The 56,301-nt window shown below is 60.5% G+C and carries 53 protein-coding genes, 5 pseudogenes and 1 other annotated feature (2 of these 59 only partly in view); of the genes and pseudogenes, 24 read left to right on the top strand and 34 right to left on the bottom strand.

Annotation, left to right across the window (positions count from 1 at the left end; genetic code table 11):
* The 4 genes in view from BLW24_RS22925 to BLW24_RS22940 are tightly spaced (each overlapping or abutting the next) and all read left to right on the top strand, a layout consistent with a single transcriptional unit that may run on beyond the window.
* Positions 1-349, top strand: the final stretch of a protein-coding gene (locus BLW24_RS22925) for a bile acid:sodium symporter family protein (RefSeq protein ID WP_090387191.1). 587 nt of this gene lie to the left of the window's left edge; 349 of the gene's 936 nt are visible here — the last part of the coding sequence; its start codon lies beyond the left edge, outside the window; its stop codon occupies positions 347-349.
* Positions 349-1,131, top strand: a complete 783-nt coding sequence (locus tag BLW24_RS22930; protein ID WP_090387194.1) for an SDR family NAD(P)-dependent oxidoreductase — start codon at positions 349-351, stop codon at positions 1,129-1,131. Before BLW24_RS22925 ends, BLW24_RS22930 begins: the two co-directional genes overlap by 1 nt.
* Positions 1,131-1,871, top strand: a complete 741-nt coding sequence (locus BLW24_RS22935; RefSeq protein WP_090387196.1) for a sulfite exporter TauE/SafE family protein — start codon at positions 1,131-1,133, stop codon at positions 1,869-1,871. Before BLW24_RS22930 ends, BLW24_RS22935 begins: the two co-directional genes overlap by 1 nt.
* Entirely contained in the window at positions 1,868-3,577 is a 1,710-nt protein-coding gene (locus BLW24_RS22940; RefSeq protein WP_090387198.1) for an N-acyl-D-amino-acid deacylase family protein, read from the top strand. Before BLW24_RS22935 ends, BLW24_RS22940 begins: the two co-directional genes overlap by 4 nt.
* A gap of 135 nt (positions 3,578-3,712) precedes the next feature.
* Here the strand turns inward: BLW24_RS22940 and BLW24_RS22945 are convergent, their stop codons facing one another.
* Positions 3,713-4,693 (bottom strand): IS5 family transposase, encoded by a 981-nt coding sequence (locus BLW24_RS22945; RefSeq protein WP_090375347.1) that lies wholly within the window; start codon positions 4,691-4,693, stop codon positions 3,713-3,715.
* Positions 4,694-4,960: 267 nt separating this feature from the next.
* Here BLW24_RS22945 and BLW24_RS22950 point away from each other — a divergent pair, with 267 nt between their 5' ends.
* On the top strand, positions 4,961-6,307 hold the full coding sequence (locus tag BLW24_RS22950) for a class II 3-deoxy-7-phosphoheptulonate synthase (RefSeq protein WP_090387200.1): 1,347 nt from the start codon (positions 4,961-4,963) through the stop codon (positions 6,305-6,307).
* A gap of 54 nt (positions 6,308-6,361) precedes the next feature.
* Here BLW24_RS22950 and BLW24_RS22955 read toward each other — a convergent pair whose 3' ends face one another.
* Together BLW24_RS22955 and BLW24_RS22960 are read right to left on the bottom strand one after the other, a co-directional pair.
* Positions 6,362-7,273 carry a response regulator gene (locus BLW24_RS22955; protein WP_090387203.1) on the bottom strand — a complete coding sequence of 304 codons (912 nt, stop codon included), beginning with the start codon at positions 7,271-7,273 and terminating at the stop codon, positions 6,362-6,364.
* 1 nt (position 7,274) lies between these two features.
* The gene (locus BLW24_RS22960) at positions 7,275-8,579 is read right to left on the bottom strand and encodes an ATP-binding protein (RefSeq protein WP_090387205.1); all 1,305 of its coding nucleotides are present in this window, start codon (positions 8,577-8,579) and stop codon (positions 7,275-7,277) included.
* 181 nt (positions 8,580-8,760) lie between these two features.
* Here BLW24_RS22960 and BLW24_RS22965 point away from each other — a divergent pair, with 181 nt between their 5' ends.
* The gene (locus tag BLW24_RS22965) at positions 8,761-8,928 is read left to right on the top strand and encodes a DUF2897 family protein (RefSeq protein ID WP_090387853.1); all 168 of its coding nucleotides are present in this window, start codon (positions 8,761-8,763) and stop codon (positions 8,926-8,928) included.
* Positions 8,929-8,949: 21 nt separating this feature from the next.
* Positions 8,950-9,708: a CPBP family intramembrane glutamic endopeptidase gene (locus tag BLW24_RS22970; RefSeq protein WP_090387208.1), complete on the top strand. Its 759-nt coding sequence runs from the start codon at positions 8,950-8,952 to the stop codon at positions 9,706-9,708.
* On the opposite strand, the gene BLW24_RS22975 is transcribed toward BLW24_RS22970, so the two are convergent.
* The 3 genes from BLW24_RS22975 to BLW24_RS22985 form a co-directional block, all read right to left on the bottom strand.
* Positions 9,659-10,441 (bottom strand): type 2 periplasmic-binding domain-containing protein, encoded by a 783-nt coding sequence (locus BLW24_RS22975; protein WP_090387210.1) that lies wholly within the window; start codon positions 10,439-10,441, stop codon positions 9,659-9,661. The genes BLW24_RS22970 and BLW24_RS22975 overlap by 50 nt on opposite strands.
* Before the next feature lie 110 nt (positions 10,442-10,551).
* Positions 10,552-11,301 carry a substrate-binding periplasmic protein gene (locus BLW24_RS22980; protein ID WP_090387854.1) on the bottom strand — a complete coding sequence of 250 codons (750 nt, stop codon included), beginning with the start codon at positions 11,299-11,301 and terminating at the stop codon, positions 10,552-10,554.
* Between the two features lie 146 nt (positions 11,302-11,447).
* On the bottom strand, positions 11,448-12,071 hold the full coding sequence (locus BLW24_RS22985) for a TetR/AcrR family transcriptional regulator (RefSeq protein ID WP_090387212.1): 624 nt from the start codon (positions 12,069-12,071) through the stop codon (positions 11,448-11,450).
* Between the two features lie 243 nt (positions 12,072-12,314).
* Here BLW24_RS22985 and BLW24_RS22990 point away from each other — a divergent pair, with 243 nt between their 5' ends.
* The 8 genes from BLW24_RS22990 (at position 12,315) to BLW24_RS23025 (ending at position 23,345) form a co-directional block, all read left to right on the top strand.
* Complete coding sequence (locus BLW24_RS22990; RefSeq protein WP_090387214.1) at positions 12,315-14,102, top strand: acyclic terpene utilization AtuA family protein; 1,788 nt, start codon at positions 12,315-12,317, stop codon at positions 14,100-14,102.
* Between the two features lie 98 nt (positions 14,103-14,200).
* Positions 14,201-15,070, top strand: a complete 870-nt coding sequence (locus BLW24_RS22995; protein ID WP_090387215.1) for an SDR family oxidoreductase — start codon at positions 14,201-14,203, stop codon at positions 15,068-15,070.
* Positions 15,071-15,074: 4 nt separating this feature from the next.
* Positions 15,075-16,691, top strand: coding sequence for a geranyl-CoA carboxylase subunit beta (gene atuC, locus BLW24_RS23000; RefSeq protein ID WP_090387217.1), 1,617 nt, complete (start codon positions 15,075-15,077; stop codon positions 16,689-16,691).
* Between the two features lie 156 nt (positions 16,692-16,847).
* Entirely contained in the window at positions 16,848-18,005 is a 1,158-nt protein-coding gene (gene atuD / locus BLW24_RS23005) for a citronellyl-CoA dehydrogenase (RefSeq protein WP_090387219.1), read from the top strand.
* A 198-nt stretch (positions 18,006-18,203) separates the two neighbouring features.
* Complete coding sequence (locus BLW24_RS23010) at positions 18,204-19,001, top strand: enoyl-CoA hydratase/isomerase family protein (protein ID WP_090387221.1); 798 nt, start codon at positions 18,204-18,206, stop codon at positions 18,999-19,001.
* Positions 19,002-19,159: 158 nt separating this feature from the next.
* On the top strand, positions 19,160-21,148 hold the full coding sequence (locus BLW24_RS23015) for an acetyl/propionyl/methylcrotonyl-CoA carboxylase subunit alpha (protein ID WP_090387223.1): 1,989 nt from the start codon (positions 19,160-19,162) through the stop codon (positions 21,146-21,148).
* 102 nt (positions 21,149-21,250) lie between these two features.
* The gene (locus BLW24_RS23020; RefSeq protein WP_090387225.1) at positions 21,251-22,069 is read left to right on the top strand and encodes an SDR family oxidoreductase; all 819 of its coding nucleotides are present in this window, start codon (positions 21,251-21,253) and stop codon (positions 22,067-22,069) included.
* A 184-nt stretch (positions 22,070-22,253) separates the two neighbouring features.
* The gene (locus BLW24_RS23025; RefSeq protein WP_090376034.1) at positions 22,254-23,345 is read left to right on the top strand and encodes an IS630 family transposase; all 1,092 of its coding nucleotides are present in this window, start codon (positions 22,254-22,256) and stop codon (positions 23,343-23,345) included.
* Positions 23,346-23,439: 94 nt separating this feature from the next.
* On the opposite strand, the gene BLW24_RS26105 is transcribed toward BLW24_RS23025, so the two are convergent.
* Positions 23,440-23,580, bottom strand: coding sequence for a hypothetical protein (locus BLW24_RS26105; protein ID WP_167360432.1), 141 nt, complete (start codon positions 23,578-23,580; stop codon positions 23,440-23,442).
* Between the two features lie 189 nt (positions 23,581-23,769).
* On the opposite strand from BLW24_RS26105, the gene BLW24_RS23030 reads away from it, so the two are divergent.
* Positions 23,770-25,416 (top strand): autotransporter family protein, encoded by a 1,647-nt coding sequence (locus tag BLW24_RS23030; protein WP_090387226.1) that lies wholly within the window; start codon positions 23,770-23,772, stop codon positions 25,414-25,416.
* A gap of 253 nt (positions 25,417-25,669) precedes the next feature.
* Positions 25,670-26,434, top strand: coding sequence for an alpha/beta fold hydrolase (locus BLW24_RS23035; protein ID WP_090387855.1), 765 nt, complete (start codon positions 25,670-25,672; stop codon positions 26,432-26,434).
* 156 nt (positions 26,435-26,590) lie between these two features.
* Here BLW24_RS23035 and BLW24_RS23040 read toward each other — a convergent pair whose 3' ends face one another.
* The 3 genes from BLW24_RS23040 to BLW24_RS23045 are packed head-to-tail and all read right to left on the bottom strand — an operon-like array spanning position 26,591 to position 27,522.
* Positions 26,591-26,860 carry a hypothetical protein gene (locus BLW24_RS23040; RefSeq protein WP_090387228.1) on the bottom strand — a complete coding sequence of 90 codons (270 nt, stop codon included), beginning with the start codon at positions 26,858-26,860 and terminating at the stop codon, positions 26,591-26,593.
* Between the two features lie 51 nt (positions 26,861-26,911).
* Positions 26,912-27,163: a hypothetical protein gene (locus BLW24_RS25795; protein WP_139272735.1), complete on the bottom strand. Its 252-nt coding sequence runs from the start codon at positions 27,161-27,163 to the stop codon at positions 26,912-26,914.
* Entirely contained in the window at positions 27,148-27,522 is a 375-nt protein-coding gene (locus BLW24_RS23045) for a VOC family protein (protein WP_090387230.1), read from the bottom strand. Before BLW24_RS23045 ends, BLW24_RS25795 begins: the two co-directional genes overlap by 16 nt.
* Before the next feature lie 196 nt (positions 27,523-27,718).
* Between BLW24_RS23045 and BLW24_RS23050 the strand changes: the two genes are divergently transcribed.
* A complete protein-coding gene (locus tag BLW24_RS23050; RefSeq protein ID WP_090387232.1) occupies positions 27,719-29,545 on the top strand; it encodes a long-chain-acyl-CoA synthetase in 1,827 nt (608 codons plus the stop codon).
* Positions 29,546-29,579: 34 nt separating this feature from the next.
* Here BLW24_RS23050 and BLW24_RS23055 read toward each other — a convergent pair whose 3' ends face one another.
* From BLW24_RS23055 to BLW24_RS23085, 7 genes and pseudogenes are all read right to left on the bottom strand, one after another.
* Complete coding sequence (locus BLW24_RS23055; RefSeq protein ID WP_244161246.1) at positions 29,580-30,068, bottom strand: hypothetical protein; 489 nt, start codon at positions 30,066-30,068, stop codon at positions 29,580-29,582.
* A 151-nt stretch (positions 30,069-30,219) separates the two neighbouring features.
* The gene (locus tag BLW24_RS23060) at positions 30,220-30,996 is read right to left on the bottom strand and encodes a hypothetical protein (RefSeq protein ID WP_090387234.1); all 777 of its coding nucleotides are present in this window, start codon (positions 30,994-30,996) and stop codon (positions 30,220-30,222) included.
* Complete coding sequence (locus tag BLW24_RS23065; RefSeq protein ID WP_090387236.1) at positions 30,993-31,574, bottom strand: RNA polymerase sigma factor; 582 nt, start codon at positions 31,572-31,574, stop codon at positions 30,993-30,995. The genes BLW24_RS23060 and BLW24_RS23065 overlap by 4 nt, the downstream gene beginning before the upstream one ends.
* Positions 31,571-33,319 carry a vWA domain-containing protein gene (locus BLW24_RS23070; protein ID WP_090387238.1) on the bottom strand — a complete coding sequence of 583 codons (1,749 nt, stop codon included), beginning with the start codon at positions 33,317-33,319 and terminating at the stop codon, positions 31,571-31,573. Before BLW24_RS23070 ends, BLW24_RS23065 begins: the two co-directional genes overlap by 4 nt.
* Before the next feature lie 134 nt (positions 33,320-33,453).
* Entirely contained in the window at positions 33,454-34,335 is an 882-nt protein-coding gene (locus BLW24_RS23075) for a calcium-binding protein (RefSeq protein ID WP_090387239.1), read from the bottom strand.
* A gap of 48 nt (positions 34,336-34,383) precedes the next feature.
* Positions 34,384-34,470: pseudogene (locus tag BLW24_RS27325) on the bottom strand (hypothetical protein); the annotation flags it as partial.
* 34 nt (positions 34,471-34,504) lie between these two features.
* Complete coding sequence (locus BLW24_RS23085) at positions 34,505-36,379, bottom strand: calcium-binding protein (RefSeq protein WP_420875047.1); 1,875 nt, start codon at positions 36,377-36,379, stop codon at positions 34,505-34,507.
* A 38-nt stretch (positions 36,380-36,417) separates the two neighbouring features.
* Here BLW24_RS23085 and BLW24_RS23090 point away from each other — a divergent pair, with 38 nt between their 5' ends.
* Positions 36,418-37,398, top strand: a complete 981-nt coding sequence (locus BLW24_RS23090; protein WP_090387243.1) for an IS5 family transposase — start codon at positions 36,418-36,420, stop codon at positions 37,396-37,398.
* 215 nt (positions 37,399-37,613) lie between these two features.
* Positions 37,614-38,594 (top strand): IS5 family transposase, encoded by a 981-nt coding sequence (locus BLW24_RS23095; RefSeq protein WP_090384923.1) that lies wholly within the window; start codon positions 37,614-37,616, stop codon positions 38,592-38,594.
* Positions 38,595-39,293: 699 nt separating this feature from the next.
* Here the strand turns inward: BLW24_RS23095 and BLW24_RS23100 are convergent.
* Positions 39,294-40,112 carry a calcium-binding protein gene (locus BLW24_RS23100; protein WP_139272737.1) on the bottom strand — a complete coding sequence of 273 codons (819 nt, stop codon included), beginning with the start codon at positions 40,110-40,112 and terminating at the stop codon, positions 39,294-39,296.
* Positions 40,082-40,603: pseudogene (tnpC, locus tag BLW24_RS23105) on the bottom strand (IS66 family transposase); the annotation flags it as partial. The gene BLW24_RS23100 and the pseudogene tnpC (BLW24_RS23105), both read right to left, overlap by 31 nt.
* A gap of 47 nt (positions 40,604-40,650) precedes the next feature.
* Here tnpC (BLW24_RS23105) and tnpB (BLW24_RS23110) point away from each other — a divergent pair.
* Positions 40,651-41,046 carry an IS66 family insertion sequence element accessory protein TnpB gene (gene tnpB, locus BLW24_RS23110; RefSeq protein ID WP_244161054.1) on the top strand — a complete coding sequence of 132 codons (396 nt, stop codon included), beginning with the start codon at positions 40,651-40,653 and terminating at the stop codon, positions 41,044-41,046.
* Positions 41,047-41,064: 18 nt separating this feature from the next.
* Entirely contained in the window at positions 41,065-42,621 is a 1,557-nt protein-coding gene (tnpC, locus tag BLW24_RS23115; protein ID WP_090375474.1) for an IS66 family transposase, read from the top strand.
* Between the two features lie 45 nt (positions 42,622-42,666).
* On the opposite strand, the pseudogene tnpC (BLW24_RS23120) reads toward tnpC (BLW24_RS23115), so the two are convergent.
* Positions 42,667-43,710: pseudogene (gene tnpC, locus BLW24_RS23120) on the bottom strand (IS66 family transposase); the annotation flags it as partial.
* An 18-nt stretch (positions 43,711-43,728) separates the two neighbouring features.
* Entirely contained in the window at positions 43,729-44,124 is a 396-nt protein-coding gene (tnpB, locus tag BLW24_RS23125) for an IS66 family insertion sequence element accessory protein TnpB (protein WP_244161055.1), read from the bottom strand.
* A gap of 206 nt (positions 44,125-44,330) precedes the next feature.
* On the opposite strand from tnpB (BLW24_RS23125), the gene BLW24_RS23130 reads away from it, so the two are divergent.
* Positions 44,331-44,654, top strand: a complete 324-nt coding sequence (locus BLW24_RS23130) for a hypothetical protein (protein WP_090387247.1) — start codon at positions 44,331-44,333, stop codon at positions 44,652-44,654.
* A gap of 31 nt (positions 44,655-44,685) precedes the next feature.
* On the opposite strand, the pseudogene BLW24_RS23135 reads toward BLW24_RS23130, so the two are convergent.
* The 4 genes and pseudogenes from BLW24_RS23135 to BLW24_RS23145 form a co-directional block, all read right to left on the bottom strand.
* Positions 44,686-45,901: pseudogene (locus BLW24_RS23135) on the bottom strand (IS3 family transposase).
* Positions 45,507-45,623: a sequence feature (AL1L pseudoknot), on the bottom strand. It overlaps the preceding pseudogene by 117 nt.
* A 48-nt stretch (positions 45,902-45,949) precedes the next feature.
* A pseudogene (locus BLW24_RS26720) lies at positions 45,950-46,027 on the bottom strand (hypothetical protein); the annotation flags it as partial.
* Positions 46,028-46,054: 27 nt separating this feature from the next.
* Positions 46,055-47,023 carry a GTP 3',8-cyclase MoaA gene (locus BLW24_RS23140; protein WP_090387249.1) on the bottom strand — a complete coding sequence of 323 codons (969 nt, stop codon included), beginning with the start codon at positions 47,021-47,023 and terminating at the stop codon, positions 46,055-46,057.
* A gap of 79 nt (positions 47,024-47,102) precedes the next feature.
* On the bottom strand, positions 47,103-47,741 hold the full coding sequence (locus tag BLW24_RS23145) for a TetR/AcrR family transcriptional regulator (protein WP_090247979.1): 639 nt from the start codon (positions 47,739-47,741) through the stop codon (positions 47,103-47,105).
* Positions 47,742-47,817: 76 nt separating this feature from the next.
* Between BLW24_RS23145 and BLW24_RS23150 the strand changes: the two genes are divergently transcribed.
* On the top strand, positions 47,818-48,951 hold the full coding sequence (locus tag BLW24_RS23150) for an aminotransferase class V-fold PLP-dependent enzyme (RefSeq protein ID WP_090387251.1): 1,134 nt from the start codon (positions 47,818-47,820) through the stop codon (positions 48,949-48,951).
* A 298-nt stretch (positions 48,952-49,249) separates the two neighbouring features.
* Here the strand turns inward: BLW24_RS23150 and BLW24_RS23155 are convergent, their stop codons facing one another.
* From BLW24_RS23155 to fabG, 9 genes are all read right to left on the bottom strand, one after another.
* The gene (locus BLW24_RS23155; RefSeq protein WP_090387253.1) at positions 49,250-50,032 is read right to left on the bottom strand and encodes a TatD family hydrolase; all 783 of its coding nucleotides are present in this window, start codon (positions 50,030-50,032) and stop codon (positions 49,250-49,252) included.
* Positions 50,033-50,092: 60 nt separating this feature from the next.
* The gene (locus BLW24_RS23160) at positions 50,093-50,449 is read right to left on the bottom strand and encodes a PilZ domain-containing protein (RefSeq protein ID WP_090238100.1); all 357 of its coding nucleotides are present in this window, start codon (positions 50,447-50,449) and stop codon (positions 50,093-50,095) included.
* A gap of 36 nt (positions 50,450-50,485) precedes the next feature.
* Positions 50,486-51,472, bottom strand: a complete 987-nt coding sequence (locus tag BLW24_RS23165; RefSeq protein WP_090387255.1) for a DNA polymerase III subunit delta' — start codon at positions 51,470-51,472, stop codon at positions 50,486-50,488.
* Complete coding sequence (tmk, locus tag BLW24_RS23170; protein WP_090387257.1) at positions 51,465-52,097, bottom strand: dTMP kinase; 633 nt, start codon at positions 52,095-52,097, stop codon at positions 51,465-51,467. Before tmk ends, BLW24_RS23165 begins: the two co-directional genes overlap by 8 nt.
* Positions 52,098-52,106: 9 nt before the next feature.
* Positions 52,107-53,159 (bottom strand): endolytic transglycosylase MltG, encoded by a 1,053-nt coding sequence (gene mltG, locus BLW24_RS23175; protein WP_090387259.1) that lies wholly within the window; start codon positions 53,157-53,159, stop codon positions 52,107-52,109.
* A gap of 3 nt (positions 53,160-53,162) precedes the next feature.
* On the bottom strand, positions 53,163-53,978 hold the full coding sequence (gene pabC, locus BLW24_RS23180; RefSeq protein ID WP_090387261.1) for an aminodeoxychorismate lyase: 816 nt from the start codon (positions 53,976-53,978) through the stop codon (positions 53,163-53,165).
* Positions 53,978-55,222, bottom strand: a complete 1,245-nt coding sequence (gene fabF / locus BLW24_RS23185; protein ID WP_090387263.1) for a beta-ketoacyl-ACP synthase II — start codon at positions 55,220-55,222, stop codon at positions 53,978-53,980. Before fabF ends, pabC begins: the two co-directional genes overlap by 1 nt.
* Positions 55,223-55,329: 107 nt before the next feature.
* Positions 55,330-55,563 (bottom strand): acyl carrier protein, encoded by a 234-nt coding sequence (gene acpP, locus BLW24_RS23190; protein ID WP_058066290.1) that lies wholly within the window; start codon positions 55,561-55,563, stop codon positions 55,330-55,332.
* 196 nt (positions 55,564-55,759) lie between these two features.
* A protein-coding gene (gene fabG / locus BLW24_RS23195; protein WP_090387264.1) for a 3-oxoacyl-ACP reductase FabG crosses the window boundary here: on the bottom strand, positions 55,760-56,301 show its 3' portion. 202 nt of this gene lie beyond the right edge of the window; only the last 542 of its 744 coding nucleotides appear in the window; its start codon lies beyond the right edge, outside the window; it ends in the stop codon at positions 55,760-55,762.

A 56,301-nucleotide genomic window follows, 5' to 3' on the forward strand; every position in this document is an offset into this window, starting at 1 on the left:
CAGCCGCAATTTCGACCAGTTCATTACGCATTTCCATCTGTTCTTCTGGTTGGTGGTGGCGCACAACGCCCTGGCATTGGCGGTGGGCTACGGGTGCGCGCGGCTATCCGGGCTGCCGGCAGCAGATCGCCGGGCGATTACCCTGGAAGTCGGTATTCAGAACTCTGCCCTGGGCCTGGTGATCATCTTCACCTTCTTCCCACAGGCCAGCAGCATGTTGCTGATCGCCGCGTTCTGGGGCTGCTGGCACCTGGTCAGCGGCCTGACCCTGGCCTTTATCTGGTCCCGTCAGCCACCTGCTGGCTTGCCGCTCACACCTGCGGCTCTGGTCAGCGCTGGAGAAAAATAATGCACACCATCTTGATCACCGGGGCCGCCAGCGGCCTCGGCTGGGAGCTTGCGCGCGCCTATCACGGCCAAGGCTGCAACCTGCTGCTCACCGACATCAATGCAGCCGGCCTGAGCACGCGGGTAAATGAACTGGGCGCCGAACGGGTAATCGGCCTGCCCGGTGATATCACCGACCCGCACCTGCATCAGCAATTACTGCAGGCCTGCAGCGAGCGTTTCGGCCGCCTCGACGTGCTGATCAACAACGCCGGCATCACCCACCGCTCGCCCACCCTGCACACCGACCCCGCCGTGTTTCGCAAGGTCATGGCCGTCGATTACCAGGCGCCCGTGGAACTGCCCCTGAGCGCCTTACCACTTTTGCGCCGGAGCCGTGGCCAGGTCATCGCCATTGGTTCCATGGCCGGCTGGATGCCGGTGCTCGGCCGCGCCGGCTATTGCGCGGCGAAAAGCGCTTTGGGCCAGTTCTTCGAAGTACTGCGCGCAGAAATCGCCCGCGACGGCATCAAGATGCTGCTGGTCTACCCAAGCTTTCTCGACACGCCCATCGAACAGAATGCCCTCGGTGGCGACGGCAAGCAGGCGCAACACGGCCGCTCGACCATCGGCCAGATACGCGGCGCCGACTGGATGGCCGCGCAGATTCTCCAGGCCCAAGTGCAAGGCCGCGAACGCCTGTTCCCCGACCGTGGCAGCTGGCTGGCCAGCCTGCTCTGGCGCATCGCCCCCGGTTTCTACTACCGCAAGATGAGCGCGCGCTTCGCCGGGGAGATGGGCTGATGGAGATTGTCTGGCTGGCCCTGGCCGGTTTTATCCTGCTGGCGTACACCCTGGAGGCGATCACCGGTTTCGGCAGCATCGTGATTGCCCTGTCACTGGGCGCCTTGCTGCTGCCCATTGACCAGCTGCTGCCAGTGCTGGTGCCGCTGAATATCTGCATGACCGGTTACCTGGTCTGGCGACATCGGCAGATGATCGACCGGCGCCTGCTGCTGGGCATGATCCTGCCGGGCATGGTCGTCGGCACCCTGCTCGGTTATGCCCTGCTGCCCTTCCTCGATGCGGCCCTGGCCAAGCGCCTGTTTGGCGCACTGGTGCTGTGGTTTGCCGCTCGCGAACTGTGGCGCCTGCGTCACGCAGCCGTGCAACCCGTGCACCCCCTGTGGCTCAGCCGCCTGCTCAGCCTGTGCGCTGGCGTCAGCCATGGCCTGTTTGCCTCCGGGGGGCCGCTGCTGGTGTTCGCCCTGGCCGGTACGCAACTGGACAAGGCGCGCCTGCGCGCCACCCTGGTCACGGTGTGGTTCACCCTCAACAGCCTGCTGACCCTGGCCTTTCTGCTCGACGGCCGCCTACTCCCTGCGCTGCCGCAAGTCGCCAGCTACGCGCCTCTGCTGCTGATCGGCGTGTGGCTGGGTGAGCGCCTGCACCAGCGCTTCAACGAACAGCATTTCCGCATTGCCATCTACCTGTTGCTGCTGGTCACCGGCGGCCTGCTGCTCGCGCCCTGGAGTCTGCTATGAGCTTTGACATCATCATCAAGAATGGTCTGTATTTCGATGGAACAGGCACACCCGGTGCGCGGCGGCATATCGGCATCAAGGACGGACGTATCGATGTGCTCAGCCTCAGCCCCCTGGATGAAAGTGGCTGCCCCGAGGTGCTGGATGCCGCTGGCAAGTGGGTAACGCCAGGCTTTCTGGAAATCCACTCGCACTACGACGCCGAAGTGATCGCCGCACCCGCATTGAAGGAATCGGTGCGCCATGGCGTCACCAGCGTGACCATCGGCTCCTGCTCGATCAGTATGGTGCTGGCTGATGCAGAGGACTGCTCGGACCTGTTCACCCGCGTCGAGGCGGTGCCGCGCGAATACGTGCTGCCGATCCTGCAGGAGAAGAAGACCTGGCGCGACGCCGCCGGCTACCGCGCCTTCTACGACCAGCAGCCGCTGGGACCGAACGTCAGCTCCTTCCTCGGCCACTCCGAACTGCGCGTGGCGGTGATGGGACTGGAACGGGCCACGAGCAAGATCAAACCGACTGAAGCCGAGTTGCAGCGCATGGAACAGCTGCTGGAAGAGGCGCTGGACGCCGGCTGCATTGGCCTGTCGGTGATGACCACCAAGCTGGACAAGATGGACGGCGACCGCGCCTGGTCCAGCCCGCGGCCCTCGACCTTTGCCAGCTGGACCGAGTTCTCCCGCCTGTTTGCGGTGCTGCGCCGGCGTGGTGCGGTGCTGCAGGGCGCGCCGGACGCGGTGACCAAGGTCAACGTGTTCGCCTTCCTCTACCAGGCCCACGGCTGGTTTAGAAAGCCGCTGAAGTGCTCGATGCTCACCGCGCTGGACCTGAAATCTCAGCCGCTGCTGCACCGTTTCACCCGCCTCTCCGGCTGGCTGGCCAACCGCGTGCTGCGCGGCCATTTCCGCTGGCAGACCCTGCCCGCGCCCTTCACCCTGCGCCTGGAAGGGCTGAACGTGAACGCGTTTGAAGAGTTCGGCGCGGGCGAGATTCTGCGCAATATCAAGGACCCGGACGAGCTGTACGCCAAGGTGCTGGAGCCGGAGTTCCGTGCCCTGTTCAAGAAGCAGGTCAAGGCCGTGCTGACCAAGGGTTTGTGGCACCGCGACTTCTCCGACTGCTGGGTGACCGAATGCCCGGACGCCAGTCTAATCGGCAAGAACTTCAAGCAGCTCGGCGCCGCCTGCGGCCTGGACCCGGTGGACGCCTACTTCGAGCTGGCCTGCCAGTACCGCGAGGCGCTGAAGTGGAGCACCTGCTACGGCAACCAGCGCGAGGCGGTGATGCACAAGCTGCTGGCCAGCCCCTGGACCCAGCCGGGATTCGCCGACTCGGGCGCACACCTGCGCTCCATCGCTCAGTACAACTTCCCGCTGCGCTTCCTTAAATACGTGCGTGACGCCGAACTGGCCGGCACGCCGTTTATGGACATGGGTCGCGCTATCAATCGCCTGAGTGGCGAGCTGGCGGACTTTATCGGGGTGGACGCCGGCACTATCCGTGTTGGCGACCGTGCTGATGTGGTGATCGTCAACCCGGCCGGGCTGACCGATGAGCTGGACGAGATACATGAGGCGCGGATGGAGGTGCTCGGCCTGGAGCGGGTGGTCAAACGCAATGACGCGGCGGTCGACGCCACCCGGATCAACGGCCGTATCGCCTACCGTCGCGGCAGCGAGTTCCCGCAAGAGCTAGGGATCCTCTGAAGTAGCCATGCATTTCTGGCTGACGTCAGCCTCTGCTGATTTCGAAAGTGATAAATCGATCAAAAACGATCAGATTACCGGCTCATTTCTGTGTTTTTAGCCGCCGCGAGCACCTCGCGGCAGCCATTTCCAGCATTACGGGCGCACCTCTCCTGCATTCGTCAGTAAATGTCGGCGCGCCATCCACAGATTTGACAGCGCGAATAAAGTCACCAGTTGCGCCGTGTTTTTGACCAGGCCACGGAAGCGCGTCTTCACATAACCGAACTGACGCTTGATCACCCGAAACGGATGCTCGACCTTGGCTCGCACTTGGGCCTTGGCCTTCTCGATTTTGCGCTTGGCTTTGTACAGCGCGCTGCGCTTACCGAGTTTCTTGTAAGTGCTACGCCGTGCTGCAACCTGCCAGATCACTTGACGGCCCTCATGCTCGGGGCGCTTCTCGACACCGGTATATCCGGCATCGGCCCCCACCATGTTTTCCTCGCCGTGCAGCAGCTTATCGACCTGGGTGACATCCGCCACGTTGGCGGCAGTACCCACCACGCTGTGCACCAAGCCAGACTCGTCATCCACCCCGATGTGCGCCTTCATGCCGAAGTAATACTGATTGCCTTTCTTGGTTGAGTGCATCTCAGGGTCACGCTTACCGTTCTTGTTCTTGGTTGAACTCGGCGCGTTGATCAGCGTGGCATCGACGATGGTGCCTTGGCGCAGCGACAAACCACGGTCACCCAGGTAGCCATTGATCACGGCCAGGATGCCGGCAGCCAGTTCGTGTGTTTCCAGCAAGCGGCGGAAGTTGAGGATGGTGGTTTCGTCAGGAATGCGCTCCAGAGTCAGCCCGGCAAACTGGCGTAGGATGGTGGTCTCGTACAGCGCCTCTTCCATCGCCGGATCGCTGTAACCGAACCAGTTTTGCATCAGATGCACTCGCAGCATCGCCATCAGCGGATAGGACGGTCGGCCGCCTTCACCCTTTGGATAATGCGGCTCGATCAAAGCGATCAACCCTTTCCATGGCACTACCCGATCCATCTCGATCAGGAACAATTCTTTGCGGGTCTGCTTGCGCTTGCCGGCATACTCGGCGTCGGCGAAGGTCATCTGCTTCATCGGAAAACTCGGCGGGTGGAGTGCGGATATTTTGCCAAAATCAGGAAGTCTTTTTCAGACCATCCCTAGGCAAGCTGCAGGGCTTTGGCTGCTTTCTGCCGGGGCGTGACGTATTGCCACGCACGGCAACCACCAACGGCTTCAGGCCTGTCACTACCTGAGCCGCACGTCACCATGCAGCGGCTCTATCGCGCCTATCGGCTTGAAGCGTCCGGCTTATCGGTTACCATGCCCGTCCGCCTAAATTGACTGAAGCCGAGAGCCGCAATGTCGCAACCCTGGAGCCCTGAAAGCTGGAGAGCCAAGCCGATCCAGCAACAACCGCAATACCCGAACGCCGCGCAACTGGCCCAGGTCGAGCAGACCCTGGCCGGCTATCCGCCGCTGGTGTTTGCCGGCGAAGCCCGCGAACTGCGCCGTCAGTTTGCCGAGGTCACCCAAGGTCGCGCCTTCTTGCTGCAGGGCGGCGATTGCGCCGAGAGCTTTGCCGAGTTCAGCGCGGCGAAAATCCGCGACACCTTCAAGGTGTTGCTGCAGATGGCCATCGTTATGACCTTCGCCGCCGGTTGCCCGGTGGTCAAAGTCGGGCGCATGGCCGGCCAGTTCGCCAAGCCGCGCTCGGCCAACGATGAAACCATCGACGGCGTGACCCTGCCCGCCTACCGCGGCGATATTGTCAACGGCATCGGCTTCGACGCCGCCAACCGCGTACCGGACCCGGAGCGCCTGCTGCAGGCCTACCACCAGTCCACCGCGTCGTTGAATCTGCTGCGCGCCTTTGCCCAGGGCGGCTTCGCCGACCTGCATCAGGTGCACCAGTGGAACCTCGACTTTATCGCCAACTCGGCACTCGGCGAGAAGTACAGCCAACTGGCCGATCGCATCGACGAAACCCTGGCCTTTATGCGCGCCTGCGGCATGGACGGCGCGGCGCAAGTGCGCGAAACCAGCTTCTTCACCGCTCACGAAGCGCTGCTGCTGAACTACGAGCAAGCCTTTGTGCGCAAGGACAGCCTCACCGGCGGCTGGTACGACTGCTCGGCGCATATGCTGTGGATCGGCGACCGCACCCGTCAGCTGGACGGCGCGCATGTCGAGTTCCTGCGCGGCGTCGGCAACCCGATTGGGGTAAAAGTCGGCCCAAGCATGGACAGCGAAGAGCTGATCCGCCTGATCGATATCCTCAACCCGGACAACGATCCCGGCCGTCTCAACCTGATCGTGCGCATGGGCGCAGACAAAGTCGAAGCCGGCCTGCCGCGCCTGATCCAGACCGTGCAGCGTGAAGGCCGCCAGGTGCTGTGGAGCAGTGACCCGATGCACGGCAACACCATCAAGGCCTCAAGCGGCTACAAGACCCGCGACTTTGCGCAGATTCTTGCCGAAGTGAAGCAATTCTTCGCCGTGCACCAGGCCGAGGGCAGCTATGCCGGGGGTATCCATATCGAGATGACCGGGCAGAACGTCACCGAGTGCATTGGCGGCGCGCGACCGATCACCGAAGACGGCCTGTCGGATCGCTACCACACCCACTGCGACCCACGGATGAACGCCGACCAGTCGCTGGAGCTGGCCTTCCTGATCGCCGAAACCCTCAAGCAGGTACGCCGCTAACGGCGGCTGCTCGCCCCGCTGCTACGCTGCAAAAGGCGCAGCAGCGGGATTCATTCAGGCAATCAGGCGTTCACGCAAACGTCCGAGCATGCCCAACAAACTGCCGACCTTCTCACGTTCGCGATCATCAACAGGTTGCTGCGCCAGTCGTGTGACCACCTGTGCCGGCTGCGCACGCCAGATCTGCGCCTGTTCGGCCGCTGCCAACAAGCCCTTGTCGAACAGACCGCGCCGAATCGGTTTGGGCAGGTAACGGAAAATCTGCGCCTCATTGATCAGTTTGAGCAGCGCCTGGGTATCGCAGAACGGCGTCACCACCAGACTGAGCAGACGCGGATGGGCCTGGGCCAGGCTTTTCAGCAGCGGCGCGGTGTCCTCCCCGGCGACTTGCAGGTCACTGATCAACAGATCAATCGGCTGGCTGTTAAGCAACATCACGGCGTCGCTCAGCGATGCCGCGCGCAGCAGGCGATGACCGCCGGCCACGCAGAACTCTGCCACCACATCCAGGGTCGATGCATCCTCATCCAGGAGCAGCACATTGAGCGCCGCCTGCGGTATAGCTGCAGACGCTTTCGGCGTCTGCAACTGGCGCGCGGCAATCTGCGCGGCCTGGCGCAAGGTAAAGGCCATTTCCTGCTGATCCCAGGGCTTGGTCAGGTAACGGAAGATGCCACCACTGTTGAGCGCCTCCACGGCTGCATTCAGCTCCGAGTAGCCGGTCAGCAGAATGCGCAGGGTATCGGGAGCAATCTCACGTGCCTGGGCCAGCAGTTCGGCGCCGCTCATTTGCGGCATACGCTGGTCACTGACGATTATTTGCACACGCTCGCTTCTCAGCCGTTCCAGGGCGCGACGCGGGTCGCTCTCGGCCAGCACCTCATACTCGCGGCGAAACTGCAGGGCCAGGCTGCGCAGAATGCGCTCTTCGTCGTCGACAAACAGAATACGAATCGGCTCGCTCATATCAGGCACTCCGTTGTAGTGGCAGCGCCTGCGGGCGCGGCAGGCGGATCAGAAAGCGCGTACCGCGCCCGGGCTCGGACGCTGCGCGGATCTGTCCGCCGTGGTCCTGGATGATCTTGTAGCTGATCGATAGCCCCAGCCCGGTGCCCTGACCCACTGGCTTGGTGGTAAAGAACGGATCGAAGATGCGCGCCAGCACCTCAGGCGGCATGCCACGCCCGGAATCCTGCACGGAAATGCACACGGCACTGTCGTCGGCCCAGGTTTTCACCAGAATCTGACCAAAACCATCAATGGCCTGGGCGGCGTTGTTGAGCAGGTTGAGCAGCACCTGGTTGATCTGCGACGGCGCACAGGGAATACGCGGCAGCTCGCCCAGTTGCAGGATGGTTTCAGCCTTGTCCTTGATGCCATTGCGGGCAATTACCAGGGCGTTGCGGATGCACTCATTGAGGTCGACCTCCTCGCTCATGGCGCGATCCAGGCGGGCGAAGTCCTTCAGCCCGACCACCAGTTCGGCAATCTGCTCCAGGCCATACAGGGTGTCGCTGAACAGTTGGGTAAAGTCCTCCACCAACAGTTCCGGTGCAGCCTTGGTGCGGGCCTCGGCGGCGGCCTCCAGGGCCATGGCCAGACGCGCCTCATCACAGCTCGGATCGTTCAGGCAGTCGCCCAGTGTGCCCTGCGCCTCGGCCAGTTCGAACAACGGCGCACTCAGTTCGCGCAGCAGCTGCACGTTGTTTTTCACATAACCCAGCGGCGTGTTCAGTTCGTGGGCGACGCCGGCGACCATCTGCCCAAGCGAGGCCATCTTCTCTGACTGCACCAGCTGGGTCTGTGACTCCTTGAGCTCCACCAGGGCCTTGCGCAGCACCAGATTGCGCTGGGCGATGCGCGCTTCCATGGCCTTGAGCAGATCGAGCACGGTGCCCAGACCGCGATACAGGCCCTGGGCGTCGACCAGGATAAAGTCCTCGGTGATTGGGTATTGCAGCTGCCCGGTAATCTGCTTGGCGGCGTCCTCCAGGCTGGTGTCCAGACTGACTACCAGCGGTGCCGCATTCATCACCTCTTGCACCGCGTGACGGCCACGCAAATCGCGCCCGAAGCGCTGCATAAAGATGTCCTGCAAGGTGGTGCGACTGACCAAGCCCAGCGGCCGACCGGTGCTATCAACAATCGGCAGCGAGAGAAAAGCCTTGAGCTCCGGCGTCAGCAGCCGATCCGCCACATCTGCGATGCTCATGTCCACAGCCAACGGCGTAACCGGCTTGAGCAAGCGCGTAAGCGCGCTGGCAGTGGTCATGGGCAGACTCCCTGTGCGTTGGAAAGCCGCCATTCAACCAGCGCCAAGTTGCTGCCGCGTGACAGTCGTCACACTCATTTCCAGAGCCCGAGCGCTGGGCTACCCCACCGGAACACGGTTACCGTTTAATTGCCGGCCGCCGCGCGCTATGGTGGCCGCTCAACTCTGCAAGGACGGTGTTATGACCTGGTATATCTGGCTGCTGATGCTTCTGGTGCTGGGCTCCATTGTGGGTGGCCTGATGGTGCTGCTACGCACTGCCAAACCGCTGCCGCTAAGCGAGGAACAGCTGGAGAAGATCCGCCAACGCCAGCTTGAGCAAGAAGCCAAGGACGCCCGCGAGCCTTAACCGAAACGACAAGGACGTACCATGCCATTGCATCTGCGCCTGCTGCTGCCTGCCCTGTGCCTGGCCAGTGGGTTTGCCCTGGGTTATATCCAGCTGGCGGGGCTGGCCGCCGGCGCTGCCCTCTGCGCATTACTGCTGGTTGCCGACAAATACCTGCCCAGTGCGCTGTGGGCCGGGCTAAGCCTGTTGGCCTGCATCAGCTTTGCTGCGCACCTGGTTCCAGAGTTTAGCGCTACACCGCTGTGGCCGCCACGCCAACTGAGTGCCGATGCCGCACCCTACGCTCTGCGCTTGTCCTGGGACAAGCTGCTGGTCGGTGTCACGCTACTGGCCTGGTGGCTGGGGCAGAAGACACCGAGCAAAGCACTGTCAAAAAGCGTCTGGCTCACCGCCGCACTGACGCTGCTCGCTGTACCGCTGCTGGCATTGACGCTGGGTTTGGTCGGCTGGCAGCCGAAATGGCCAGACGGGCTTTGGCTGTGGTTGGCGGTCAATCTGGGAGTGGCCGTGCTGGCCGAAGAACTACTGTTTCGTGGTTTGCTGCAAAGCCGACTGGTCAGCTGGCTCGGTGCTGGTGCGGGAATTGGCCTGACGACGCTGCTGTTCGCTGCCGTGCATCTGCCCTTCAGCCCGTTATTTGCCGTAGTCGCCGGGATTGCTGGCCTGGGCTATGGGCTGATCTTCCACTTCAGCGGGCGGATCAGCCTGGCTATCGCCCTCCATGGGGCGGTCAATTTGCTACATCTGCTGCTATTGAGTTATCCGCTGCGGGTGGGATGACGGCGACCTGAAAGCGGCTGAAAATCTTCTCCAGCTGACCGTTATTGCGCAGCGTTTCATACAAAACCATAAACTGATCAGGCGTGATAGGCGCCTGCGGGTGCAACAACACTTGATGGCGATAGCGCTGGTCGACGCGTTCGGATACCAGCAGTTGTCCAGCGTATTGCCGATTGCGCTCGAGGAAGACACCAATATAAGAACGTGTCACCAAGGCAATTTCAGCCCGTTTGTGCAGCACCATTAGCAGATTGCTGTCATGGGAATGGGTCAGGGTGGCGTTGAAGGTCGTGCTCAGGTATTCCGGAGAAGCATTGAAATTAGCAAAGGCATAATGATAGCCATGGTAGAGCGCTAAGCGTTTGCCTTCGAACGAATCAAAATAGCGCTGATCACGGCCCGGCTCAGCGCGGGCAACAAACACTTCAGAATCTTCCAGGTACATATCCAACGCAACATGCTGAACATCCCGCCAACCCCAATCCGGGTTTTCGAAGACAGCCAAATCAATGCGTTGTTGCTCAAAGTCACGAAAGCGTCGCTTAACCGCAGTTGGCACCAAAACAAAGCGATAGTCAGTCTGGGCCTGATTCAGCGCGGCAACCAACTCGTCAAGTAACCCGGTGGTATGGGATTGCTCGGCTTTAAACACATACGGTGGAAAATCTACAGCGGCCAGACGCACTTCCTGCGCAGCCAGAAGCGGCCCGGCCAGCAGCAACGCCAGACTCATGCCGAAAAACCTGCCTACCCCACGCCTGATGAATCCCATTTGACGCCAATTCCCCAATTTTTCGAGTAACTGCAGCCTAACTCAGGCAAATCTGACCGAACAGAGCATTTTCAGTCTTTTATCAGCACCGATGCGTCACGCAAATGGTAGCGCCCCAGTAGTTTATCCAGCAGCTTGTCGCGATTGAGCTGTTTGAGCAGCTCGGCAAAGGCTTGCGGCTGCAGCGCAGACTCAGGGCGGAACAACGCCTGGTGCTGGTAAACCTGATCAACCCGCTGGGAAACCAGCAAGGCGCTGCTCTGCTCCGGGTAACGCTGTTGGTAGGCGCGCAGGTAAGAGCGCGTGACCACCGCTACATCGGCCCGGCCACGCAGCAGCATGATCAGGTTGCTGTCGTGGGAGTAGGTCAGCACCGCATTGAATCTATCGGTGAGAAACTGCTTGTCCGAGTTGAACCCGGCAAAGCCGTAGTGATAACCGCTGTACAGCGCCATGCGCTTGCCCTGGAGCTGATCAAAATAACGCTCGTCACGCCCCGGTTGCAGGCGTGCGGCATAGACTTCGGCATCTTCGATATGCAGATCCAGCGCTGCAGGCGCAGTGTCCTGCCACCCCCAGGCCGGAGACTCAAACAGGATCAGGTCGAAACGGCCGCTTTGCAGATCGCGGTAGCGGCGCATGGTCGAGGTCGCTACCAGGGTAAAGCGGTAGTCGCTTTGCAGTTGATTGAGCGCCTGCAACAACTCCGGTAGCAGGCCACCAGGGCGCTCACTTTCCGGTTTAATCACATAAGGCGGGAAATGATAGGCCCCCACTCGCACGTCTTCCGCAGCCTGCGCAACGCATACCGCAGAAAGCATCAACCCGAGCAGCAAACCTCGTAACAGGGTGGCCAAGCAGCGAACCTCAGAGCAAAACGCAGCGACATCTTCCGTAACCTGAAACGCTCGTAATCCCTTGGCGCCAAAATACTATCAATGTGCCACTTCAGCGTAGCTTAATTTCCTCAGACGTCCTTGATCACCAGTGACAGCGCCTCTTCGGCCAGCTGATCAAGGGTCATCGGACCTTCCGGGCGGAACCAGGTGGTGGTCCAGCTCAGCGCGCCAGTCAGCAGGCGACGCAGGATAAACGGATCAGCCTTGAAGTAACCGGCTGTCTTCGCCTCGTCCAGCACCTGCAGCCAGAGTTGTTCGTAGTTGTCGCGCAGCTCAAGGATAAACGCCTGACCTGGCTCCGACAGCGAACGCCATTCATACACCAACACGGCCATGGCCTCACCGGTACCACCCATGATCGATTGCAGCTCGCAGCGGATCAGCGCCAGCACGCGGCCGCGCAGATCGCTGGCTTCGGCCAGCGAGGCCTGCATCAGCGCGGTGTTGTAGCGAATGGTCTCTTCCATCACCGAACGCAGGATTTCGTCCTTGCTCTTGAAGTGATGAAAGATGCTGCCGGACTGAATGCCCACGGCACTGGCCAGGTCACGCACCGTGGTGCGCTCATAACCCTTGCTGCGAAACAGGTGCGCTGCGGTTTGCAGCAACTTGCCGCGTGCGCTGTCCGGATCGGTGATCTGCCCGCTGGCCACCAGTTGCTGCATCACCGCCTGCGCTTGTTGATCATCCACGCTAAGTACTCTCCAACTCTCTTTATGCCTCGGGCCAAGCAATCCAGCCTGCAATTGCACACTGGCTCTCAACTGGATTTACCCAAGTGCTTGTCGTTATTAGTGAAATTTATGCTGCGCCAGCCACCCAAGCAAGCGCTTGGCCACACTTTCGGTTAGAAAGATTCAACCCAGGGCTTTTCAACCAAGCGCTTGCTTGGTAGCCTTCAAATCACCTTATTCATGTGTTGCGGACCTCTTCCAATGACTAAAACCGTACGCATCGGCTGCGCTTCCGCCTTCTGGGGCGACACCAGCACCGCCGCCGCCCGGCTGGTAAAGGGCAGCGAACTGGATTACCTGGTGTTCGACTACCTGGCCGAAGTCACCATGTCGATCATGGCCGGCGCGCGGATGAAGAAGCCCGATGAAGGCTATGCCCGTGACTTCGTCGAAGTGCTGACGCCGCTGCTGGAGGAGATCGCCGCCAAGAAGATCCGCGTAATCAGCAACGCCGGCGGGGTCAACCCGAGTGCCTGCGCCGCGGCACTGGCCGCTGCCTGTGAACAAGCCGGGGTCAATCTGAAGATTGCCGTACTGCAGGGCGACAACCTGCAACCCCAGCTTAGTGAACTGGCCAAGGCTGGCACCGTAGAAATGTTTAGCGGCGCACCACTGCCGCCCTTCTGCGTTTCGGTCAACGCCTACCTCGGCGCGCCGGGTATAGTCGAAGCCCTGAAGCTCGGTGCGGATATCGTGATCACCGGTCGCGTGGTCGACAGCGCTGTGGTCAGCGCCGCCCTGGTACATGAGTTCGGTTGGAGCTGGAGCAACTACGACCAGTTGGCTCAGGCCGCGCTGGCCGGGCATATCATCGAATGCGGCGCGCAGTGCACCGGCGGCAACTTCACCGACTGGGAAAGCGTGCCGGATTACGAACACATCGGCTTCCCGGTGGTGGAAGTGGTGGCCGACGGCAGCTTTGTCGTGACCAAGCCGGAAGGTTCCGGCGGCTTGGTCACGCCTTTTACCGTTGGCGAGCAGATGCTCTATGAGATCGGCGATCCACGGGCCTATTACCTGCCCGATGTGCTCTGCGATTTCACTCAGGTGCAACTAAGCCAGGTCGGCGACAACCGCGTGGAGCTGAAGGGTGCGCGCGGCCTGCCGCCGACTGATCAGTACAAAGTCAGTGCCACTTACCCGGACGGTTTCCGCTGCACCGCCAGCTGTCTGATGGCCGGTATCGATGCAGTGAAGAAAGCCCAGCGAGTCAGCCAGGCGATCATCAACAAGACCGAGGAAATGTTCGCCGAGCGCGGCTGGGGGCCTTACAAGGAAGTCAGCATCGAGCTGCTCGGTTCCGAGGCCACCTACGGCCCGCATGGCCAGCGCACCGACACCCGCGAAGTCGTGATCAAGATCGCCGTGCGCCACGCCAAGAAAGAAGCCCTGGTACTGTTCTCCCGTGAAATTGCCCAGGCCGCGACCGGCATGGCACCAGGGCTGACCGGCATCGTCGGCGGTCGCCCAACGGTTTATCCGGTGATCCGTTTATTCAGCTTTTTGGCCAAGAAAAACGCCTGCGCCCTGGAGGTGGAAATCGGCGGTGAACGCACACCGGTTGCACTGCCGCAGATCGCGGTGCTGGACATCACGCAGATTGCCGCCGACACCAGTGCCCCACTGCCCAGCACTCAAGTCGACAGCACTGTGCCGCTGATCAAGCTGGCCGTGGCGCGCTCCGGCGACAAGGGCAACCACAGCAATATTGGTGTGATGGCCAGAAAGCCCGAGTACTTGGCCTGGATCGCCGCTGCGCTGAGCGAGGGGGCCGTGGCCGAATGGATGCAGCACGCGCTCGACCCGCAAACCGGCAAGGTCAGCCGTTGGTATCTACCTGGCAGCCATAGCCTGAACTTCCTGCTGGAGAACGCCCTCGGTGGTGGCGGCGTCGCCTCCCTGCGTATCGACCCGCAAGGCAAGGCCTTCGCCCAACAGCTGCTGGAATTCCCGATACCGGTGCCCAGCACATTGGTTGCAAATTTGTAGGGTGGATCGGGGCTCGTAGCTGACGCCTTACCCATCCACCAGCTCTTGGTGGGCAACGCTGCGCGGTTTTCCACCCTACGACTAGGACGATAACAACAATGGCATACGACTCAGTCTTTAAACCCGGCCTGTTTAGCGGCCAGACCATCATGGTCACCGGCGGCGGCAGCGGCATCGGCCGTTGCACCGCCCATGAACTGGCCAATCTGGGGGCCCATGTGGTGCTGGTCGGGCGCAAGCTGGAAAAGCTCGAAACCACCTGCGGCGAGATCATCGAAGACGGCGGCAGCGCCAGTTTTCAGGTATGCGATATCCGAGATGAAGAGGCCGTCAAGGCCATGGTGAAAACCGTGGTAGCCGAACGCGGGCAGATTCATCACCTGGTCAACAACGCCGGTGGCCAGTTCCCCGCGCCACTGATCGGCATCAACCAGAAAGGCTTCGAAACCGTGGTGCGCACCAACCTGGTGGGCGGTTTTCTGATCGCCAAGGAAGTCTTCCTGCAAAGCATGAGCAAACACGGCGGCAGCATCGTCAATATGCTCGCCGATATGTGGGGCGGAATGCCGGGGATGGGCCATTCGGGTGCGGCGCGCGCCGGTATGGAGAACTTCACCAAGACCGCCGCCTACGAATGGGGCCACGCCGGGGTGCGGGTCAACGCCGTGGCACCGGGCTGGATCGCCTCCAGCGGCATGGACACCTACCCCGAGTCGATGAAAAACATGATCCGCAACCTCAAGGATCACGTGCCGCTGCAACGCATCGGCAGCGAATCGGAAGTGGCCGCGGCCATCGTCTTCCTGCTCACGCCGGGTGCCAACTTTATCAGCGGCAACACCATCCGCATCGACGGCGCGGCCAGCCAGGGCACCCGAGCCTGGACCCTGGGCAAGGCGAAGAACAGCGAGACCTATAACGGCTTCCACCGGGCGTATATGCCTGACGTGTTCAAGGGCGAGGAGTAACGCCATGCCGGTTATCCACTCCGAAATTGACGTGCATGGCGAGGACTTCGCCAACAACCGTGAGGCCATGCTCGCGGCCGTGGCCAGCTTTCGCCAGATCGAACAGAACTGCCTGAACAAAGCCGCCGAGGCCAAAGCCAAATTCGAAAAGCGCGGCCAACTGCTGCCGCGTGAACGCCTGAATCTGCTGCTCGACCCCGGTGCGCCGTTTCTCGAATTGTCGTCGCTGGCCGGCTACAAGCTGCACGACGACAAGGACGGCACCCAGGCCGGCGGTGGGATTATTTCCGGCATCGGCTATATCGCTGGGGTGCGCTGCCTGATCACTGCCAGCAACAGCGCGATCAAGGGCGGCACCATCTCCCCGACCGGGCTGAAGAAAACCCTGCGCCTGCAGCAGATCGCCTTCGAGAACAAACTGCCGGTGGTGGCGCTGACCGAAAGTGGCGGTGCCAACCTCAACTATGCCGCCGACATCTTTGTCGAAGGCGCGCGCGGCTTTGCCAACCAGGCGCGCATGTCGGCCATGGGCTTGCCACAGATCACCGTGGTGCACGGCTCCAGCACCGCTGGCGGGGCCTATCAGCCAGGGCTGTCGGATTATGTGGTGGTGGTACGCGGCAAGGCCAAGATGTTCCTCGCCGGCCCCCCCTTGCTGAAAGCCGCCACCGGCGAAATCGCCACCGATGAGCAACTGGGCGGCGCCGAGATGCACGCCCAGGTCGCCGGCACCGCCGAGTACCTGGCCGAGAACGACGCCGATGGCGTGCGCATCGCTCGTGAAATCCTCGCCATGCTGCCGTGGAACGCCCAACTGCCGGCGCGCCCTTCGCGCAGCTTCAGGGAGCCGCTGTACCCGGTCGAAGAACTGCTCGGCCTGGTCCCGGCTGATGCCAAGAAGCCCTACGACGTACGCGAAATCATCGCCCGCATCGCCGACGGCTCGGCCTTTCTCGACTTCAAGAACGAGTTCGACAACCAGACCGTCTGCGGCCACTTGCAGATCGAAGGCCAGCCCTGCGGCTTTATCGGCAACAACGGCCCGATCACCCCGCAAGGCGCGGCCAAGGCGGCGCAATTTATCCAGCTGTGCGAGCAGAGCAACACGCCGATCCTGTTCTTTCACAACACCACCGGTTTTATGGTCGGCACCGAGTCGGAACAGCTCGGGGTGATCAAGCACGGCTCGAAGATGATCCAGGCGGTGGCCAACGCCACGGTGCCGAAGCTGACCATAGTCGTCGGCGGCTCCTATGGCGCCGGTAACTACGCCATGTGCGGCCGTGGTCTGGACCCGCGTTTTATCTTCGCCTGGCCCAACAGCAAAACCGCCGTGATGGGCGGCGCTCAGGCCGGCAAGGTGCTGCGCATCGTCACCGAGGAAAAACACCTCAAGGAAGGCAAGGAAGCCGACCCGAAGATGCTCGACATGCTGGAAACCGTCACCGCGCAGAAACTCGACAGCCAGTCCACCGCACTCTATGGCACCGCCAGCCTGTGGGACGACGGCCTGATCGACCCTCGCGATACACGCAAGCTGCTCGGCTACCTACTGGATATCTGTGCCGAAGCCGCTGTTCGCCCGCTTAAAACCATCACTTTCGGCGTAGCCCGCCTATGAAAACTGTTTTGAAAGTGTCGCGAGCAGGCGCAGCTGCAAGGCGCACGGAGCGCAACAACGAGACAGTACAAGTAGTACGGCGAGGCAGTGAGCACCGCGCAACGCAGCAGATGCGCCGCGCAGTAACTTTCAAACAGTTTTGAGGAGAATAAGAAAATGATCTTTACCCAAGAACACGAAGAGCTGCGCCGCACGGCCCGTAACTTTGTCGACAAGGAAATCAACCCAAACGTCGAGCAGTGGGAAAAGGACGGCCGCTTCCCGATTCACGAGATTTTCAAGAAGGCCGGCGACCTGGGCCTGCTGGGCATCTCCAAGCCGGAGAAATTCGGCGGCATGGGCCTGGATTACAGCTACTCGATAGTCGCCGCCGAAGAGTTCGGCACCATCATCTGCGGCGGCATCCCGATGTCCATCGGCGTGCAGACCGATATGTGCACCCCGGCCCTGGCGCGCTTCGGCTCCGATGAGTTGCGCGAAGAATTCCTCAAACCGGCCATCACTGGCGAGATGGTCGGCTGTATCGGCGTCTCCGAAGTCGGTGCCGGCTCGGATGTGGCCGGGCTAAAGACCACCGCGCGCAAAGACGGTGACGACTATGTGATCAACGGCAGCAAGATGTGGATCACCAACTCGCCATCGGCCGACTTTATGTGCCTGCTGGCCAACACCAGCGACGACAAGGCTCACGTCAACAAGTCGCTGATCATCGTGCCGATGAAGACTCCGGGCATTTCGGTCAGCCCGCATCTGGACAAGCTCGGCATGCGCAGCTCGGAGACCGCTCAGGTGTTCTTCGACAACGTGCGCGTGCCGCAGCGCTATCGCATCGGCCATGAAGGCGCGGGTTTTATGATGCAAATGCTGCAGTTCCAGGAAGAGCGCCTGTTCGGTGCGGCCAACATGATCAAGGGCCTGGAGCACTGCATCAACGCCACCATCGACTACTGCAAGGAGCGCAAGACCTTCGGCAATGCGCTGATCGACAACCAGGTGATCCACTTCCGCATGGCCGAGCTGCAGACCGAAGTCGAGTGCCTGCGCGCCCTGGTTTATCAGGCCACCGAGCAATACGTGCGCGGCCGCGATGTGACCAACCTGGCCTCGATGGCCAAGCTCAAGGCCGGCCGCCTCGGCCGTGAAGTCACCGACAGCTGCCTGCAGTACTGGGGCGGCATGGGCTACATGTGGGAAAACCCGGTAGCCCGCGCCTACCGCGATGTGCGCCTGGTAAGCATCGGCGGCGGTGCCGACGAAATCATGCTGGGCATTATCTGCAAGCTGATGGGCATTCTGCCGGGGAAGAAAAAATAGCCGGGAGCTATTTTTAACGTCACGTAGCGACGGCCCGAAGGGTGGCCGCCAGGGATGGCGGGCCATAAAGAAGGGCTAAGAACGGAAAAACGTAGGGTGGGCATCGCTTTTTCGTCCACCGTGGCACCGCTCGGTGGGTCGATAAGACGTGACCCACCCTACCCCACCTCCCCTGGCGAATACATCAAGGAGCCTGCCATGGCTGACCTACCGAACTGCGAAACCCTGCTGCTAAGCCACGATGCCGGCGTGCTGCATATCACGCTTAACCGTCCGGACAGCCGCAATGCCATGAGCCTGGCCATGGCCAGCGAATTGCGCGCCGTGCTGGAAAGCCTGCGCAATGATCTGAGCGTGCGCGCCATTGTGCTGCGCGGTGCCGGTGGGCATTTCTGCGCCGGTGGTGACATCAAGGATATGGCGGGGGCAAGAGCAGCCGGTGGCGACGCCTACCGCAGCCTTAACCGCGCCTTCGGCAGCCTGCTGGAAGAGGCGCAGAACGCGCCACAGGTGCTGATCGCCGTGCTGGAAGGCGCGGTACTGGGCGGCGGCTTCGGCCTGGCCTGCGTGTCTGATATCGCCATCTGCCAGCAGGACGCCAAGTTCGGCCTACCGGAAACCACCCTGGGCATTCTGCCGGCGCAAATCGCCCCCTTTGTGGTGCGCCGCATCGGCCTGACCCAAACCCGGCGCCTGGCCCTCACCGCCGCCCGCTTCAATGGCAGCGAAGCCGAACGCCTGGGCCTGGTGCATTTCAGTGAAGTCGATGGCGAACATCTCGACGTGCGCTTGCAGCAGGTACTGAGCCAAGTACGCCAATGCGCGCCGCAGGCCAATGCCCAGACCAAGGCGCTGTTGCTAGCCGCCGAGCAGGAAGCCCTCGGCCCGCTACTGGACCGCGCCGCCGAGCAGTTTGCTGCAGCGGTAACCGGCGCAGAAGGCATCGAAGGCACCATGGCGTTTGTACAGAAACGCGCGCCCACGTGGGCGCTGTAACGGATCGGGTGGACGGCCCCGTAGGGTGGATATCGCTTTTCACATCCACCCGCGTGATGAAAGACAACAAGCGGTGGATCGATAAAGCGCGATCCACCCTACGAAACCCGAGACCGTAGCCGGATGCAATCCGCAACTCGACTCACAGGAGCACGAAGATGCCCGCATTCAACAAAATTCTGATCGCCAACCGCGGGGAAATCGCCTGCCGGGTGATGCGTACCGCCCAGGATCTCGGCTACCGCACCGTGGCCGTGTATTCAGAGGCAGACGCCGACGCCCGCCATGTGCAGCTGGCCGATGAAGCCATCTGCATCGGCCCGGCCCAGGTCAACCAGTCCTATCTGGTGGTTGAGAACATCATCAACGCAGCACAGAAAAGCGGCGCCGATGCGATCCACCCGGGCTATGGCTTTCTCTCGGAAAATGCCGAGTTCGCCCGCGCCTGCGAAGCCGCTGGCATCGTGTTTATCGGCCCGACCGTGGAAGCTATCCACCTGATGGGCAGCAAGCGCCTGTCGAAGATCGCCATGCTCGAAGCCAACGTGCCGTGCATTCCCGGCTATGAAGGCGCAGCCCAGGACGACGAAACCCTGAGCCGCAAAGCCGAGCGGATCGGCTACCCGCTGATGATCAAGGCCAGCGCCGGTGGTGGTGGCCGGGGCATGCGCCTGGTACATGAGTCCAGCGAACTGCTGGCGCAAATCCGTACCGCTCGCTCCGAAGCGCAGTACGCCTTCGGCAGCGACGAGCTGATTCTCGAACGCGCAGTGATCCAGCCACGCCACGTGGAAATCCAGGTGTTCGGCGATCAACACGGCAATATCGTCTATCTCGGCGAGCGCGATTGCTCGGTGCAGCGCCGCCACCAGAAAGTGGTCGAGGAAGCGCCCTGCCCGGTGATGACGGCCGAGCTGCGTAAAGCCATGGGCGAAGCCGCAGTGCAAGCAGCGGCCTCGGTCAACTACGTCGGCGCCGGCACCGTGGAGTTTCTCCTCGACCAGAGCGGCGAATTCTTCTTCCTGGAAATGAACACCCGCCTGCAGGTCGAGCACCCGGTTACCGAACTGATCACCGGCCAGGACCTGGTCGCCTGGCAGATCCGCGTGGCCGAAGGCCAGCCGCTGCCGCTCAAGCAGGACGAAATTCGCCTGACCGGTCATGCCATGGAAGTGCGCCTGTACGCTGAAGACGCGGCGCATAACTTCCTGCCGCAAACCGGCACCGCCCTGCGTTGGGAGCCGGCGCTGCGCGATGGCATCCGCATCGACCATGGCCTGGTTGAAGGCCAGGCCATCACGCCGTTCTACGACCCGATGCTGGCCAAGGTCATCGCCTATGGCGCTACCCGCGAAGAAGCGCGGCGCAAGCTGGTGCGTGCGGTTGAGGATTGCGTGCTGCTGGGCGTCAACGGCAACCAGCGCTTTCTCGCCAACCTGCTCAGCCACCCTGAATTTGCCGCTGGCAACGCCACCACCGCGTTTATCGCCGAGCACTTTGCCAACGACCCAAGCCTGTCGCCGCAGCCGCCGGCCGCCGGTGAACTGGCTGTTGCTGCCGCATTGCTGTTCCAGCAATCGGCCAACGCCCGCGCGCATCAGCCGGGGTTGGCCGGTTGGCGCAATGCCGGCAGCGCACCATGGCACTTTGTCCTCAAGCACGGCGAACAATCACTGACGGTTGAGCTTGACGTGCGCGCAGACGGCCCACAGCCAAGCCTGTTGGCCACTATGGGCGAACAACAGGTCAGCCTGACGTTGCTCACCAGTGACGGCCGCTGGGCCACCGTGGAGCGCGATGGCATTCGCCAGCGCCTGGCCTATCACCTGGACGGCGAAAACCTCTGGCTGTACGGCCACGCGGGCAACCTGCACTTCACCGACATCACCCACCAACCGGTCAGCAACGCCGCCGGGGCCGGTTCGGGCAGCGTCAAAGCGCCCATGGACGGCGCGATTGTCGAGGTGCTGGTTGAAGAAGGCGCAACGGTCAGCAAAGGCCAACTGCTGCTGGTGCTGGAAGCGATGAAGATGGAGCACCCGCTCAAGGCCAGCATCGATGGCGTGGTGCGCCGCATCGGCATCAGCCGTGGCGATCAGGTGAAGAACCGTCAGTTGCTGGTGGAAATCGAAGCCAGCGAAGCCTGAACCCAGGGTGGATGACGCGTCCCCCATCCACCATCACGCCGCCAAAGTGGATGAAAAAAGCCTCATCCACCCTACCAAAACAACAATAACTGGAGCACGCCTATGTCACTGCAAGGTAAAACCCTGTTTATAACCGGCGCCAGTCGCGGCATCGGCCGTGAAATCGCTCTGCGCGCCGCGCGCGAAGGCGCCAATATCGTGATTGCAGCGAAAAGCGCCGAGCCTCACGCCAAGCTGCCGGGCACCATCCATTCGGTATCTGCAGAAGTTGAGGAAGCTGGCGGCAAGGCCCTGGCCCTGCAAGTCGATGTGCGTGACGAACACGCAGTAAAAACCGCCATGGCCAAAGCCGCCGAGCACTTTGGCGGTATCGACGCCCTGATCAACAACGCCGGCGCCATCAAACTGGTGGGTGTGGAGAAACTCGACCCCAAGCGCTTCGACCTGATGTTCCAGATCAACACCCGCGCGGTGATGGTCTGCAGCCAGGCAGCGTTGCCCTACCTCAAGGACAGCCGTGGCCATATTCTCAGCCTGTCGCCACCACTTAACCTCAACGCCAAGTGGTTCGCCAACTACGGCCCCTACACCACCACCAAGTACGGCATGAGCATGCTGACTTTGGGCATGCACGAGGAATTCAGGAAGTACGGCATCAGCGTCAACTCACTGTGGCCAAAGACGGTAATCGCCACCGCCGCCATCGAATTCGAGGCCGGCGGCCCTGCGGTGATGAAAGCTGCACGCCTGCCGGCGATCATGGCCGATGCGGCCCATGCCATCCTGTCCAGCAGCGAACGCAGCATCAGCGGCCGCCTGCTGATCGACGAAGAAATTCTCCGCGAACAGGGCCAGAGCGACTTCGAGCAGTACCGTTATGACCCGAGCGGAAAACTGATGACCGACCTGTTTGTCGACTGACCCCAGAGCTACCGCGCCAGTCAGGGCCTGACCATTTGTGCTGACGCCGCCGTCAGCGCCAACACCCGCCAGGGCTTGGCCTTCACCTACGCGCAGACCACCCTAGCGAACTGTCTGTAAAATTCATTAATCCAATGCCGAGCCAGTATACTGCGCGCTCTATCGTCATGAATTGAGCTCCCATATGGCCCGGCCAGCAGCCCCATTCTTCTTGAGTCCCAGTGATGCCGACATGCTGCAAGGCTGGTTACGCATGGGATCGCTGCCTCAGAGCATCGGCCAGCGGGCCAGAATTCTGTTGCTGCTGGCCAACGGTCTCACGCCCAAGGAGATCAGCGAGCAGCTGCAAGTCTCTGCGCCAGTGGTCTTCAAATGGCGTAAACGCTACCAGGAGACCGGTCTGGAGGGGCTGAGTGACCTGCGGCGCAGTGGAGCGCCTCGCAAGCTCAACGAAGCGAAGATCAAGGAAATCCTGACGCTGACGACCCAGCGAGTACCGCGCGAAGCTACCCACTGGAGCCTACGGTTGATGGCCAAGTACGCTGGGGTCAGCATCTGGCAGGTCGCACAGGTGTGGGCTGCTGCCGACCTCAAGCCGCACCGGTTGAAAACCTTCAAGATCAGTAACGACCCGCACTTTGCAGACAAAGTGGTCGATGTCGTCGGGCTCTATTTGAATCCGCCCGACAACGCCCTGGTGCTATCTGTTGACGAAAAAACACAGATCCAGGCGCTGGACCGCACACAGCCCATGCTGCCGCTCAAGCCCGGGCAGATTGAGCGGCGGACGCATGACTATAAGCGCCACGGTACGGCCAGTCTGTACGCAGACTTTGACATCCTGACGGGTAAGGTCATCGGCCGTATCACCCAGCGGCACAGGGCCAAGGAGTTTTTGGAGTTCCTTCGACAGATCGACCGCAGCACCCCCGCCGAGCTGGACCTGCATGTAATTCTGGACAACAGCTCGACTCACAAGACCGCTGCCGTCAGGGAATGGCTGGAGAAGCATCCCCGTTTCAAGCTGCACTTCACACCGACCAGCGCCTCGTGGCTGAACGCCGTGGAGGGCTGGTTTGCGCAACTGGAAAGACGGGCGCTTTATCGTGATGCCTTCAGCAGCGTGGCTGACCTGAGAGCGGCGATACGTCGCTTCATTGAGGCTCATAACGAACATTCGGCTAAGCCGTTCCGCTGGAGCAAAACGGCTGAGTCGATTATCAGCTCCGTGCATCGAGCAAAGCTGGCTGTAATTCGGAATGAGTTATTGGATTAACCAGACAGGCCACTAGACAATGACTCGCGCAGGGCACGCTGGGCGTTCTAAGCAGTTACGCAAAAGGCCACGACTGATGTCATGGCCTTTTGCTTTATGCCTCGGCCCAGCGCCACAGCAGGCTGTGATAGCGCCCGAGCCGCGGCAACGCCACTGTTCGTTGTCCGCGATTGAGCGACTGCACGCGGTTGTCCAGTAGGCACAGCAAGCTGTGCTCGCCGGCGGGCGTCCACAACAGGCGAACTCAAACATAGGTATTTCGCCCGACTACAAGGGCCGCATCCTCGACCTCCAGAGGCAACTCGCTTCGCCAGCGCTCAGATTTGCTCGTTTCGCCAACTCCAACAATAATAGCATTATGCCACCCAAAACCTGCTCGCCACGCAGCAACCACTAGCAGTGCAATGCCATCAACGGAGTCGTCATGCGCCGCCCTGCCTCCCCGTTCCTCTATTTAAAGAAATGCGCCCTGGCCACCGCCATGACTTCGCTGCTACTACAGCCAGCGCTCAGTCAGGCAGCTGCCTTCAGCATCAGCAACGCCAATGCCAGTACCGGAGTGATTAACCTCAGCACGTCCAACCTCGGCAACATGGTGCTCGGCAACCCCAGCGCCCTAACCAGTGGTGCCAACGCATACAATTATGCGGTCGTCTACTTCGTGCCAAATGCAAGCAATGCTGCCTTTGCCTTTGGCCAGAACGCTACTCCGGTCGACACCGTGATGATTATCTACAGCGGCTTCTTCAATCCGAACACTCCGGGCCAGGGAGCCCTGGCGGGTAACGACGACTCTGGCACCGCCGACGTTTGCGGCATCTCGGGACTTTGTCCACTAGTGACTCTTAGCGTCTCCGGTGGTCAGGTCTATAGCGTGGTTATCTCCACCTTCAGCCCAGCCACCAGCCTCGGCCTCCCGCTGAGTTTCTTCACCAACGGCGATGGCGTGTTCTATTCCGCCCCACCGGCGGCAACTGGCGGCGTGTTCGACTCTGCCACCCAGCTGCACAACAGCCCCGCCCTGGGGGCCGCCCGCGTAATTGACGCCAGCCCCGAACTGCTGGCCCTTTTCAACACCTTGAGCACCGCTCAACAGCGCTCCAACGCTGCGACCCAGACCCTACCTTTACTGCTCGGTGCTACGACCAATGCCATCAGCAACAGCCTGTCCGCTATCAACGACGTGATTCAGGCTCGCCAAAACAGCATCAGCGGTCTGTCCTCCGGCGACCCACTGCTCGGCAGCGAACACTTCTGGATGAAGGGCTTCGGCTCGTGGGCCGACCAGAATGCACGCAACGGCATCGCCGGTTTCGATGCCGACAGCAAGGGCCTGGCGCTCGGAGTCGATGCTGCCGTATCCGAGGCCCTCACACTCGGCCTGGCCTTTGCCTATGCCGAAACCAATATCAACAGCGATTCACACGCCGCGCCACAGGATGCGCAGATCGACACCTTCCAGTTGATCGGCTATGGCAGCTATGCCCTGAGCCCTGAGACCGAGTTGAACTTCCAGCTGGACGTCGGCCAGAATCGCACCGAAGGTACTCGCCACATGCCCTTCGCCGGCACCGCCGCCGAGTCCGACTACGACGGCTACAGCGCCCACGCCGGCATCGGCATCGGTCACCGCCTGCGCCTTTCCGAGCAATTGACCTTCGTACCTTCGGTTCGTGCCGACTACACCTGGATTGGCGACGACTCCTACCAGGAAAAAGGAGCCGGCCTACTCAACCTCGACGTCGACAGTCGCAACACCGAAGAGCTGGTCTTGGGCATAGACGGCAAGCTCGATTACGCCCTGACCGAGACAACCCTGATCAGCGCCAATCTGGGGGCAGGCTACGACGTCATCAACGAGGGCAGCAGCATGACCTCCGCCTACGCCGGCGCACCGGGCGCAACCTTCAATGCCATGGGGCTGGACATGGAGCCCTGGCTGGCGCGCGCCGGCCTGGGTCTGACCCACACCCTGGATGGTGGAACCGAAGTCAGCCTGCGCTATGACGCCGAAGCGCGCAGCGACTTCACCAACCAGAGTGCGTCCATCAAGGCACGCTGGGCGTTCTAAGCGACACAGCGTAATCACAAAAGGCCACGACTGATGTCGTGGCCTTTGCGTTTATAAGGCATGCATACTCCATAGCCCTACCGCACAGATAACGGCCATGACACAACACGCCAGCCGAGATGCTAAAAAGCCGAGGCGCCTCGGCTTAGCGGGTTTGGCATCCACCGCCCACTTGGACAGAGCCTCCCGATATAGGCAACCGAGCTATCTGCTGCCCTTGCTCGCGACGTTGCTGCTTACGGCCTGCACCTCCGTGCCCAGCCCGGAGGCACGTCGCCAGCTAGCAGCCACATTGGCGCACGAGCATCACTGGCAGGCATTACAGCTGGAGGCTGGAGTCTTTCAATTGCAGGCCTATGCAGCCCAGCGCAAGAGCGAGGAGCTGACGCTTTATCTGGAGGGCGACGGCTTTGCCTGGCTCAACAGCCAGCAACCCTCCTTCGACCCGACGCCGCTAGACCCGCTGGCGCTACACCTGGCCCTGGCACAGCCCAATGGCAACGCCGCCTATCTGGGCCGGCCCTGCCAGTATCTGGGCACCAACGAGCAACCCTGTCAGCAGCGCTACTGGACCGGCGCACGCTTCGCCGACGAGGTGGTGCACAGCCTCGACCAAGCCGCCAACCAATTAAAGGCACGGGCCGGCGCACAGCGCCTGGTGCTGGTCGGTTATTCCGGCGGTGGTGCCCTGGCGTTGCTGCTGGCGGCGCGCCGGAAGGATGTCGTGCGAGTGGTCACGGTGGCCGGTAATCTCGATCATGCTGCCTGGACTACTCATCACCGGCTGACGCCCCTACTGGACTCGCTCAACCCGGCGCAGATGCGCACGCGCTTGGCCACAGTGGCGCAGGTTCATCTGCTCGGCGAGCAGGATTGGGTGGTACCACCTGAGCTGGCCGAAGCCTTCATCGCCGCCTATCCGCCGACCCACAGGGCCCAGACCAGAGTGCTGCCAGGCTATGACCATCGCTGCTGCTGGGTAGAGCATTGGCCACGCCTCTGGCAGCAGCTCCCCTGAGCAGTTCCGACACAGCAGCCCGGAGGGAAGCAGCACAGTCCAGGCCTAAGGCAACAACTGCTGGCGAAAAAATGCCTCCAGGCGGCCGACCTGGATCATGTGCAGGCTCTGAATCAGCACGTTGTTGCTGCTCAGGGTTTGCGCTGCAAACGCGGGTCACGCAGCATGGGCGAGCGATAACCGTCCTGCTAGGCCCCCAGGCACAAGGGCAACAGCTGCTCGACCGTTGCCACCGCTGCAGAGGTGTTGGTACGCCACCAGCAGCAGCGGCTGCACCACCACAAAGGGCTGCGCCGGGTAGACCAGTGCGGCTTCGCGCTCGAGGGTTTTGGCCAGGATCAGCGCCATGTTCAGCTTGCCCTGTTGCAGTATCTGCAACAGCCGCGGTAACGGATAACGCTGGTAACTCACCTCGCTGAATTGCATGCATTCGGCAATCTTGCCGAAGTAGGCAATCGCCGTCCCTTCGCTGTCGGCCTACTCTGGCAGCGGCGTGTGCAGCGGCAAGTCGAAATAGACGACGCGCTGGCTGTCGGCAACCGCCAGCGGGGTCAGCACGCTCAGTGCAAAGAGGACTAATACAGCTGGAGCACGGCAGGTCGTTCTCATGCACAAACCCTGCGCTAAAACCTGTTTGGGCGAATGCTCCGGATAGTCTAGCCGCCAGCCGAAATCGATGGTTCGCGCGTGGAAAATCCGCCCAAACAGGCGCTTCAGTTCAACCGCCAAGGCGGATTCAGACGATTTTCACCGGCGTGATACAGGCACAGCGGATTACCGTCGGGGTCCTGCAGATAGGCTTCGCGCCACAGCCAGGGCTGATCGGTCGGCAGCATGCTGAACTCGATACCCTGGGCCTGCAGGCGCGCGACAGTCTGATCCAGTTCAGCGCATTCGAAGTAGATCAGCGTCTGGCTGGCCGGCACCTGTTCGGCCCTGCTCAACGAAAAGCTCGCCTGGCCATCCGGGCAGCAGAAGCGTGCATAGTCAGGCAGGCTCTCGACAATCAGTTGCAGCCCCAGTTGCTGGTAAAAGCGGATCGCGCGCGGCACATCGGTGACCGCCACAGTGATCTGGTTCAGGTTCATTCCACCCTCCTGATTCAGCGCCTAATCGCGCTGGCGTATCGAACTAATGCCACAGCGCCGAGCGCGCTGGCAATACGTGGGCTGTCCGCTATTTGCCGACCTGCCCTACCCGGCTTGCGCCAGAGCCATGGCAGGGGTACATGCCGGCGACTAGAGTTGGCCTTCGCCCCGTATAACAACCCTAAACGCGAGCGCCATGAGCCAGACCGATCTGATTTCCCCCCTGCGTTTCCTTGCCCGCCTGCCCCAGCACCTGCCGCGCGTACCGCGCATGTTGCGCGGCCTGTATTACGCCGGTATTCGCAATCGCGAGAAGAACCTGTCGCTGGCCTGGGCGCTAGAACGTGCGGCGCAGCAGCACCCGGAGCGCCCGGCGCTGCTGGATGAATCGCGCAGCCTTAGCTATGCCCAGTTCAACGCCTGGGCCAACCGCATGGCCTGGGCCTTCAAGGCCGAAGGCGTGCGCCATGGCAGCGTGGTGGCGGTGATGCTGGAAAACCGCCTGGAGCTGCTGGCGACTCTCGCCGCGCTAAGCAAGCTCGGCGCAGTTGGCGCGCTGGTCAACACCACCCAGCGCGGCAAGGTGCTGGCGCACAGTCTGAATCTGGTCAAACCGGGTTTTATGTTGATCGGCGAAGAGCTGCTCGCCGCCTTCAATGAGGTCGCCGAGCAACTCGATAACCCAAAGACGCCGCGTTACTGGGTGGCCGATCAGGATTGCCTGCAGGACGCCGGCCAGGCCCCCAACGGCTGGACCAATTTGATGCAGCTGGCACGCAGTCAGGCCAGTGATAACCCGCCTGATAGCGCCAAGGTGCAGATGAAGGATCCTTGTTTCCTGATCTACACCTCTGGCACCACCGGCCTGCCCAAAGCCTCGATCATGAGCCACGGCAAGTGGATCAAGGCCTACGGTGGTTTCGGCCATTCCGGCCTGACCCTGAACAATCAGGACGTGCTCTACCTGACTCTACCCTGCTACCACAACAACGCCGTGACCGTGTGCTGGAGCGCCGCGCTGGCTGGCGGTGCGGCCATCGCCCTACGCCGCAAGTTCTCCGCCAGCGCCTTCTGGCCGGATGTGCAGCGCTATCAGGCGACCTGCTTCGGCTATATCGGCGAGCTGTGCCGCTATCTGCTTAACCAGCCAGAGACTCCGGCAGAGAAGAACAACAGCCTGCGCTGCATGATTGGCAACGGCCTGCGGCCCTCGATCTGGGCCGAGTTCAAGGCGCGCTTCGGAGTCGAGCAGATCACTGAGTTCTATGCCTCCAGCGAAGGCAATATCGGCTTTACCAATGCGTTCAACTTCGACAATACCGTGGGCTTCTCCCCCGCCACCTACGCCATCGTGCGCTACGACCTGGAGAACGACTGCGCAATCCGCACCGCCAAAGGTTTTCTGCAGAAAGCCGACAAGGGCGAGCCGGGTTTGCTGATCAGCGAGATCAGCGCCAAGTGGCCGTTCGACGGCTACACCGACCCGGCCAAGAGCGAGGCAGCGATCCTGCGCAACGTGTTCAAGAAGGGTGATGCCTGGTTCAACACCGGCGACCTGATGCGCGACATCGGCTGCAAGCACGCGCAATTCGTCGACCGCCTGGGTGACACCTTCCGCTGGAAAGGTGAAAACGTCTCCACCACCGAAGTGGAAAACGTTCTGGGCGCCTTCCCCGGTGTCGAGGATGCGGTGGTGTATGGCGTGGAAATCCCCGGCACCAACGGCCGCTGTGGCATGGCTGCGCTGCGCCTGAGTGAAGGCCAGCAGCTGGACAGCGCTGCCATTGCCGCGCACCTGGATACCGAATTGCCGGTATACGCCTCACCGCTGTTTATCCGCCTGCTGGGCGAGGTGGAAACCACCGGCACCTTCAAATACAAGAAGGCCGACCTCAAGCAGGCCGCCTACGATCCGACGCGGGTGCAAGAACCGCTATGGGTGCGTCTGCCGGGCGAGCAGCGCTTTACCCCGCTGGACCCCAACCTGTTCGCCGCCATTGGCGAGCAAGCCTATCGCTTCTGATTGCCGCCAGCAGGCAGGCTTTCAGCCCTGCCTGCTACTGCTTGAATTCGAACTCCAGTTGCGCGCCTTCCACCGATTGCCAGTAGTCGTCATCGCGCTCGTTGGTGATCAGTTTGCCATTAAGTTGAAAGGGCCCCTCGGTCTTATCCTTGTCGCCAAACATAGGCGGCAATAACGGGATCGACAGGTCGCTGAGCGGTGCCACCGGCTGCAGGGGATCAAACACATTGGTATGCAGGCTCAGATCCAGCGCTGCTTTCGGCTCAGCCGGCTCGGGCTTGCTCGCAATCACAGCGGGTTTTGGCTTGGCTGGAACCGGTTTGGCTTCGGCAGCCTTGGGCTGCGCAAGCTTGCTCACAACGGGCGCATGCTCGACCTTGGCCGCTTTGCTGGTAACCACGGCTTGCGTAGGTTGCAACTTGGCGGTTTCAACCTTGGACGGTGCAGGAGGGTTGGTGCTTTGCTCGCAGGCCGCCAGTGACAACAGTGTCAGCAGCAATACGAGGCTTCGAATAGGCAACATGGGCAGTTACAAAGGCAGTGACACAAGTCGCTATGCTGGCCCCTGCCCTGTGCACTGGCAAGCGCGTAATCGGTACGGCAGGTAACAGCGTACTAAGAATCAGCCGACGGCCACCCGTATCGATGGCCACCAGCGACTGACCTACCTCGCCTTATTCAGCCGATTGCAGCTGCTGCAATTGCGCGTCGATATCCAGCTCCGGGTGCTCGCGCATCAGCTGTAACAGCAAGACATCGGCCTCGTCCGTCCAGCCATCACGGCGCAATTTGAGTAAGCGTTGCAACTCGCTGCGCAGTTGCTGCTCGGCCTGGCTGCCTGCAGCTTCTACCGCTTTATCGGGGGCTGAAACAGCGGGCGCACGGGCTGCTTGTGGCAGTTGTTCATGCAACGCATCGGCCGCGGGTTCTTCACGTAGCAGCTGATTGGACGCTCCGGCCGAAAGCTTTTTCTCGGGCTTGGCGGCATCGGCGCTGTAGCCCTGGATCACTGGCGCAGGCTGCGCCGCACGTGAGCGCTCTGCCTCATCAGCCATCACCGCGGATTCTGCCAGTGGCGCGGGCATCGGTGCGGATTGCGGTGCCATCCTTGCCGCAGCCGGCGCCATGGGCGCGCCACTGGGCACAACATCGAAAGCATCTGGAGCCTGCTCGAAGGTGCGCCAGGTCAGGCTCACCCCAATCCCCAGGCAAGCGACCCCACCCAACGCCACCGACCAGCGTTGCCGACCGCCTGCGCCGAACAGCCAGCTGTACAGACGCGCGACCAAACTGGGCTGAGCCTTATCTGTGGCCACATCGCGCACGGCTGCACTGGCCGCAGCGAGAATCTGCGCGTCCAGCTGCGCACTGGGCTCACCGCCGCTGTGCTGGCGAAAATGCGCAAGCATCTGCTGTTCCAGCTCATCGGGCCTATGTTGGTCGTGGTTCATACGGACAACTCCTCGGCGGCCGGGTCAGCCAGCAGCCGACGTAACTTTTGCAGGGCATAGCGCAATCGGCTTTTCACTGTTTCAGCAGGGATCTGGGTCAGCTCGGCGATCTCGGCCAATTCCAGATCGCCGTGGGCGCGCAGCAGAAATACTTCGCGCTGCTCTGCCGGTAAATCCGCCAGGGCGGCCTCTAAACGCTGCTGATCGCGGCTCAGGCTGAGCTGTTGCTCAGGCCCCGGCTGCGGGTCGTGCGGGGCATGCTGCTGTTCATCGTACTCAGCATGCCCCGCCTGGTGCCGACCATGCTTGCGCCAGTGATCGATCAAGCGGTTGCGGGCGATCTGGTACAGCCAGGTCTTGAACAGCACGCTATCGCGCTGTTCACTCTGGCTGCGGATCAGGCTCATCCAGGTGTCTTGAAACACCTCCTCGGCCAGGGCGTGGTCGCCACACAGGCCGAGCAGAAAGCGGAACAAGCCGAGGCGATGACGCTGATACAACTCGGCGAAAGCCGCCGCATCACCGCGGCGGTAACGCCGCAACAAGGCGGCGTCGTCATCCGTGAGGGGTCGATTCACTGCTGTACTCGTGCGGTCGTTGAAGGATTCGACGCAGTTTGCAGGCTCTGCGCCAGTTCCACCAGCTGAACAAACTCGCCGCGCAAACCGAAACGGTCGTCGCCCTTGGCATTGCGCGCCAACTCGGCGCTGTCGGCCAGGCTGAAACGCCCAGTATAGGTATCATCCTTGAGCTGCTGGGCGAATGCGGCCACCGCTGCGGCAAAACGCAGGTCTTCACTGACCTGGCTGATAGCGCGCGTATCGGCGGCCTGAATCGGTTGTTCCAGCAGCTTGCTGACGTCCTGCCCGGGCGCCTTGTAGCGAATGCGCAACCAGGCCAGCTCGCCCGCCGGACTGCCGACCTTGGCCGCTTGCTGATAGCGCAGCGGCTCCAGCCAGCCCTTGCCGCCCACAGGCACCACCTCATACAGCGCGGTTACCGTGTGGCCGGCACCGATTTCACCGGCATCGACCTTGTCGTTGCTGAAATCCTCACGTTTCAGGACACGATTCTCATAGCCCAACAGCCGATATTCGCTGACCTCGGCCGGGTTGAACTCGACCTGGATCTTCACATCGCTAGCCACAGTCGCCAGGGTCGAGCTGAGCTGATCCACCAGCACCTTGCGCGCCTCGCGCAGGTTGTCGATATAGGCGTAGTTACCGTCGCCGGCATCGGCCAGCTGCTCCATCAGGCGCTCGTTGTAGTTGTCAGTGCCAAAGCCCAAGGTGGTCAGGGAGACGCCGGTCTTGCGCTTGTCGGCGGCCAGTTGCTTAAGCGTCTCGAAGTCGCTGATGCCGACATTGAAATCGCCATCGGTGGCCAACAGGATGCGATTGATGCCGCCATCGATAAAGCCCTGCTGCGCCTGCTGATAGGCCAACTTAATGCCCGACTCGCCGGCAGTGGAGCCGCCCGCCGTCAACTGATCAATAGCCGCACGAATCTTGGCCTTGTCACTGCCGGCAGTCGGTTCCAGCACCACGCTGGATGAGCCTGCGTAGACCACCAGCGACACCTTGTCCTGAGCGCGCAGCTGCTCGACCAGCAGCTTCAGCGTGCCCTGCACCATCGGCAGGCCATCGCGGCGATCCATCGAGCCGGAGACATCCACCAGAAACACCAGATTGGCCGACGGCAGCTCGTCTACCCGCAGATCCGAAGCCTTGATGGCGATACGCAGCAGGCGGCTCTCGGGGTTCCACGGCGTGGCTGCCAGCTCGGTGTGCACGCCGAACGGCACATTGCCCTTCGGTAGCGGATAGGCATAGGGGAAGTAGTTGACCAGTTCCTCCAGACGCACCGCATCCTGCGGCGGCAACTGCCCGCCATTGAGGAAGCGCCGCACATTGGCGTAGCTGCCAGTATCCACATCAATGCTAAAGGTCGACACCAGAGTCTCGGCCACGGCATGCACCGGGTTGTCAGCCAGTTTCTGATACTGCTCGCGGTTCTCATCACGGTAACCCGGCGGCAAGAAATCGGCTTGCACAGACATCGGCATCGGCGCATACGCCACGCTGGGCATCACCGCCCTGCCCGCCACCTGGCTTTTGCGTTGTAGTTCCGCTGGAGCAGCGGCCAGCTGTTCATGCAATTCGGCACGTTCACGCTTATGGGCCTGATCACTTAGCTGCGGGCTACCAGCCTCGGTGGCCAGCGCTTCGGGATTGGCGGCGCTGCACGCACCAAGGCTGATCAATACGCCTGCGGCAAAACCGGCAAGTAGAGGGCGGGTAAGCAATACGGGGTAAGCAGACATGAGGGCATCTCCTGAGCGATCGAACAAACCATTCGCTCAGGTAGACGCAGCGACATACAGAAACGGGTTAACAGCCTAGAAAAGCAAAGGCCCATCATCGGATGGGCCTTTGCTTGAACACTATCGCTTATGATCTATTGCCAATTGGCTGCAATCACTACATCAAGTTGCGCTCGCTGATCAGCGCTGAGGTTGGACTCACCGCCAGGTGGCACACCGAACGAAGCCATGGCGTCGACCAAACTCTGCACCTGCCCGTCCAACAAAGCTCTACCATCGGCAGTCTTGAACTGATCCAGATGATAGTTGCTGCCCGAATACCAGTTGCTCACAGTTGCTTTATCGTCAGTGCCGATGACGCTGACTTCCAAACTTGAGCCGACCTTGCGGAACCACAACTGCTCCAGTGATATCCCATCGCCAAATAACAAGGTATCGACGCTATCCGGCGAGCTGTCATTATTGGTAATACGATCCTGATTTGAGCCGATACCGAACAGATAAGTATCGGAACCCTCACCGCCCTCAAGGCTGTCGTTACCGGAAGCACCGTCCAATACATCATTGCCATCACCGCCGTAGAGTCGGTCATTACCATCGCCACCAAATAGGTGGTTATCCACACTATTGCCGCGAATGGTGTTATCCAGCTCGTTACCATGCCCCATGATCGCCGTACTGCCGGTCAGGGTCAGATTCTCGACATTCTCGCCCAAACCAAAATCGACACTCGACTTGACGGTATCGATACCGCCATCAACCTCTTCGATAACCTGGTCACCCCAAGAATCGACCATATAGAGATCGTTACCGGCGCCACCAGTCATGGTGTCATCACCAGTACCACCATCCAGAGTGTCGTTACCTTCGCCGGCATGCAGCCAATCGTTGCCAGCACCACCCTGCAGACGGTTATTTCCTTCGAAGTCCATCAGGTGGTCATTGCCATCACCGCCGAAAAGGCGATCGTCACCGGCCATGCCCATTAGATGATCATCGCCGTCTCCACCTTCCAAGGTGTCATTTCCTGCACCACCGTCCAGGAAATCATTGCCGGCGCCACCATGTAGGTAATCATTACCCTCGCCACCGAGAAGCTCGTCGTCACCTTCCTCGCCGTAGAGGCGATCATTACCCTCCCCGCCATCCAGACGATCATTGCCGCCACCTCCATGAAGAGAGTCGTTACCCCCCGCTTAAGGAGTCATCACCAGTGACGCCGTCTAGCCTGTCACCACCTGCGCCACCATCTAGGAGGTCATTGCCATCCCCCCCGTAGAGTCGGTCATTACCATCGCCACCAAATAGGTGGTTATCCGCACTGTTGCCGCGAATAGTATTATCCAACTCGTTACCATGCCCCATGATCGCCGTGCTGCCAGTCAGGGTCAGATTCTCGACATTCGCGCCCAAACCAAAATCGACACTCGACTTGACGGTATCGATACCGCCATCAACCTCTTCGATAACCTGGTCACCCCAAGAATCGACCATATAGAGATCGTTACCGGCGCCACCAGTCATGGTGTCATCACCAGTACCACCATCCAGAGTGTCGTTACCTTCGCCGGCATGCAGCCAATCGTTGCCAGCACCACCCTGCAGACGGTTATTTCCTTCGAAGTCCATCAGGTGGTCATTACCATCTCCGCCGAAAAGGCGATCGTCACCGGCCATGCCCATCAGATGATCATCGCCGTCTCCACCTTCCAAGGTGTCATTTCCTGCACCACCGTCCAGGAAATCATTTCCGGCGCCACCATGTAGGTAATCATTACCCTCGCCACCGAGAAGCTCGTCGTCGCCTTCCTCGCCGTAGAGGCGATCATTACCCTCCCCGCCATCCAGACGATCATTGCCGGCACCTCCATGAAGGGAATCGTTACCCGCCCCTCCCTCCAAAGAGTCATCACCAGTGCCGCTGCTAAGACGATCATCGCCATCATCGCCTAGCAGGCGGTCATTTCCCGCTCCACCGTCCAGAGTATCGTCACCGGTGTGCCCCATTAAATGGTCATTACCCTCTGCACCATACAGCCGGTCATTTCCATCGCCACCAAATAGGTGATTGTCCGCACTATTGCCGCGAATAGTGTTATCCAGCTCGTTACCATGCCCCATGATCGCCGTGCTGCCAGTCAGGGTCAGATTCTCGACATTCGCGCCCAAACCAAAATCGACACTCGACTTAACGGTATCGATACCGCCATCAACCTCTTCGATAACCTGGTCACCCCAAGAATCGACCATATAGAGATCGTTACCGGCGCCACCAGTCATGGTGTCATCACCAGTACCACCATCCAGAGTGTCGTTACCTTCGCCGGCATGCAGCCAATCGTTGCCAGCACCACCCTGCAGACGGTTATTTCCTTCGAAGTCCATCAGGTGGTCATTGCCATCACCGCCGAAAAGGCGATCGTCACCGGCCATGCCCATTAGATGATCATCGCCGTCTCCACCTTCCAAAGTGTCATTTCCTGCACCACCGTCCAGGAAATCATTTCCGGCGCCACCATGTAGGTAATCATTACCCTCGCCACCGAGAAGCTCGTCGTCACCCTCCTCGCCGTAGAGGCGATCATTACCCTCCCCGCCATCCAGACGATCACTGCCGGCACCGCCATGAAGAGAGTCGTTACCCACCCCCCCGTTTAAGGAGTCATCACCAGTGCCGCCGTCTAGCCTGTCGTCACCAGCGCCACCATCTAGGAGGTCATTGCCATCCCCCCCGTAGAGTCGGTCATTACCATCGCCACCAAATAGGTGGTTATCCGCACTATTGCCGCGAATAGTGTTATCCAGCTCGTTACCATGCCCCATGATCGCCGTACTGCCAGTCAGGGTCAGATTCTCGACATTCGCGCCCAGACCAAAATCGGCACTCGACTTAACGGTATCGATACCGCCATCAACCTCTTCGATAACCTGGTCACCCCAAGAATCGACCATATAGAGATCGTTACCAGCGCCACCAGTCATGGTGTCATCACCAGCACCACCATCCAGAGTGTCGTTACCTTCGCCACCTAGGGAAACCCTGAAGAAGACTTCCTGAATTTGGCAAAATACCTGAACTCCACCCGCCGAGTTTTCCGATGAAGCAGATGACCTTCGCCGACGCCGAGTACGCCGGCAAGCGCAAGCAAACCCGCAAAGAGCTGTTCCTGATCGAGATGGATCAGGTTGTGCCGTGGAAGGGTTTGATTGCCTTGATCGAACCGCATTACCCCAAGGGTGAAGGCGGACGTCCAGCCTATCCGCTGATGGCGATGTTACGGGTTCATTTGATGCAGAACTGGTTCGGCTACAGCGACCCGGCGATGGAGGAGGCTCTGTACGAGACCACCATCCTGCGCCAGTTTGCGGGTCTGAGCCTGGAGCGCATTCCCGACGAAACCACCATCCTCAACTTCCGCCGATTGCTGGAGAAACACGAACTGGCTGCGGGCATCTTGGCCGTCATCAATGGCTATTTGGGTGACCGCGGTTTGTCATTGCGCCAAGGCACCATCGTCGATGCCACGCTGATCAATGCGCCGAGTTCGACCAAGAACAAGGACGGTAAGCGTGACCCGGAAATGCACCAGACCAAGAAGGGAAACCAGTATTACTTCGGCATGAAGGCGCACATCAGCGTCGATGACGAGTCGGGTTTAGTGCATAGCGTGGTCGGCACGGCAGCCAATGTTGCAGACGTTACTCAGGTCGACAAGCTGCTACACGGCAAAGAAAACATGGTGGGTGCCGACGCGGGTTACACCGGCGTAGAGAAGCGGCCAGAACATGAAGGCCGTGAAGTGATCTGGCAGATCGCAGCCCGCCGCAGTACGTACAACACGTTGAGTAAGCGCAGCGCGCTGTACAAAGCCAAGCGCAAGATCGAGAAGGCCAAGGCGCAAGTTCGCGCCAAGGTCGAGCACCCGTTCCGGGTGATCAAGCGTCAGTTCGGTTATGTGAAGACGCGTTTCCGTGGCCTGGCCAAAAACACCGCACAACTGGTAACGCTGTTCGCCCTGTCGAACCTGTGGATGGCCCGTCGACATTTGCTGACGAATGCAGGAGAGGTGAGCCTGTAATGTGGGAAATGACCGCTGCGAGGTGCTCGCGGCGGCCAGAAACACCGAAATGAGCGGATGACTTGATCGTTTTTGATCAGTTTTCCGCTTTCAAAATCAGCGGAGGCTGAAGTTGACCGGAAATACAGGGCTACTTCAGACCATCCCTAGGGAAACTCTGAATAAGACTTCCTGATTTTGGCAAAATGCCCGGACGCCACCCGCCGAGTTTTCCGATGAAGCAAATGACCTTCGCCGATGCCGAGTACGCCGGCAAACGCAAGCAGACCCGCAAAGAGTTGTTCCTGATCGAGATGGATCGGGTGGTGCCGTGGAAGGGTTTGATCGCACTGATCGAACCGTATTACCCCAAGGGTGAAGGCGGTCGGCCGGCCTATCCGCTGATGGCGATGCTACGTGTGCACCTGATGCAGAACTGGTTCGGCTACAGCGACCCGGCGATGGAAGAAGCGCTGTACGAGACCACTATCCTGCGGCAGTTCGCCGGGCTGAGTCTGGAACGTATCCCCGACGAAACCACCATCCTCAACTTCCGTCGTCTGCTGGAGAAACATGAGTTGGCTGCCGGCATCCTGGCCGTCATCAATGGCTATCTTGGCGACCGTGGCCTGTCGTTGCGCCAAGGCACCATCGTCGATGCCACGCTGATCAATGCGCCGAGTTCGACCAAGAACAAGGACGGCAAACGCGACCCAGAGATGCACCAGGCCAAGAAGGGCAACCAATACTACTTCGGCATGAAGGCGCACATTGGCGTGGATGACGAGTCGGGGCTGGTACACAGCGTGGTAGGCACGGCGGCCAACGTGGCGGATGTCACTCAGGTCGACAAGTTGCTGCACGGCGAGGAAAACGTGGTGTGCGCCGATGCGGGTTATACCGGCGTCGAAAAGCGCCCCGAACATGATGGGCGCGAGGTGATCTGGCAGGTTGCTGCCCGCCGCAGCACCTATAAGAAGCTGGGTAAGAGCAGCCCGCTGTACAAAGCCAAACGCAAGATCGAGAAGGCCAAGGCCCAGGTGCGCGCCAAGGTTGAGCACCCGTTCCGGGTGATCAAGCGTCAGTTCAGTTATGTAAAGACACGCTTCCGTGGCTTGGCCAAGAACACGGCGCAACTGATGACGCTGTTCGCGCTGTCGAACCTGTGGATGGCACGCCGACATTTACTGACCAATGCAGGAGAGGTGCGCCTGTAATGCGGGAAATGGCTGCCGCGAGCTACTCGCGGCGGCTAAAAACACAGAAATGAATGGGTAATCTGATCGTTTTTGATCGATTTGCCGCTTTCAAAATCGGCGGGGGCTGAAGTCAGCCAGAAATACATGGCTACTTCAGACCATCCCTAGCAAAATGTCGCCACCCACAGTCCCATTGAGTTTCATTCAAGCTCCTTATATATTTTTTAGTTTTTAATTTACTAAATCGCCAACGCCAAGAACATAGATATAGAAAGTCAAGCCTATACCATTAACTCAATGGCATACCAGCAACTAGCTGTAACAGAGTACAGCTGTGCCCAGCTGACAAACTACTTTCATATCACCACACCAAAAACTCAGCCTTGCCCTGCAAAACTTTCGCAAGAAAATTTTAAATACGAGTTAAAACAATCTTCACACTAGCCCCGCAATCAAGTTACTTGACAGCACTTAGAAAGATGATTAAAGCACTACAAACACGAAAACATACGCATTAATACAGCGTTACTTACAGGTGCCCTGCTATTGGACTGGTGAGCTAAGCGGCCACGATGGCCTTTCCAGCCTCTTGGCTTTAGAAGTGCACGGACTCCGTGGAGGGCTTACCTGAGTTATCACTTACCCATAGGGGATGACTTGCAGTTAAAGAGAAGGCTCGCCTTTCAACGAGCCCTTTCTTTCAATCAACGCATAGAGCTATTGCCAGTTGGCTGCAATCACCACATCCAGCTGCGCCCGCTGATCGGCAGTGAGGTTGGACTCACCACCAGCAGGCACACCGAACGAGGCCATCGCATCGACCAAGGTTTGGACACGGGCTGCAGTAAGCGCAAGACCACCAGAGCTCTGCAACGACTCTATTCGCGAAGCGCCATTGGAATACCAGTTACTCACAGTAACGCGATCACTGGTGCCCTCAACTAAGACATCGAGATTATTGCCATTGCGCTGAAACCAGAGCTGATCGGGGGACAGACCCAAGAGCAGTTGATCATTGCCCCCGCTATCGGTGATGGTGTCCACACCATCACCCAGGTTGAACACATAGGTATCGGCGTAATAACTACCGACGAGCGTGTCGTCGCCAGTACCACCTGAGAGTAGGTTGTCTTTTGAGGAGAGATGTACCTTCAGCGTGTCGTTGCCGGCACCGCCATACAGCTTATTGCTGCCCGTGCCGCCATCGAGGATGTCGTTACCCGCCCAGCCGACAATGGTCTCTGCACCATCGCTACCGACCTGCTTAACGCCGGCCAACATCATTTGCTCCCAAGTCCACACCGTGCCATCGGCGAACTCAACTTTCTCAAGCACGTTGTTAACTAGGTAGTTGGACGTCGAACTCGTTGCGGAGAAGATGCCCTTCAACACCACCTTGTCCATGCCGTTACTGTGCGAGAACACGAAGTCGACACCCACCCGCTGGGTCTGAATGTCCGTAAGCGCCCCATAGACCCCACCTCCCTCTGGAGAGGTTTTGCGTTTTACAGTGGCGTCGTTGGTTGGCAGTTCCAAGGCAGCAGCGCTTCGTAGGCTTCAACGCTGTTGGCCAGCGGCAGGCGTTCGAGGACATGGCGCAGCCAGGCGTAGGGCTCCTGGCCATTGGTCTTGGCGGTTTCCACCAGGCTGTAGAGTTGGGCGCTGGCGGTCGCGCCTTTCGGCGTGTCGCTGAACAGCCAGTTCTTGCGACCTATGACGAAGGGCCGGATCGCGCGCTCGGCAGCGTTGTTATCGATCGGCAGGTGGCCAGCCTCGATGTAGCGTTCGAGTCGGCTCCAGTTGCTCGCCAGGTAGTTCACTGCTTTGCCCAGGGCATTCTGCGCCGTGACCTGCGGCTGGGTTTTCTCCAGCCAGGTCTTGAGCTGATCGAGGAGCGGTAGGCTGTGCTGCTGGCGGCCCCGGTAGCGCTGTTCATCGCTGGCATCCTTAAGTTCGCGCTCGATGCCGTAGAGCTTGTTGATCATCCCCAACGCGATGTCGGCACGCCCGGTTTTGCCCTTCGGTTGGTAAGCGCTCCATAAACCTCATCTACAAATGATCCGCAGGCCAGCCAATGCTGAGCTCCAATTTCTTTCTGGAGCCAGCCGTCATGATGCGCCCCGACGCCAAAGTCGAAAAAGTCTATCTATACCCCAAGCCGGTGGATTTCCGAAAATCCATCGATGGCCTGGCCGCCCTGGTCGAGCTGGATATCAAGGTGGCGGTGTTCGACCCGGTGCTGTTCGTCTTCCTCAACCGCGCGCGCAGCCGGGTGAAGATTTTGTATTGGGAGCGCAACGGCTTTTGCCTGTGGCTCAAGCGATTGGAGGCTGAACGCTTCAAGTCGCATCCGGAACCTGGCGAAGATGCGATCGTGCTGACGGCCCAGGAGTTGAACTGGTTGTTGGACGGTATCGACCTGTGGCGCAACCGGCCGCACCAGGTTTTGACCCCTAGGTTCGTCACCTGAGCCGGTATAATCCACGGCATGATTTCTGTGCCCGAAACCCTTCCTGATGACCCCGCCGCGCTCAAGCAATTGCTCGCTGAGGTGTTGTCGTCGGCGCAGGAATTGGCCAAGGACAAGGATGGGCAGATCGAGCGCCTGCGCGAACAAAACGCGCTGTTGATCCAGCGCCTGTTCGGCCGTAAATCCGAGCAGAGCAGCGACCCGGATTCACCGCAGCTAGAGATGTTCAACGAAGCGGAAAGCCTGGCCGAAGCGGCGGCTGAAGCTCCGGCCGCTGAGGTCGAGGAAGAAGTCGTTGCGCCGACCAAGCGCCGCGGCAAGCGCAAGCCGTTACCGGCCGAACTACCGCGTGTCGAGGTCATCCACGAACTGCCCGAACACGAACTGACCTGCGAATGCGGTTGCCGCAAGCAGGCCATCGGCGAAGAAACCAGCGAGCAGCTGGAAATCATCCCGATGCAGGTTCAGGTGATCCGCCACATTCGCAAGACCTATGCCTGCAAGGCCTGCGAAAGCGCGCCGGTCACCGCTGACAAACCGGCCCAACTGATCGAGAAAAGCCTGGCCAGCCCGAGCGTGCTGGCGATGCTGCTGACCAGCAAATACGCCGACGGCATCCCACTGTATCGCTTCGAAAAGATGCTCAGTCGCCATGGCATCGACATCCCCCGGCAGACCCTGGCGCGCTGGGTGATCCAGTGCGGCGAACTGCTACAACCGTTGCTCAACCTGATGCGCGACAGGCTGCTGGACAGTCCGGTGATCCACTGCGATGAAACCCGCGTGCAGGTGCTCAAGGAGCCTGGGCGCGATCCGAGCAGCCACTCCTGGATGTGGGTGCAGACCGGTGGCCCGCCTGGCAAACCGGTGATCCTCTTCGACTACACAACCAGCCGCGCGCAGGAGGTGCCGCTGCGCCTGCTCGACGGTTATCGCGGCTACCTGATGACCGACGATTACGCCGGCTACAACGCCGTGGCCGCACAACAAGGTGTTGAGCGCCTGGCCTGCTGGGCGCATGCGCGGCGCAAGTTCGTCGAAGCGCAAAAGGTGCAACCGAAGGGCAAAACCGGGCGTGCCGACATCGCGTTGGGGATGATCAACAAGCTCTACGGCATCGAGCGCGAACTTAAGGATGCCAGCGATGAACAGCGCTACCGGGGCCGCCAGCAGCACAGCCTACCGCTCCTCGATCAGCTCAAGACCTGGCTGGAGAAAACCCAGCCGCAGGTCACGGCGCAGAATGCCCTGGGCAAAGCAGTGAACTACCTGGCGAGCAACTGGAGCCGACTCGAACGCTACATCGAGGCTGGCCACCTGCCGATCGATAACAACGCTGCCGAGCGCGCGATCCGGCCCTTCGTCATAGGTCGCAAGAACTGGCTGTTCAGCGACACGCCGAAAGGCGCGACCGCCAGCGCCCAACTCTACAGCCTGGTGGAAACCGCCAAGACCAATGGCCAGGAGCCCTACGCCTGGCTGCGCCATGTCCTCGAACGCCTGCCGCTGGCCAACAGCGTTGAAGCCTACGAAGCGCTGCTGCCTTGGAACTGCCAACCAACGACGCCACTGTAAAACGCAAAACCTCTCCAGAGGGAGGTGGGGTCTATGGAGCGCTTACTTCGGTTGCACCTTTTGCGCTTCGACGAACTTGCGCCGCGCATGCGCCCAGCAGGCCAGGCGCTCAACACCTTGTTGTGCGGCCACGGCGTTGTAGCCGGCGTAATCGTCGGTCATCAGGTAGCCGCGATAACCGTCGAGCAGGCGCAGCGGCACCTCCTGCGCGCGGCTGGTTGTGTAGTCGAAGAGGATCACCGGTTTGCCAGGCGGGCCACCGGTCTGCACCCACATCCAGGAGTGGCTGCTCGGATCGCGCCCAGGCTCCTTGAGCACCTGCACGCGGGTTTCATCGCAGTGGATCACCGGACTGTCCAGCAGCCTGTCGCGCATCAGGTTGAGCAACGGTTGTAGCAGTTCGCCGCACTGGATCACCCAGCGCGCCAGGGTCTGCCGGGGGATGTCGATGCCATGGCGACTGAGCATCTTTTCGAAGCGATACAGTGGGATGCCGTCGGCGTATTTGCTGGTCAGCAGCATCGCCAGCACGCTCGGGCTGGCCAGGCTTTTCTCGATCAGTTGGGCCGGTTTGTCAGCGGTGACCGGCGCGCTTTCGCAGGCCTTGCAGGCATAGGTCTTGCGAATGTGGCGGATCACCTGAACCTGCATCGGGATGATTTCCAGCTGCTCGCTGGTTTCTTCGCCGATGGCCTGCTTGCGGCAACCGCATTCGCAGGTCAGTTCGTGTTCGGGCAGTTCGTGGATGACCTCGACACGCGGTAGTTCGGCCGGTAACGGCTTGCGCTTGCCGCGGCGCTTGGTCGGCGCAACGACTTCTTCCTCGACCTCAGCGGCCGGAGCTTCAGCCGCCGCTTCGGCCAGGCTTTCCGCTTCGTTGAACATCTCTAGCTGCGGTGAATCCGGGTCGCTGCTCTGCTCGGATTTACGGCCGAACAGGCGCTGGATCAACAGCGCGTTTTGTTCGCGCAGGCGCTCGATCTGCCCATCCTTGTCCTTGGCCAATTCCTGCGCCGACGACAACACCTCAGCGAGCAATTGCTTGAGCGCGGCGGGGTCATCAGGAAGGGTTTCGGGCACAGAAATCATGCCGTGGATTATACCGGCTCAGGTGACGAACCTAGGGGTCAAAACCTGGTGCGGCCGGTTGCGCCACAGGTCGATACCGTCCAACAACCAGTTCAACTCCTGGGCCGTCAGCACGATCGCATCTTCGCCAGGTTCCGGATGCGACTTGAAGCGTTCAGCCTCCAATCGCTTGAGCCACAGGCAAAAGCCGTTGCGCTCCCAATACAAAATCTTCACCCGGCTGCGCGCGCGGTTGAGGAAGACGAACAGCACCGGGTCGAACACCGCCACCTTGATATCCAGCTCGACCAGGGCGGCCAGGCCATCGATGGATTTTCGGAAATCCAACGGCTTGGGGTATAGATAGACTTTTTCGACTTTGGCGTCGGGGCGCATCATGACGGCTGGCTCCAGAAAGAAATTGGAGCTCAGCATTGGCTGGCCTGCGGATCATTTGTAGATGAGGTTTATGGAGCGCTTACTGTAAAAAGCCCTCTTCAGAGGGCTTTTTCATGCTTGTTCTATTTCTTTATATGAAATTAAGCAGTGCTAATCATGGTTATTCTTGCTGAATCAGCATTTTGAGAACCTATCTCCGTCGGCTGAACAGCCCCTCACATCGCCTTACGGAGAACTGCACCATGAACAAATTCCTGCTTGCCCTGGCCCTGATCGCCCCCCTGGCCAATGCCGCCGAGATCGTCGGCACCACAGAAGACAACCGTGCCGGAGAAGTCTTTGGCAGCGGTGTAGGCGTCCTGCTCGGCGGTGCTGCAGGCGGCCCGGTCGGTGCGCTGATCGGTGCCGGTATCGGCTACATGAGTGGCGAAAAGGTTCAGCAGGGCCTTGGCCAAAGCGGCACGGCCTATCTGGTTGAGGATGAGCAGGGCCAAATCCGCGAAGTACGTCGCAACCAGCTGCCTAAAGCACTTCGCACTGAGGTTTCCCAGTTGGGCTCGCAGTGAATCGCACCGGCTTTTGTGGAGGCCATTTCGTTTAAGTCAGGCCGCCATGGCCTGACTGGTAGAAGTTTGCCTCAGCCTCCGCAGGCGGGATATATCCGATTGAGCTCAGCAGGCGCTGGTGGTTGTACCAGTGCACCCATTTCAAGGTCGCCATCTCAACAGCTTCGCGGCTCTTCCACGACTGGCGGTAAATCAGCTCGGCCTTGTACAGCCCGTTGATGGTTTCGGCCAAGGCGTTGTCGTAGCTATCGCCCTTGCTACCAACCGAGGGCTCGATGCCGGCCTCGGCCAGTCTCTCGGTGTAGCGGATCGAGACGTACTGGCTGCCACGATCGCTGTGGTGGATCAGACCCCCGTGCGATGTGGCTGGCGGGCATACAGCGCCTGCTCCAGGGCATCCAGCACGAAGTCGGTCTTCATGCTAGTACTGACTCGCCAGCCGACGATCCGCCGCGCAAACACGTCAATCACGAAGGCCACGTACAGCCAGCCCTGCCAGGTCGAGACATAGGTGAAATCCGACACCCACAGTTGGTTGGGGCGGTCGGCGTAGAACTGCCGCTGGACACGATCCAGCGGGCAGAGCGACTTGTCACCGGCCACCGTCGTCCGCACAACCTGGCCGCGCCTTATGCCCTGCAATCCAGCCCGACGCATCAACCGCTCCACCGTGCATCTGGCAGCCTTGATGCCTTCTCGCCGGAGCTGCTTCCAGACCTTCACCGCGCCATAGCACTGCATGTTGGCGTCCCACACACGCTGGATTTCCGGGATCAATGTGTCGTCACGCTGTGCACGGCAGGAGCGCAGTGCCGGGTTACGAAGTCGGGCCGCGTGCCTGTGGTAACCGGACGGGGCGATCTGCAAGACGCGGCAGATCGACTCGACCCCGAGACGGTCACGATGCTGATCGACAAATGCCCTCAGGACTTGGTGCGGCGGTCGAGCTCCGCCTGGGCAAAATACGCACTGGCCAGGCGCAGGATCTCATTGGCTTTGCGCAGCTCGCGGTTCTCTCGCTCCAGGGCCTTGATACGCTCGCGCTCTTCGCTAGTCTGCCCGGGGCGCTGGCCGGCGTCGGTCTGCTGGCGGCGAATACAGCCATGCAGGGTTTGCGCTGCACAGCCAATCTTCGGGGCAATGGCCTCAATGGCCGCCCACTCGGACGGATAGTCGTTGAGGTGCTCCAGAACCATGCGCACGGCACGTTCACGGACTTCAGGGGAGTAGGTCGTGGTCTTTTTCATGGCCTCATCTTCTCAAGAGTTGAGGCCTCCACGAAACCCGGGGCGATTCACCGGCAGAATCAGCGAGTGGGCTTCGCTGGGCGGACGGAACACCGGCTCGATATAGCTGATGGGGAAATCTTGCATGGTCTTCACTCAAGGCAGACGGCGGCCTTAACCGCCAATAATCTTCATCACCGTCGCGCCACCGGAGAACGCCACATCCTGCTTGTCACCCAGCGCCTTCACCAGCAGCCCCTGCAACACAGGCAAGGCCTGGTGGCGCGGCTTGTCGAGCAGATCGCCGACATAATGGCGATTGCTCGATGACAGGCAGCCATGCAGCCAGCCGGTCGAAGACAGCCTCAGACGCGTGCAGGTGCGGCAGAACGGCACACTTTCATTGGCAATCACACCGAAATGGCCAACGCCAGGGATGGCGTAACGCAGCGCGGTCGCATCCAGCGGGGCGTGGGCCTGAATATAGTCGTAGCGACTGCCGATCAGCTCCAGCAGCTCGGGCATGCCGATAAACTGGCGCTGAAACCCGTTGCCGTCACGGGCCAAATGGCCCATGCGCATCAATTCGATAAACCGCAGCTCGAAATCATTCGCCAGGCAGTAGTCGAGCATTGGTAACACCTGATCGAGGTTCTGCCCGCGTAGCGGCACCATATTGACCTTGATCTGCATCCCCGCCGCCCGCGCCTGCTGCAGTCCATCGAGCACGGTCGCCAGATCGCCGCCACGGGCAATGCTGCGAAATGCCGCCGCGTCGAGGGTGTCCAGGGAAATGTTCAAGCGGCGAATGCCGCATTCCAGCAGCAGCGGTAGCTTGCGCGCCAGCAGCTGACCATTGCTGGTCAGGCTGATATCGGTCAAACCGAGCTGGCTGACGCCGCGCAAAAAGCTGTCCAGCTTGGGGCTGACCAGCGGCTCGCCACCGGTGATACGCAAGCGCTCAATGCCGGCGGCTTCAATCAGATAGGCCACACCACGCAACATGGCCTCGGCGGACAACTCATCCTGCGCAGCCACCAGACGTTTGCCGTCTGGCACACAGTAGGTGCAGGCATAGTTGCAAGCGGCGGTCAGGCTGACGCGCAGGTTACGAAAACGCCGGCCCTGACGGTCAACGATCATGCGCGTCTCCAGCAAAGGTAGGCGCCGAGTATAAGTGCGCCACCCGCGCAGCAGACTGCATATCCACGCGCTGAATACCTCAGCTAGCCGGGGTATCACCCTCACGCTTGCGCTTGTTGCCCATGCGCACGCCGATGTCCATAAGGAACTGGAAGAAGCCTTCCTGATCTTCCAGCACATTGCTCCAGAACGGCGAGTGGTACAGCGCCACGGCACCGTGCACCAGCGCCCAGGCGGCGCAGTAGTGGAAATACGGCGGCACGTCTTCCAGCTTGCCTTCGGCAATGCGGCCCTTGATCAGCTGGGTCAGGCGTTCGAAGTTGGAGGCGCGAATCTTGTGCAGCTGTTCGACCATCTCCGGCACTTGATTGCCCTTGACCACCTTCTCTTCCAGGCGGTCAAACAGGCGGTAGCGTTGCGGGTCGCGCATGCGGAACTCGAAGTAGGCGCGCGACAGCGCTTCCTTGTCGCGGTCGACATCCGCCGAGTGCAGCAGTTCGTTGAGATCGCGCTCGTAGTCGAGCATCAGGCGCAGGTAGATCTCCGCCTTGGATTTGAAGTGTTTGTAGATGGTGCCTTTGCCAATACCAACCGTGTCGGCAATCATCTCCACAGTCACGCTGTCTTCACCCTGATCGAGGAAGAGCTTCAGTGCTGTGTCGAGAATTTCCTGTTCGCGGCGGCGAAACTCACGGACCTTGCGGGGTTCTTTATGCATAAAAGGACTACGGGGTCAAAAAAACGAAGGCGCGTATTATGCCTAACTAACGGCAAATTGCACGGATCATCCGACCATGTACGCAGTTCATGACGAGTTTCCGCAACTTCCCGGCCTGCGCTATCTGAACCACGCAGCCGTTTCCCCCTGGCCGCAACGAGCCGTCGATGCGGTCAGCCGCTTTGCCATCGAGAACGCACAAACCGGCGCCCGTGACTACCCAGCCTGGTTGCAAGTCGAGCGGCGCCTGCGCGAGCGCCTGCAGCGTCTACTTAACGCGCCCTCGCATAGCGATATCGCCCTGGTGAAAAACACCTCCGAGGCGTTGTCCTTCGTCGCCTTCGGCCTGGATTGGCGGCCAGGCGATCAGGTGGTGATCAGCGATGAAGAGTTCCCGTCCAACCGGATTGTCTGGGAAGCACTCGCCCCCCAGGGCGTCGAGGTGGTGCAGGTCAATCTGCATCAGGGTGACGCCGAAGCCGCCCTGCTCGCCGCCTGCGGGCCGCGCACCCGGTTGATGGCGATCAGCGCCGTGCAATACGCCAGCGGTTTGCGCTTGGATCTGCCGCGCCTGGGCCAGGGCTGCGATGCCCGCGGCGTGCTGTTATGCATCGATGCCATCCAGCAACTCGCCGCCCTGCCCTTTGATGTGCAGGCCAGCCGATGTGCTTTTGCCATGGCCGACGGCCATAAATGGCTGCTCGGCCCGGAAGGACTCGGCGTGTTCTATTGCCGCAGCGACCTGCGCGCGCAGCTCAAGCTGCATGAATACGGCTGGCATATGCTCGAACATGCTAGCGACTACCAGCGCACCACTTGGGAGCCCGCCCGTAGCGCCCGGCGTTTTGAGTGCGGCAGCCCAAACATGCTCGGCGCCATGGCCCTGGAGGCCAGCCTGTCGCTGCTGGAAGAAGTGGGCATGACGGCCGTCGAAAGCGCCCTGCAGGAGCGCATGCAGTGGCTACTGGATGGACCGGGCAATATACCCGGCGCGCATCTGCACAGCGCCGTGGAGCGTCAGCAACGCGCCGGCATCCTGACTTTCAGCCTGGACGGCTGGGACAACACGGCCTTGTTCGGTCAACTGAAACAGCAGCAAGTGATCTGCGCACAGCGCGGTGCAGGCATCCGCCTGTCGCCGCATTTCTACACCGCACCCAGGGTGATTGAGGAGACATTGGCACTGCTGCAACAGCTGGCGACTGCTTGAGAACTCAGCAGCGCGATCCGTATTCCAAATCCGTTTAAGAATGCCGGCAAACGGCCTGGACGTTCGGCAAACTTCACCAATACTGATGAGTACTGGTGTGCGGCGTATCCCCCAAGCGCCCCGTCAGGCAAGGTACCGTGGACCGCGTACCTTGATTTACTCCTAATGGTCTTAACCCGGTCTCATCCCCCAGAGTCCGGGTTTTTTTTGCCCGCCACTCATGGCGAATCCCCTTCGGGCCGCCGCTACGCGATGTTAAAAATTGCTCAAGGCAATTTTTTCGCTGAATCTGAGGAGCTCAGCTCACCCGAGCCAGCGGGAATAGGCGCTTGAAATTAGCGGTGGTCTGCTCAGCCAATTGCTCAAAGCTCACACCCCGTAGCACTGCCAGATACTCGGCCACATCACGCACGTATTCCGGCAAGTTCGGCTTGCCGCGATGCGGGATGGGTGCCAGATAGGGCGAGTCGGTTTCCACCAGCAAGCGATCAGCAGGTACTTGGCGCGCCACTTCACGCAGCGCTTCGGCATTACGGAACGTGACGATACCGGACAGGGAAATATAGAAGCCGATATCCAACGCGGCCTTGGCCATTTCCCAATCTTCGGTAAAGCAGTGCAGCACGCCGGCTTTCGGCAGCGCCGCTTCACGCAGCAGCGCCAGGGTGTCGGCACGCGCCTCGCGGGTATGCACGATCACCGGTTTGCCGGTAATTCGCGCCGCATCGAGGTGCAGACGGAAAGATGCTTGCTGCAGCGCAGCGGACTCTGGCTCGTAGTGATAGTCCAGTCCGGTTTCGCCGATGGCCACCACCTGCGGGTGGTTCAGCTCACCCAGCAGCCAGTCCAGCGCTGGCGCCGTACCGGGCTCAAGATCCAGCGGATGCACACCGACCGAGCAATCGACATCGGCATAACGCTCAGCCAGGCCTTTGACTGCAGCGGCGTTGTCGGCGCTGACGCCAATACACAAAAAATGACCAACGCCGCGCGCCCGCGCAGCATCCAGCGCCGCATCGAGCGAACCGCCATGGGCGGCCAGATCAAGGCGATCAAGGTGACAGTGGGAATCAACCAGCATGGGAAGCAATCACTTGAGAGTCACTGCTCCCAAAGGAGCAGTACAAAGGGGAACGGCGAATTACATGGTGTGCGTCGGGCGATCCGAGGTCAGCGCACCAGCCAGGTAGGTTTCGATCTTGTTGCGCGCGGTGTTGTCGCCATCATTGAACTGCACACCCACACCGGCAGCGCGGTTGCCTTGCGCGCCCTTCGGCGTGATCCACACCACCTTGCCGGCGACCGGAATCTTTTCCGGTTCGTCCATCAGGTTGAGCAACATGAACACTTCATCGCCGAGCTTGTAGCTCTTGTTGGTGGGAATAAACAGGCCGCCATTCTTGATAAAGGGCATGTAAGCGGCATAGAGCACGGATTTGTCCTTGATTGTCAGCGACAAAATTCCGTTACGCGGGCCCAAGTTAGGAGGCAGACTCATGCGGCATTCCTGATTTTATTCACTTAATGGCCGATTCTAGCCCGGTCCGGGCAAGCTTGCCCACTGCACCAGCAAGGCTTCGAGAAGCAAGACACGGTTAAGGTTAGCCTTGCCGAGGACTTTCTGGCGCTGCACCAGCAACCAATCCTGCATGTTCAGCACTTTTGGTTGCGAGGCTTTATCCGCCAGGTACTGCACCACCTTGCGCATATCGGCTTGCCCGAGACCGTCTTCATCACGGGTCAGTTGATAACGCAGCATCAACTGTGACCACTGACAGAACCAGTCGAACAGCAATTGCAGGGATACCGCATTCCAGCTTTCGGCCAGCTGGCTGGGAGAAATCTGCTGCTTGAGCAGTTTCTTCACCCCCTCGACCACCTGCGCACGCTGCGCGACAACACCCTGCTCATGCATCTTTACCGCCGCCAGCGGCGAACCGGCGGCCAGGAACAGCAACTCGCGATGCTCTTCCGCGTTACAGCCTGGCAACGCCTGCTGCAACCACGCCAGACTCATTGCCTCGCTTGGCAGCGGGCAAGCCTGCTGCACGCAGCGGCTTTTCACCGTCGGCAACAGGCGACTGGGTTGATGGCTGATCAGCAACAGAACGGTATTACCGGACGGTTCTTCCAGGCTTTTCAGCAAGGCGTTGGCCGCATTGATATTCATCGATTCGGTCGGTTCGACCAGCACCACCTTGCGCCCGGCCAACTGCGCGGTCTGCACCACAAAGCTGACCAGCTCACGCACCTGATCAACCTTGATTGCCTTGTCGGCCTCTTCCGGCTCCAGAATGTAGTTATCCGGGTGGGTGCCAGCCGCCAGCAGATGGCAGGACTTGCACTGGCCACAGGCATCCAGGCCAGCGGGCTGCTGGCACAACAGCCGCCCCATCAGCCGCTCAGCCAACGCGCGCTTGCCGATACCGGCCGGCCCGTGCAGCAAATAGGCATGGGCATGCTGCGCGCGCCCAGCCAGTTGCTGCCAAAGTGAATCCTGCCAGGGATAAGCGTCAGCCACGCTGCAGCTCCAGCAGTTGCGGCAGCAGCTCATCCAGCGCGCGCTGTACCTGACTCAGAGATTGCGAGGCATCCAGAATGCGATAGCGTTGCGGTTGCTCGGCAGCGCGGCGCAGGTAAGTCTGGCGCACTGCATCGAAGAACTGCCGGCCTTCCTGCTCGAAGCGATCCAGCCGACCGCGCGCCGCAGCACGGGCCAGACCCACTTCAACCGGCAGATCGAACACCAGGGTCAGGTCCGGGCGAAGTGAGCCCTGAACAAATTCCTCCAACAAGGCGATACGCACCTCGGAGAGACCCCGACCACCGCCCTGATAGGCGTAGGTGGCATCGGTAAACCGGTCACAGAGCACCACAGCGCCACGCGCCAGCGCCGGACGGATCACCTGCGCCAGGTGCTGAGCACGCGCCGCAAACACCAGCAGCAGCTCGGTGTCGGCCGCCATCGACTCATCAGTGGGCGCCAGAAGCAGCTCACGCACCCGCTCAGCCAGTGGCGTACCACCTGGCTCACGGGTCAGCAGCACATCGATGCCATGCTCACGTAGGCGCTCAGCCAGATAGTCACGATTGGTGCTCTTGCCTGCGCCTTCTGGGCCTTCCAGGGTGATAAACAAACCGCTCACAGACTGTCCTTACTGATTATTGGGCACGACTGGGGCCGGGCTCGAACGATAATCCGCGCGGCGCTTGAGCTGATACTCACGCACGGCCCGGTTGTGCTGCTCCAAGGTGTTGGAAAATACGTGACTGCCATCGCCTCGGGCAACGAAATACAGGCTGCTGCCGGCAACCGGGTTCAGCGCCGCATGGATCGCCTCACGACCGACTAAGGCGATCGGCGTCGGCGGCATACCGTCGATGGTATAGGTGTTGTAGGCCGTCGGCTGACGCAGATCATCACGGGTGATACGGCCGTTGTAGCGCTCGCCCATGCCGTAGATCACGGTCGGGTCGGTTTGCAGGCGCATGCCGATACGCAGACGGCGCACAAAGACCCCGGAAATTTCGCCACGCTCTTGCGGCACGCCAGTTTCCTTCTCGATCATCGAGGCCATGATCAGCGCGTCATAAGGCTCCTTGTACGGCAGGTCCTTGGCACGCTGTGCCCACTCCTCGGCCAGCACCTGCTCCAGTCGCGCATGGGCCTTCTTGAGCAGCTCAAGATCGCTAATGCCACGCACAAAGCTGTAGGTATCGGGGAAAAAACGCCCTTCCGGATTCTGGCCTGGCAGACCGAGCTTTTTCATCAGCTCGGCATCGCTCAGCTCGCTGAGGGTCAGTTCAAGGCGTGTTTCGCGCGCCAGCGCTGCGCGTACCTGACGAAAATTCCAGCCCTCAACCAGCGTCAGGCTGTATTGCAGCACTTCACCGCGTCGCCACTGACCAAGCATATCCAACGCTGTATCGCCGGGTGTCAGGCGATACTCGCCACTGTGCAGCGGTTGATTGCGCAAGTTGAAGCGCCAGTAAAGGCGCAGCCAGAAAGCCTGATCAAGGATGCCGTCGGCCTCAAGGCGATTGAGCACACCACCCGGCGTCGCACCTGCAGGCACATCCACCAGGTACTCTTCAGTGAGGTTCAGAGGCTGATGCAGCGCTGCATGCTGTTGCCAGGCGGCAAATGCGACCAGTAGGCCAGCCAGCAGCACACCGCCTTCCAGCAGCAGCAAAATTTTGCGTATCACAAATCAGCAGTCCAGTAGATCGCGGGCAATGGCCTGCAGTTTACGGGTGAGCGGGCCGACCGGCCAGTCGTGTGCAAGCAAAGCGCGAACTGGCCACACCCCATAGAGGCTGTTGCACAGCATGACCTCATCAGCCGCTAGCAATTCGGCGTAGCTGATATCACGCACCTGACACTCGATCCCCAGCGCAGCCGCCTGGGCCAGCAGCTCGGCGCGCATCACACCAGCCACCCCACAACGCGACAGGTCAGCGGTAACCAGCACAGCGTTACTGACCATTAGCAGGTTGCTGTAAACACCCTCAATCACCCGGTCACTGGCATCCAACATCAGGCCTTCGGCATGCTCGGCGTCCTGCCACTCGCTGCGCGCCAGCACCTGCTCCAGCCGATTGAGATGCTTCAGCCCCGCCAGCAACGGTTGCTCGGCCAAACGCGTAGCACAGGCAAACAGGCGTACGCCCTGCTCGGCATAGGCGGCGGGATAAACCGGCTTCGCGGCCGCCTGCAGCACCACGCGAGGCCGGCCGGGCTGTGGCGGCGCATAGCCACGCTGTCCATCGCCACGAGTGAGGATGAGCTTGGCCACACCCTCGCCCAACTGCTGACTAAAGGCCAGCAGTTGGGCACGTACAGCGGGTAGGTCGAGGGGGATTTTCAGCCGCACACAGCCTTCAGCTAAACGCGCCAGATGGCGCTCTAGCAGTACCGGCTGCCCGGCATTTACAGCGATGGTCTCAAATAGCCCATCGCCGTAGGCCAGGCCGCGATCCTTGACGGACAGCAGCTCGACCGGCTGCCCATCGACCCAGCTCAGCATCAACCGGCGAACCTGCGGAATACCAGCGAGCCGTTGGTGCCACCAAAACCGAAGGAGTTGGACAACACGACATCCAGCGCCATGGCCTTGGCCTGGTGCGCGACAAAGTCGAGGTCGCAACCTTCGTCCGGGTTATCCAGGTTGATGGTGGGTGGTGCCACCTGATCGCGCAGAGCGAGGACGCTGAAGATCGCCTCCACCGCACCGGCAGCGCCGAGCAAGTGGCCGGTCATGGATTTGGTCGAGCTGACGGCGAGCTTGTAAGCATGCTCGCCGAACACCGACTTCACCGCCGCCACTTCTGCCTTATCACCTGCCGAGGTCGAGGTGCCATGGGCGTTGATGTACTGCACCTGCTCAGGATTCAGCCCGGCATCACGCAATGCATTGGTCATGCAGCGCGCAGCGCCTGCGCCATCTTCCGGTGGCGAGGTCATGTGGTAAGCGTCGCCGCTCATACCAAAGCCGATCAGCTCGGCATGGATAGTCGCGCCACGCGCCTTGGCGTGTTCCAGCTCTTCCAGCACCAGGGCACCGGCACCGTCGGACAGCACGAAACCGTCGCGATCCTTGTCCCACGGACGGCTGGCGCGGGTCGGCTCGTCGTTGCGCGTCGACAACGCCCGCGCCGCACCAAAGCCGCCCATGCCCAGGCCGCACGCGGCCATTTCGGCACCGCCGGCAACCATCACATCGGCTTCGCCGTAGACAATGTTGCGCGCCGCCATGCCGATGCAGTGCGTACCAGTGGTACAGGCCGTGGCGATGGCGTAGTTAGGCCCCTGAAGCCCCAGATGGATCGACAGGAAACCGGAAATCATATTGATGATCGAGCCGGGCACGAAGAACGGCGAGATGCGCCGCGGCCCTTGCTCGTGCAGCGACTTGCAGTTGTTTTCGATATTGGTCAAACCACCGATACCGGAGCCCATGGCCACGCCGATACGCTCACGGTTGGCATCAGTGACTTCCAGACCGGAGTTGCGCACTGCCTGAAAACTGGCAACGAGCCCGTACTGGATAAACAGATCGAGCTTGCGCGCCTCTTTGGCGGACAGGTACTCCTCGACGTTGAAGCCCTTTACCGCGCCACCAAAACGTGTGGAAAAAGCGGAAAGGTCCATATGCTCAAGCAGGCCAATACCACTGCGGCCAGCCAAAATGCCCTGCCAGCTACTCGGCACATCGTTACCCAATGGCGACAGCATACCCATACCGGTAACCACGACGCGTCTACGCGACACAGCAATCTCCTTTTCTAGTTTTCAACGCCTGGAAAGCGCTTAAAGAAAAGCCGCACGCCTGATGAAGGGAGTGCGGCTTTTCCGAGTCGGGATCCGACGATTACGTTTTACGCGTGAGCGGTAACGTAGTCGATCGCTTCCTGAACGGTGGTGATCTTCTCGGCTTGTTCGTCCGGGATCTCGGTCTCGAATTCTTCTTCGAGAGCCATCACCAGCTCAACGGTGTCAAGAGAGTCGGCACCCAGGTCTTCAACGAAGGAAGCGCTGTTGGTTACTTCCTCTTCTTTGACGCCCAGTTGCTCGGCAACGATTTTCTTGACGCGTTCTTCGATGGTGCTCATACGTTGTTCTCACTCCTAATGGGACAAATCTTGGCCACTGTTCTGCGGCCAAGTGTATAGAAAGGGTTTTTAGCATTTCAAGCTGAATGCCGGGGTGCCCCACAAACACTTCAACGACCTGCCTACAAACCTGTTGCAGCTTTATAACGGATTTTAGACAGCATCTATGACAGTTTTCTGAAGCCACCCGTCACATTCAGCTCATGTACATCCCGCCGTTCACAGGGATAGTAGCGCCTGTAACGTAAGCCGCGCCATCAGAAGCGAGGAAAGCGACCACTTTTGCGATCTCTTCAGCCTGCCCCAAACGACCCAACGGAATCTGTGTCAACAGCGCATCACGCTGCGCATCCGGCAGTTCACGGGTCATATCGGTGTCGATAAAGCCCGGCGCCACGGCGTTCACGGTAATCGCCCGCGACCCCACCTCACGCGCCAATGCCCGCCCAAAACCTTCAAGGCCCGCCTTGGCAGCTGCATAGTTGACCTGACCAGCGTTGCCCATGGCACCCACCACCGAACCGATGTTGATGATGCGCCCGTAGCGTGCCTTGGTCATACCCCGCAGCACGGCCTTGGTCAGCCGGTACAGGCTGCTCAGATTGGTATTGATGACATCAAACCACTCGTCATCTTTCATCCGCAGCATCAGGTTATCGCGGGTGATACCGGCGTTATTGACCAGAATCAACGGCTGACCAAGATGTTGCTGGATATGTTCCAGGGTGCTGGCAACCG

Source organism: Pseudomonas anguilliseptica, from assembly GCF_900105355.1.
In the GTDB taxonomy this organism is placed as follows: Bacteria; Pseudomonadota; Gammaproteobacteria; order Pseudomonadales; family Pseudomonadaceae; genus Aquipseudomonas; species Aquipseudomonas anguilliseptica.

Coding starts and splice junctions, on each gene's coding strand:
- BLW24_RS22930 (WP_090387194.1), top strand. CDS start 349: ATGCACACCATCTTGATCACCGGGGCCGCCAGCGGCCTCGGCTGGGAG.
- BLW24_RS22935 (WP_090387196.1), top strand. CDS start 1,131: ATGGAGATTGTCTGGCTGGCCCTGGCCGGTTTTATCCTGCTGGCGTAC.
- BLW24_RS22940 (WP_090387198.1), top strand. CDS start 1,868: ATGAGCTTTGACATCATCATCAAGAATGGTCTGTATTTCGATGGAACA.
- BLW24_RS22945 (WP_090375347.1), bottom strand. CDS start 4,693: ATGAAGCAGATGACCTTCGCCGACGCCGAGTATGCCGGCAAGCGCAAG.
- BLW24_RS22950 (WP_090387200.1), top strand. CDS start 4,961: ATGTCGCAACCCTGGAGCCCTGAAAGCTGGAGAGCCAAGCCGATCCAG.
- BLW24_RS22955 (WP_090387203.1), bottom strand. CDS start 7,273: ATGAGCGAGCCGATTCGTATTCTGTTTGTCGACGACGAAGAGCGCATT.
- BLW24_RS22960 (WP_090387205.1), bottom strand. CDS start 8,579: ATGACCACTGCCAGCGCGCTTACGCGCTTGCTCAAGCCGGTTACGCCG.
- BLW24_RS22965 (WP_090387853.1), top strand. CDS start 8,761: ATGACCTGGTATATCTGGCTGCTGATGCTTCTGGTGCTGGGCTCCATT.
- BLW24_RS22970 (WP_090387208.1), top strand. CDS start 8,950: ATGCCATTGCATCTGCGCCTGCTGCTGCCTGCCCTGTGCCTGGCCAGT.
- BLW24_RS22975 (WP_090387210.1), bottom strand. CDS start 10,441: ATGAGTCTGGCGTTGCTGCTGGCCGGGCCGCTTCTGGCTGCGCAGGAA.
- BLW24_RS22980 (WP_090387854.1), bottom strand. CDS start 11,301: ATGCTTTCTGCGGTATGCGTTGCGCAGGCTGCGGAAGACGTGCGAGTG.
- BLW24_RS22990 (WP_090387214.1), top strand. CDS start 12,315: ATGACTAAAACCGTACGCATCGGCTGCGCTTCCGCCTTCTGGGGCGAC.
- BLW24_RS22995 (WP_090387215.1), top strand. CDS start 14,201: ATGGCATACGACTCAGTCTTTAAACCCGGCCTGTTTAGCGGCCAGACC.
- atuC (WP_090387217.1), top strand. CDS start 15,075: ATGCCGGTTATCCACTCCGAAATTGACGTGCATGGCGAGGACTTCGCC.
- atuD (WP_090387219.1), top strand. CDS start 16,848: ATGATCTTTACCCAAGAACACGAAGAGCTGCGCCGCACGGCCCGTAAC.
- BLW24_RS23010 (WP_090387221.1), top strand. CDS start 18,204: ATGGCTGACCTACCGAACTGCGAAACCCTGCTGCTAAGCCACGATGCC.
- BLW24_RS23015 (WP_090387223.1), top strand. CDS start 19,160: ATGCCCGCATTCAACAAAATTCTGATCGCCAACCGCGGGGAAATCGCC.
- BLW24_RS23020 (WP_090387225.1), top strand. CDS start 21,251: ATGTCACTGCAAGGTAAAACCCTGTTTATAACCGGCGCCAGTCGCGGC.
- BLW24_RS23025 (WP_090376034.1), top strand. CDS start 22,254: ATGGCCCGGCCAGCAGCCCCATTCTTCTTGAGTCCCAGTGATGCCGAC.
- BLW24_RS23030 (WP_090387226.1), top strand. CDS start 23,770: ATGCGCCGCCCTGCCTCCCCGTTCCTCTATTTAAAGAAATGCGCCCTG.
- BLW24_RS23040 (WP_090387228.1), bottom strand. CDS start 26,860: ATGCAATTCAGCGAGGTGAGTTACCAGCGTTATCCGTTACCGCGGCTG.
- BLW24_RS23045 (WP_090387230.1), bottom strand. CDS start 27,522: ATGAACCTGAACCAGATCACTGTGGCGGTCACCGATGTGCCGCGCGCG.
- BLW24_RS23050 (WP_090387232.1), top strand. CDS start 27,719: ATGAGCCAGACCGATCTGATTTCCCCCCTGCGTTTCCTTGCCCGCCTG.
- BLW24_RS23055 (WP_244161246.1), bottom strand. CDS start 30,068: ATGTTGCCTATTCGAAGCCTCGTATTGCTGCTGACACTGTTGTCACTG.
- BLW24_RS23060 (WP_090387234.1), bottom strand. CDS start 30,996: ATGAACCACGACCAACATAGGCCCGATGAGCTGGAACAGCAGATGCTT.
- BLW24_RS23070 (WP_090387238.1), bottom strand. CDS start 33,319: ATGTCTGCTTACCCCGTATTGCTTACCCGCCCTCTACTTGCCGGTTTT.
- BLW24_RS23090 (WP_090387243.1), top strand. CDS start 36,418: ATGAAGCAGATGACCTTCGCCGACGCCGAGTACGCCGGCAAGCGCAAG.
- BLW24_RS23095 (WP_090384923.1), top strand. CDS start 37,614: ATGAAGCAAATGACCTTCGCCGATGCCGAGTACGCCGGCAAACGCAAG.
- tnpB (WP_244161054.1), top strand. CDS start 40,651: ATGCTGAGCTCCAATTTCTTTCTGGAGCCAGCCGTCATGATGCGCCCC.
- tnpC (WP_090375474.1), top strand. CDS start 41,065: ATGATTTCTGTGCCCGAAACCCTTCCTGATGACCCCGCCGCGCTCAAG.
- tnpB (WP_244161055.1), bottom strand. CDS start 44,124: ATGCTGAGCTCCAATTTCTTTCTGGAGCCAGCCGTCATGATGCGCCCC.
- BLW24_RS23130 (WP_090387247.1), top strand. CDS start 44,331: ATGAACAAATTCCTGCTTGCCCTGGCCCTGATCGCCCCCCTGGCCAAT.
- BLW24_RS23140 (WP_090387249.1), bottom strand. CDS start 47,023: ATGATCGTTGACCGTCAGGGCCGGCGTTTTCGTAACCTGCGCGTCAGC.
- BLW24_RS23145 (WP_090247979.1), bottom strand. CDS start 47,741: ATGCATAAAGAACCCCGCAAGGTCCGTGAGTTTCGCCGCCGCGAACAG.
- BLW24_RS23150 (WP_090387251.1), top strand. CDS start 47,818: ATGTACGCAGTTCATGACGAGTTTCCGCAACTTCCCGGCCTGCGCTAT.
- BLW24_RS23155 (WP_090387253.1), bottom strand. CDS start 50,032: ATGCTGGTTGATTCCCACTGTCACCTTGATCGCCTTGATCTGGCCGCC.
- BLW24_RS23160 (WP_090238100.1), bottom strand. CDS start 50,449: ATGAGTCTGCCTCCTAACTTGGGCCCGCGTAACGGAATTTTGTCGCTG.
- pabC (WP_090387261.1), bottom strand. CDS start 53,978: ATGCTGAGCTGGGTCGATGGGCAGCCGGTCGAGCTGCTGTCCGTCAAG.
- acpP (WP_058066290.1), bottom strand. CDS start 55,563: ATGAGCACCATCGAAGAACGCGTCAAGAAAATCGTTGCCGAGCAACTG.